Source organism: Synechococcus elongatus PCC 11801 (genome assembly GCF_003846445.2).
GTDB classification, from domain to species: domain Bacteria; phylum Cyanobacteriota; class Cyanobacteriia; order Synechococcales; family Synechococcaceae; genus Synechococcus; species Synechococcus elongatus_A.
The window spans coordinates 1532564-1587194 of sequence record NZ_CP030139.2 but is presented as its reverse complement, the minus strand read 5'-3'; the positions used below and the strand labels follow the sequence as shown (position 1 = coordinate 1587194).

Below are 54631 nucleotides of genomic sequence, written 5' to 3'. Positions count from 1 at the left end.
GCTCGGCGAGCCGAACCGCGAGGCGGGCGACCCTCTCTGAGTGGCCCATCGTGCAGGGATCGCGAGATTCAATAATCTTGATGGCGGCGCGGATAAAGCCCTCAAACAAGTTCTCGATACTGCGCTGCAATAGCGTCCGCTCGATCGCGATCGCCGCTTGACCCGCCAGCGATCGCAACAGGGTGTCTTCGTCAGGGCTATAGGGCTGCGTCTGTTCCGACGCGATCGCCGCCGTCAGCTTCAGACCGGCTTGGCGTTTGCGATTGATCAGCTGCAGCACGCCGATTACGCTGCCGGTCTGATCGAGCATCGGTAGCACCAACATCGAGCAGGTGCGGTAGTTGAAGCGCTGATCAAAACTGGCATTGAAATGAAACGGCTGTTGCCCATCCAAGGCATAGACATCCGCCAAGTTCAGGGTTTCTCCGGTCGTTGCCACATAGCCCGCCAAACTGTGGCGATCGAGGGGCAAAGGGGGCGGAGCTTCGATGGAGCTGGACAGACTGTCGCTCTGGAAGATTTGGAAGCGGAGACAGGGCTGCTGCGGGTCACTGCGATCGACGAGGTACAAGCTGCCGCCGTCGCTACAGGTTAGGTCACGGCTGCTCTGCAAAATCAAGTCGAGTAACTGATCGGGATCTTGGCAAGCAGAGAGCGCAATTCCGATCGCGAGCAATCGCTCCAGTAGGGTGGTCGCAGCACCAACCGCAGCGAGATCAGGAATGAGCGTTGGCTCTACATCGTCTGCAGGAGCCACAACCAGAAGCCCAATTTTGTCAGGAGATGCAGGATTTGGTCCTGCAGGAGCGTCGTGCGGTTTTCACACTTCAGCCAGTCGGCGATCGCATGAATCCCTACTTCAATCATGCCCAGCAAGCCTGAACCAGTCAGAAGGGTGACGATGCCGCCATGAATTAAGGTGTGGGCCGAGAGCCACCAATACCAAGGCACACTTCTCTGCAGTGGCGTCGTCGAATGACGCGATTTTTCCCGCGCCATCGTGTCGGATTGCAGACCGAAATCACCCAAAAAATGGCCAGCAATCAACAGGAATAGCAGCGTTCCACCCTGAGCGATCACGTCCAATTTATCCCTTGTTGCCACGCCTGATAGTCTTGCTGGACTTGACGGGCCAACTGCCCATCACCGCCCCGCTCATCCAAGACAGCATAGGTGAACACTGGCTGCGATCGCCCAGTCACTGGCTGTAATCCCAAGGGCAATACCTCAATGCACTCTTTCACCTGCTCATAGAGCGCTTGGGAAATCACGATGTCGTGCCCCAGCGTCTTGGTCAGTCCCTCCAGACGGGCAGCCACATTGACCGCATCGCCAATCACGGTGTATTCCAGCCGCTCGGGAGCGCCGAGATTGCCCGCCACCACCGTTCCCAGATTCAGGCCAATGCCGTGAAAGAGCAGCGGCAAGCCTTCTGCCGCTAGTTCAGCACGTAAATGGGCCAGCGATCGCCGCATTGCAAGGGCCGCTTGAATCGCTGCTTGGGCTTCGATCGCGGTGCCCCGACTGAGCGGCAGCCCAAACTCCGCCATAATCGCGTCGCCAACAAATTTATCGATCAACCCCTGCGTCGCCAGAATTGGTTGAGCCATCGCCTCAAAGTAGCGGTTGAGCAACGCCACCAAAACGGTTGAGTCAATTTGGCTGGACAACTGCGTAAACCCACGCAGATCCGAGAACAGGATCACCGCTTCGCAACTATGCCCACCGAGCTGATTGGCCACCGCATCTCGCTGCGCCAGAATCGTGCTGAGCAAGGCTGGTGAGACGCGCAGCGCTAAAGCGCGTCGTAGCGATCGCCGTTCCCGTTGGATTTGCCAAGCACTATTGGCACTGTCACTTACTCCCACAAGCAGCGGCACCAGCAACAACGCCGTGGGTGACACCAGCCAAGTTTGTAGAAAAGCCACGAAGCAGGCGAGCAGCACAGCGGCACTACTGCCAAGGAGCCAGATTCCTTTCGCGAGGGGACTCGGACAGCGGCTGATAATGCTGCTCTGCACGGCTGCCACCAGAATCACTAGCAGGGCTAGCCAAGACAACGGCAGCGATCGCAAACCGCGTTGGCTGCGGAGGGTAGCGATCGCATTGGCTTGAATCTCGACGCCGGCCATGCTGGCTGCAAAGGGTGTGGCATGGCGATCGCCCAGGCTGCTGGCACTCGCCCCAATCAAAACATCGCGATCGCGAAAGACGGCGCCTTGCTGCAACGGTCCCTGCCAGAGTTCCGGATCGAACAACGCCCAAAACGGCCAGCGCGGATAGGTTCCCTCGGGGCCGCTGTAGTTGATGCCCAAGGAGAGCGGCGACGGAGCTTGCCCCAGAGCCGCACTAGCAAGGTTGGATAGAGGGGGGCGATCGCGGGCTTGCAGGATTTGCCAGGGTTGAAGCCAGTCTTGACCAGGAATCGCTTGCAGGCTGCCATCGGCTCCAGCAACTAAATTGGCCAAGCCAGAGGGATGCTTATAGATTGGTTGGGCGAGGCTGGCCTGACTGAGTCCGGCGCTGCGATCAACCTGCTCTAGTTCTCCAGCCAGCGTCACGGACGATCCGGCTTGGGCGATCGCATCCGCAAATCGGCGATCATCTTCTGGCCCAAAGCGGCTGGGAGTGGCAAAAACAATATCGAAAATGACTCGTCGCGCCCCGGCGGCTCGCAAACGCTGGAGTGCCAAGGCGTAAATGCGGCGCGGCCAAGGCCAATCTTGAAGATCCACAAGAGGGGAACGAGCCTCTAACTCCGCTGCCGTAAACAACTCACCCAGTCGCAGCGAATCTTCATCGATCACCACGATCGCGATCGCGGGATCCGGTGCTTGGGGGCCCCGCAACCGAAAGGCCGCACTCAATAACACCGCATCCAGCCAGCGACCCGGCTGCGTCAGTGGACTGATTGCCAACGGCGAGAGCAATAACCCCGCGATGGCGATCGCCCCACCCAGCGCCACCGGCAACGGCCAACCCAGCCGACGAGCGATCGCCATGGACTAGGACGGCCCCAGCAGTTGGCGACGAATTTCAGGCAGGGTTTCCATCGGTGTGGCAAAGCCGTTGAGCAGCAAACTCTTCTGGAAACGCTGTTCTGCCGCAGCACTTGGCCGCTGGTGAGCTGGGTTGAAGCACCGGAGGGCAGCTGCACTTCGACCAGCCCTTCCCAACTCAGAATCAAGGTCTGGGTTGCGGTTTGCTCAATGAAGACCGTTGTGCCACGAATAGCCGCTGTCGCTGTCGGGGTGCGGATTTGCAGCGGGCGATCGCGCTGTTGTCCCGGCCCTAGCCAAGCAATAATCTGACCGCGATCGAGCTGGAGTTCAGGCTCAATTTTCAGCAAGGCGTTGCCGCCGAGTCGAAACTGCAGACCATCACTGAGTTGAATTTGGGCTTTGCCAGGACTCTCGGTGCGGATTTGTCCGCCTTGAATGACGACAGTCCCTTCAGAAGCCGGTTGCTCTGCTTGATTGGGCTGGCTGGCAAAGACGGGTGACGTTGCGACTTCTTGAATTTCAGCCTGAAGCTGCTGCGTGGGCGTGCAAGCTGTGAGCACCACACTCGCCACTGCGATCGCCCGCCACATAGGGATGACTCCATTTCAGTCCTGCCCTAAGCTGCCCCAAGTTTCGGGAAACAGCAAGCCACCAGCCGAGTGATTGTCATCGCTTGCAACCCCCCAGAGGCAAGATACTAGAGACGTTCTTCCGGTCTGTGGCTCCCATGTCCGAGACCCTTGTGGTCAAAATTGGCACCAGCAGTCTGACCAATCCCCACCATCCGGGCTTGGCGCTCTCGACGATTGCGGGGCTCGTTGAAGTGATTTGCCAACTGCGCCGGCAGGGCTACAACGTCGTTTTGGTCTCCTCGGGAGCTGTGGGAGTTGGCTGCACCCGCCTTGGGCTGCGCGATCGCCCCAGCCGAATTGCCCAACGCCAAGCGATCGCAGCGGTCGGGCAAGGTCGCTTGATGCGTACCTACGACGATCTGTTTACGACCTTGGGGCAGCCGATCGCGCAAGTCCTGCTGACGCGGGGGGATCTGGCGCAACGGCAACGCTATATCAACGCCTATCAGACCTTTCAGGAACTGTTTGACTTGGGTGTCGTGCCAATCGTCAACGAGAACGACACAGTCGCCGTCGAAGAACTGAAATTTGGCGACAATGACACGCTGTCGGCCTTGGTCGCCAGCCTCGTCGAAGCACAATGGCTGTTTCTTTTGACCGATGTCGATCGCCTGTATACGGCTGATCCGCGCCAAGATCCGAGTGCCCAGCCAATCACGATCGTTCGCGACATCTCCGAGCTGGAATCGATTCAAGCGGGTGGGCAGGGCAGCCGTTGGGGCACGGGCGGCATGGCCACGAAATTGACGGCGGCAAAGATTGCCACCCAAGCCAGCGTTCGTACCGTGATCACCCAAGGGCGATCGCCCGACAATCTGCTGAAAATCTTGGCTGGCGAGGCGATCGGGACTTGGTTTGAGCCGCAACCCGCCACTGTGAATGCCCGCAAACGCTGGATTGCCCATGGTCTCGTGCCGACTGGCAAACTATTGCTGGATGCCGGTGCAGTGCAAGCGATTCAATCGGGTGGAAAGTCGCTTTTGGCTGCTGGGATTCAGGCGATCGAAGGTGAATTTGAGGCCCAAGATGCGGTCCAGCTCTGTGATCTCAACGGCACTGAAATTGCTCGAGGATTAGTCAACTATGACAGTCAAGAACTACAGCAAATCCGTGGCTGTCAAAGTGATCAAATTATTCAAATCCTAGGCTACGAAGGTGCAGAAACGATCGTCCATCGTGACAACTTAGTTTTAAGCTAATCAGGCTGATTCAATGCCCACTCGTGCCAGTGAAATTCGGCGTTTGCTCGAGAGTAAACGGCATCAGTTTAATCGCGCAGACGACCAGTTTCAAAGCTTGCTGCAGCTCTATCGAGATGCCTTTCGGCAGTTGGTAAGGCTGCCTGATAGCTGGACTGATGGTCATCTTTTGGATCTGCCGCTCAGTCTTGATGGAAGTCTTTGGCGCTTCCCTGAACGTTGGCCCCATCGAGAAGCCAGTCTTGATTGGGTGCGATCGCAAATTCAGGGCGTCACCACATTTGCCGTCGATGGATCGCAGATTTATCCCAGCAAAGATTTCTCACTGCCGATCGCCCTGGTTCAAATCGCTTGGTTTGAGAACCCTCACCAACTGAATCAGCCCTACACCAAAGATATTGCGGTCGATCTACTGGCCCCTGCAGACTTTCAGGATCTATCGCCAGAAAACTTCGACCGACTGGTCAATATGCGTCGCTTCCAGATGGAGACAGAACGCCTTGTTCAGTTTCTCGAGAGTCACGCAGGTCAGCCTAACTGCTGTGCTTTTTTAGATGGTTCCTTGGTGGCAACCTTTGCTGAAGCATTTGAGGCGGAAACCCAGCAAGTTTACATCGATTGTTTAGTCCGGCTTCTCCGAGCCAGTGAGAACAGTCGCGTTCCCCTCATCGCTTATATCGACACTTCTTCAGCAAAAGACTTAGCCGAATTACTGCAGGATTGGTTTGAGGAGCTACCCGAGCCGCGATCGCTCGTCGATGCTCAAATTGTGGCGCAGGGATTACGCTGGGGCGATCGCACACCCCTGCTACGCTGCCGCAGAAGTATTCTCAAAGTCTATGCAGAACAGGGCGATCGCTTGGCCTATTGCTATCTCAAAACCCACGATGGCAATCCTGTTCGGATTGAATTGCCCTTGTGGCTAGTGGAATCTGGACGACATGAGACGGTGCTGAACTGGCTGCGCGCTGAAGTGATTGCAGGCGGAGGCTATCCCTACGCGATCGAAACCGCGGATCAAGCGGCTGTTCTTCGCAGCGACGACCGCCAATTGTTCTATCGTCTCTTGCAGGAATGGTGTGAGCAAGAAGGCTTGAATCTCAGCCTCTCGCGCAAGTTAGTCAGCAAGTTACGCCGTCGCTAACGGGGATGGTTGGGCGATCGCCAGCAATGGTATTGGAATCTGCTTCAGTTCGAGTGATTGTTCGAAGATCTCATCCAGCGATCGCATCTCACCTGCTGCAGTCATAAAGCGGTGGTCAGCGGTTGCTCGAATCACGCGACCATCACTGAGTTCATACTCAAAGACTTCCTGCTGACCGCGTTGGTGCCACTGCCCAATCGGCTGACTGTAGATATAACCATCAGGATTACAACAGTAGACTTGGCAACGAATATTTTCTTCGACCAACTTTCCAATCGCGATCGGGCCGTATTCAACAGTGAGAATTTCTGTCTCCGCTCCTAGGCAATATTCTGCGAACAGCACCATCTGATCGAAGAGTTCAGCTGCGACTTTTTCAGCGACACCATTCTTCTTCGCACCTTCCACAAAGGTGCTTTGGTGTTTAACCATCTCCGACATTTTTTTCTTGCCCATGGCCCGCCGGAGTAAGTCAGCTTCTCCGAGTGTGTAGCCACCCATGTCTTGGGCAATTTTCATAATTTGTTCCTGATAAACCATGATTCCGTAGGTTTCATTCAGGATGGGCTGAAGCATCTGATCGGCATAGTCGATCGCTTCTCGACCATGCTTACGGTTAATAAATTTAGGAATCAGTCCAGCATCTAAAGGACCCGGACGATAGAGCGCCAAGATTGAAGAAATATCTTCGAGGTTAGATGGCTTCAGATCGCGGACAATTTGCCGCATCCCCGAAGATTCCAGCTGGAAAACGCCTTCCAGATCGCCTTTTGCCAGTAACTGATAGGTTTTGGGATCATCCATTGGTAAGCGATCGGGATCAATGGCTTGACCACTCGTCTCTTGAACTAAATCGATCGCCTTCTGGATCATCGTGAGGTTCTTGAGGCCCAAGAAATCCATCTTCAAAAGGCCACAGGCTTCAATATCCTCCATGTAGTACTGGGTAATGACTTGGCCATCATTGTTGCGTTGGAGCGGCACGATTTCGTCGAGTGGGACTGCTGAAATCACGACACCCGCAGCATGGACGCCAAAGGTTTTGTTTGTCCCCTCAATCCGAATTGCCATATCCACCCAGTGCTTCACCCTGGGATCTTTCTCATATTTTTCTTTGAATTCTGGCGCGGGGGTTTGCTCAGAAATCATCACTTTGAGCTTGGCAGGCTTACCCCGTGCGACAGGGATTAACTTCGCCATGCGATCGGCTTCGCCGTAGGGTATATCCAGCACGCGCGCTACATCCTTCAGTACCGCCTTGGAGGTCATACGGTTAAAGGTGATAATCTGAGCGACCCGATCTTCGCCGTATTTTTCAGTCACATAGTCAATAACTTTATCCCGTTGATCAATACAGAAGTCCGTATCAACATCTGGCATCGACTTCCGTTCGGGATTAAGAAAACGCTCAAACAGCAAGCCGTGGTGAACGGGATCAATATTGGTGATTCCCATACAGTAGGCAACCAGTGAGCCAGCGGCAGAACCCCGACCTGGCCCTACGGGAATATTGTTATCACGGGCAAATTTAATGTAGTCCCAAACAACTAAGAAATAGGCAGCAAAACCCATTTCATGCATCATTTTGATTTCGTACTCTAAGCGATCGCGATAAACTTCTTCGCAGTCTTCATAGCGATCGCAGTTTAAGCGTTGAGCCAAACCTTGACGGGCCACTTCCGCCATATAAGTTTCTTCGTTGTAGCCCTCAGGGACAGGGAATGTCGGGATCTTGGGCTCACCCAAGATGTTGTAGTCTTCGATCTTGCTGGCGATCACAAGGGTATTAGCGATCGCTTTGGCAATCACATCATCCGGCAGGTGATCGCGGAACAGCTGATGCATTTCCTCAGCAGATTTGAGATATTCCGTACCGCTGTAGCGCAGCCGTTTATCTTCGACGACCAGTTTGCCCGTTTGGATACAAAGCAAGGCATCATGCGCTTCGACATCAAAACAGGAAATGAAGTGACTGTCGTTTGTGGCAACCAGCTCAATGCTAAGTTCTTGAGCAATTCGAACAATCTCAACATTGACAATCCGATCTTCTGGTGAGCCGTGATCTTGGATTTCTAGATAAAAGTCTTCGCCAAAGCGTTCTTGATACCAAGCGGCGACCCGTCGAGCCACATCAGGGCGCCCCTGCAAAATTGCTTGGGGAATCTCGCCGCCCAAGCAAGCACTGGTAATGATTAAGCCTTCTCGGTATTTTTCGAGATGTTCTTTATCAATACAGGGACGGGCAAAAATTCCTCGTCCTTTAAACCCTTGAAGATGGGAAATAGAAGTGAGCTTAACAAGATTTTGATAGCCTTTTTTATTCTTGGCTAAAACAATCTGGTGATATTTGCGAACGCGGGGATTGGGATCATCAATCGGGCTATTGATGACATACATTTCGTTGCCGATGATCGGCCGAATGCCACCTTGATTTTTACAAACCTTGAGCAGTTCGACCGCACCATACATCACACCGTGATCCGTTAGGGCAATCGCGGGCATTCCCAGCTCTTTGGCCCGTGCCACCAAATCCGGTAGCTGACTCGCCCCATCCAGCAGGCTGTAGTCGCTGTGCATGTGCAGGCCAACAAAAGACATGGAAGCAGTCAAATCAAAAGGGCTGTTCCAGCATCCTATCCGACTGGTTGAGTGCAGTTAGGCGATCGCGGCGGTCACTCTGGCTGGGGATGGGATCCGTGGAATCGTGCGTAACTGCTGCAGCACAGCCAGATCGGACTCATCGAGGCGATCGGGCACCCCAGCGCGAATCAGCTCAATGAAAGCCTCATTGGGGATCATCAGCGTCAACACGTAGAGGCGTTGATCCTCATGGGTATTGCGAATCTCGTGCAGACCCGTTGCGGGAATCAGCAGCATGTCACCCGCCGCGATCGCGGTGCGTTTGCCATCGCAGTAGGCTTCGCCTTCACCCGCAATCACATAGAAAAATTCGATCGCTCGGCCATGGAGATTCGGGGGCGTCGCTCCGCCCGGATCAAAAATCTCAAAGCAGGCAACCAAGGAGACTCCTGCCTGTTCTGGGTCGAACAAGATAGCAAAGCGGTTACTCCCCTGCGGACAGAGGCGATAGACCGGCAAGGTTGCTGGTGAGGCAATTTGGGGAAGGACGCAGCAGTTGCCACTCATGCAGGTTTTAGCCCAGTGCTGCCTCTAGGCTAGAAACCCCGATCGCGATCGCTGGCTTGCATAACAAAACTGCAATCTTTGCGATCGCAGACTGTCATTAATGACAAGGTGATTCATTCAACGGAGAGAGAGGGATTCGAACCCTCGGAGCCGCGTACACGACTCGGCACATTAGCAATGTGCTGCTTTCGACCACTCAGCCATCTCTCCAAGCGGTTTCGCTATCGTAGCAGAACTTCCACGCCGCGTTAAGACCTGACACTGACTTGATTGGATGGCCAATCTGTAGCGACCGCAAAGCGCGGCAGTCGATCTTTAAAGCCACAGAGAATTTCCCAGCTAATCGTGTTGGCGCGCTCGGCCCAATCCTCGGCGGTGATCTGTTCTGATCCCGATCGCCCCAGCAGGGTGACAACATCTCCCGGTGCCAATTGGGGCATGGCCGAAATGTCGATCATCATCTGATCCATGGTGATCGCCCCAATTTGCGGTAGTCGCTGCCCGCGGTAGAGCACGTTTATCTGATTGGAGAGGGTACGGGGTACGCCATCGGCATAACCGATCCCGACGACTGCGATGGGAGTTTCGCGCTGGGTGACGTAGCGATGGCCGTAGCTAACGCCTTGGCCTGCGGGCAGGGTCGTGACGTGCGTCACCCGTGCTTTCACCGATAGCGCAGGATACAACGACAGGCGATCGCTGAGGTGCGGGGCCGGGTAAAGACCATACAGCGCTAGCCCGACACGGACTTGGTCATAGTGGAGACTGCGATCGAGCAGGGCTGCCGCAGAGTTGGCAATGTGAAGCTTAGGAACTGGCAATCCTGCGGCTCGGATTTGGGCGATCGCCTGCCTAAAAGCAGCATGTTGTTGCTGCAATGGCGCTAGGTCTGGACTATCTGCTGTCGCAAAATGCGAGTACAAACTAGCCGGCTGAAGAGCCGGTAGGCTGTGAACGAGCTGTAAAAACTCCAGTGCGGTTTGCCAAGGCGCTCCCAACCGAGCCATGCCCGTGTCCAACTTGAGGTGAACAGGCAATGACTGGCCCAAACGTTCCAACACTTCAGCGCAGATCAAAGCCTGTTTGGGAGTGCTGAGACTGGGTTGAATCTGCCACTGGGCGATCGCCTGCACCTCATCAGGGCTATGGATTGACCCCAGCAGCAGGATCGGCGCGGTGATCCCGGCTTCTCGTAGTCGCACGCCTTCGGGGATGGTGGCAACACCAAGCGCTGTGGCTCCGGCGCCTAAAACCGTACTGGCGATCGCAACTGCGCCATGACCATAGGCATCTGCTTTCACAACTGCCATCAATTCACAGTTGGGTGCGAGGAGCTGGCGGACCTGACGGGTGTTAGCAGCGATCGCTCCCTGATCGATTTCGACCCAAGCACGCTGATAGGAAAGTTGTTCTAACCGTCGCGTTGGCCAACGGTGAGTATGTTGGGGATCAATGGGTTTCACAGTCACTCACCACCACAGCTACCTTGCATCCTAATCGCTTCCAAACACTGAGCAGACCCTAGGGTGCCGAAGCCTTTCTGAAGGTTGTGTTACCATCTGGGCAAACTTTTGAAAAGCCCATTCAAGCCCTATGGGCAAGGTTTTAGTGCTCAACGCTTCCTACGAGCCACTCAACATTACGAGCTGGCGGCGAGCGGTGATCTTGCTTTTGAAAGATAAGGCTGAAAGCTTAGAGCACAACGGTCGAATGATCCTGCCCGATCTTCCACTCCCCACAGTGATTCGACTGCGTCAATACATCCGCATTCCCTACAACGAAATCCCACTGACCCGTCGTAATGTCCTGCATCGTGATGGCCATTCCTGTCAGTATTGCGGCTATCACGGCGAGAATTTAACCCTTGATCACATCGTGCCGCGATCGAGGGGGGGAGCCGATACCTGGGAGAACGTGATTACGGCCTGCATGCGCTGTAACGTTCACAAGGGCAATCGCACTCCCAAGGAAGCGGGAATGCCCCTGATGAGTACCCCTCGCCAACCAGTCAGCAGTCTTTACTTTGAGATCTCTCGCTACCTCAACCAAGGCAGTCATCAAGAGTGGCGCAAGTATGTCATTGGTGCTTAGTTGAGTGATTCACGCACTCAACTGGCGACTAGGCCTAGACCTTCGCGACTTCTTGATCTTGGGCGAGCTGGGCAAGCTGCTCGGTTTGATCCTTGCTAATGCAAGCCTGGATTACCTCGTCGATCTCACCTTCTAGCACTGAAGTCAGAGTAAAGTTCAAGCCCAGACGGTGATCCGTAGCGCGATTATCTTTGTAGTTGTAAGTGCGAATTTTCTCCGATCGCGAACCGGTTCCCACCTGCGATCGCCGCAGCGAAGTCACGGCTTCCTGTTGCTCTTGCAGCTTCAGTTCGTAGAGTTTGGCCCGCAAAATCTGCATCGCGCGTTCACGGTTTTGCAGCTGCGATCGCTCTTCAGTGCAGAAAATACGGATCCCCGTCGGTTTGTGGAACAGGTCAACCGCCGTTTCAACCTTGTTGACGTTCTGACCACCAGCCCCGCCCGATCGCGCCGTTGTTAGCTCAATATCCTTGGGATCGATTGAGACTTCCACTTCATCAACTTCAGGCATGATTGCCACAGTTGCCGTCGAGGTATGGACACGGCCACCCGCTTCCGTCGCCGGTACACGCTGCACGCGGTGCACGCCCGCTTCAAATTTCAGCTTGCTATAGACGGATTCACCTTGGATTTCCAGAATCGCTTCTTTGTAGCCGCCTAATTCCGCAGTCGATTCGCTCAGCAGTTTGACGCGCCAGCCCTGGGACTCGGCATAGCGGCTATACATCCGCAGCAGATCACCTGCCCAGAGACCGGCTTCATCACCGCCAGTACCTGCTCGGATCTCCAGCATGATGTTCTTGTCATCGTTGGGGTCGCGCGGCAAGAGCAGGATTTTGAGGCGTTCTTCCAAACTGGAAAGTTGCTCTTCTAGCTCATTGACTTCCAGCGCTGCCATCTCGCGCAGCTCCGGATCGCCGCTGCTTTCCCGCAGAATTTCCCGCGCTCCGCGCAGTTCCGCATCCCGCCGTTGCCATTCCTCGTAGGTGGTAACCAGTTCCTCCATTGAGGAGCGCATCCGTGCCACCCGTTGAAACTCACGGGGATCTGTCGCAATTTCCGGATCGGCCAGCCGACGGGTCAAATCCTGAAAGGTCTGCTCCACCGATTGCAGCTTTTCAATGAGGTAAGACTCAGCCATGGCAGCCACACAGAGACAAAAACAAGTAGGTGCAGCGATCGCGCACCCTCACTAAAACAAAGGAAGCCCCAATTTGGGGCTTCCCATTACACGGACAGAATTTAGGCTTCGCTCTTGGCTTGGTCGCCTTCGAGCATGCCGTATTTGCGCAGGAAGCGCTCGACCCGACCTTCGGTGTCAATAATCTTCTGCGTGCCGGTGTAGAAGGGGTGATTACCCGACCAAACATCGACGTGGAGCTCGGGTTGGGTTGAGCCCACGGTCATCACCTCTTCGCCGTTGCAGAAGACCTTGGCTTCGGGGTACCACTCCGGATGGATATCAGCTTTAGGCATCGTGTAGACCTCACGAACAAGGATAAAAAATTAGCGTTTGGAGAACTGAGGTGCTTTCCGAGCTTTTTTGAGACCGTATTTCTTCCGCTCTTTGCGGCGAGGGTCACGGCTCAGGAAGCCTTCAACTTTCAGGGGCTTGCGGTTCTCGGGGGCCAGTTCGCACAGGGCGCGTGCCACACCCAAACGAATCGCGTCAGCTTGCCCGGTCAGACCACCACCATGGACGTTAGCCAGGATGTCGTAATCGCCTTCCAAGCCCAGCGTTTCCAAGGGCAAACGGGTGGCGTTCAGATAAGCCGGGTTGTAGTTGAGGTAGTTATCACCCTCGCGGCCATTGATGATCAACTTGCCGCTACCGGGCACCAAGCGAACCCGAGCAACTGCCGTTTTACGACGGCCGGTGCCCCAGTAAACAACGCGTCCAGAAGAGTCCGTCATTAGTTGTCATCTCCAGCAAAGGTTTGGATGCTCAAGACCTCAGGTTTTTGCGCCTGATGGGGGTGTTCTGCACCGCGATAGACCTTGAGCTTAGTAAAGAGTTGGCGACCGAGAGCATTTTTCGGCAGCATCCCTTTGACGGCTTGCTCGATGATGCGCTCAGGCAGTCGTTGCTGCAGGTGAGCGAAGGTTTCAACCTTCATGCCGCCCGGACGACCCGAGTGACGACGGTAGAGCTTTTGGGACGCTTTACGACCGGTCACCGTCACTTTGTCAGCGTTGATCACGATGACAAAGTCGCCCGTATCCATGTGGGGGGTGTAGGTCGGTTTGTGTTTGCCGCGTAGAACACGGGCAATTTCCGTAGCTAGACGACCGAGACGCTGATCGGCCGCATCCACCACGTACCAGTTGCGCTCAATCGCGCCTTGGCTTGGGAGGTAGGTTTTGTTCATGGGGAGAGACTCGGATTAACCAAGGGAAACCGCGCACGGACTCAGAACTTCTGAATCGTTGCGGGATGCGGGGAGCACGAACAGCGGCTGGGTATCAAACCATGCGTCTACCGGAAACGGGGAGTCCGGATAGCCAATGCGCAGCAGGCAAAGTCCTTGGGGAGGAGCAGCATGCCTCACGCGATCGCGGCGCTGATTGACCCAGATGTCCGTGAACGACTCTAGGGAGTGACTGCCTTCCCCAACTTGCACCAGCAAGCCGACGAGGAGGCGAATCATGCCGTAGAGGAAACCGCTGGCCTGAACTTCGATCTCAATTAAGGAGTCCCGACGCCGGGCCCAAGCTTCTTGAACATGAACCCAAGCATGCTGTCGTTTTGAACCCGATCGCTGAAAAGCAGCGAGGTGGTGATGTCCCACAAGGGTTTGAAGGGCAGCCTGCATTCGGTGCTCGCAGAGTGGCGCTTGGTAGTAGTGCCACACATAGGAGTTCAAAAACAGGTTTGGACAGGAATCCGTGTAGATCGTGTAACGGTAGCGGCGATAGCTTGCGCTGAAGCGCGCATGCCAGTTGGCAGGAACCGTAGCGGCAGCCCGAATGTTGAGATCCGGGGCGAGACGTCCATTCAAAACCGCAGGCCAGCGATGGGCTGGGATCGGGCTGGTGGTCTCGAAGTGCGCTACTTGAGCGGCAGCGTGGACACCGGTATCGGTTCGGCCAGCAGACTGAACAGAAACAGGATGGCCCACGATCGCTGCGATCGCAGCTTCTAGCTCGCCCTGCACGGAACGCTGGCGCGGTTGACGCTGCCAGCCGCAGAAGCCTTGACCCAAGTACTGAATCACCAGCGCAATGCGCTGCAGTTCAGGCTCTTGAGCGGGTTCTTCTGCGAGCGCCATCACTAAGTCAACTCAATGATGGCCATTTCAGCATTGTCACCACGGCGACGAACAGTCCGCAAGATGCGGGTGTAGCCACCTTGGCGCTGAGCATAACGCTCAGGTGCTTGTTCAAACAGCAGGTGAACTAGCTGTTTATCATAGAGATAGCCCAAGGCCTGGCGACGTGCAGCCAAGCTGCCGTCTTTAGCCAAGGTGACCATCCGCTCAACTTCAGAGCGGACCGCTTTGGCACGAGCCTTGGTGGTCGTAACCGTACCGTTCCGAATGATTTCGGTGGTCAGAGAGCGCAACAGAGCTTTGCGCTGGTCAGCTGGGCGGCCCAGCTGGGGGACATTACAACGATGACGCATGGGAGAAACCGTGTTCGCAAAACAGACGGACAGACTCAGGAAACTTTCGATTCCTGAAGCTTAATGCCGATGCGCTCGAGAGCCTCGACCACCTCTTCAGCCGACTTCTGGCCAAAGTTCTTGATCTCCAACAGATCTTCGTAGGTGTAGCTCAGCAAGTCAGCAACGGAGTTCACTTGCGCCCGCTTCAGGCAGTTGTAAGCCCGAACCGAAAGTTGCAGATCTTCGATCGGCGTTTGGCTTTCGGGAGTGGGCTCAGGATCAACAGTATGGGTGCTGCCGACACTGACGTTTTTCAACGGCTCAAACAGCGCAACCAAGCAAGAAGCCGCTTGGCTCAGGGCTTCTTGGGGCGAGATGCTGCCATTGGTCCAAACCTCAAGGACGAGGCGATCAATGGCGGTGGATTCCCCGACACGCGCATCTTCAACGCTGTAGTTCACCCGGCGAACCGGCATGAACACAGCATCCAGCTGCAAAAAGTCTAGGGCGGTCGTTTCGTCATGGCTGCGATCGATGGCACGGTAGCCCGTTCCCCACTCCACTTTCAGCTCCATCTCCAAGGTGGCACCTTCAGAGAGCGAAGCAATGTAGTGGTTAGGGTTGATGACTTCAACTTCGGGGCCAAAGTCCACATCAGCAGCCGTAACGGTTGCCGGACCCACTACCCGCAGCCGACCAATCTGGGGCTGAGGACTGTGGGCATGCACAACCAACTCACGGACGTTGAGCAAGATGTCGAGGACATCTTCACGAACGCCAGGGATGGTCGCGAATTCGTGGTTGACACCACCAATCCGAACAGCTGTGACGGCTGTTCCTTCTAGGTTGGAGAGCAACACACGCCGGAGCGCATTGCCAACCGTTGTGCCTTGTCCACGAGCCAGAGGCTCGATGGAAAAGCGGCCATATTGCCCTTGGTCGGCTTCAGTGCGGCTCTCGACGCATTCGACTTGAAATGTCACAGGGGTTCCTCGGGGATCTCGAAATGCAGACGGAGCGATCGCGATCTAGACGCGACGACGCTTGGGCGGACGGCAGCCGTTGTGAGGAATCGGCGTCACGTCGCGGATTAGAGTGATTTCTAAACCAGCGCTCTGCAAGGCGCGAATCGCCGTTTCACGACCGGAGCCAGGGCCACTCACCATCACTTCAAGCTGGCGCATGCCTTGGTCGATCGCGCGACGGGCAGCAGCCTCTGCCGCAGTTTGAGCTGCAAAGGGAGTGCCTTTCTTTGCGCCTTTGAAACCGCTGGAACCAGCAGAAGCCCAAGAGATGACTTCGCCAGTGGGGTCAGCGATCGAAACGATCGTGTTGTTGAAAGTGGATTGGATGTGGGCGACACCGCTAGGAACGTTGCGCTTCTGTTTGCGGGGCCCTGATTTTTTAGTGGGGCGAGCCATAGTAAACCTCGTCTGAGCAAGACAAAAAGCTGATGAGCAGAATGCTCAACAGCAGAGGGATGAAAGACCTTAACGGGTCGCTTTCTTCTTACCAGCGACGGTCTTACGAGCACCCCGGCGAGTCCGGGCATTGGTCCGAGTCCGTTGACCCCGTACCGGCAAACCAGCCCGATGGCGACGACCGCGAACAGTGCCAATGTCCATGAGGCGCTTGATGCTCATGGCTTCCAAACGGCGCAGATCGCCTTCGACCTGGTAATCGTTCTCGACCACTTGGCGGAGAGCCGCAACTTCAGAATCGTTGAGATCCTTGATGCGGGTATCCGGGCTCACGCCAGTTTTGGCGAGAATTTCTTTGGCCCGAGTCGGACCAATTCCGTAGATATAGGTAAGGCCGATCTCAGCCCGCTTGTCGCGGGGCAGATCCACGCCAGCAATCCGTGCCACGCTCTCTACTCCCTATCTTTGGCTACTCGTGAGGTAAAACAATGCAAAAGTTGATGATGCTGACAGGCGCGAATCGCCTGAGGATAGTCTGGTCTGAAGCTCCGATAGCAGAAGCCAACAGCAGGGCACTCGCGAACGGGGAGCGAGCGATCGCCTAGCCTTGGCGTTGCTTATGCTTGGGGTTACTGCAGATGACCATGACGCGACCGCGACGTTTGATGACGCGGCATTTTTCGCAGATTTTGCGAACAGAAGCTCTTACTTTCATGCCAGTATTCGGCAAGACTCCAAAGTTTTGATACTACCACAGTTCGACAAGGCTGGGTAGGGTGGTCGTCGCTTAGGCCGTAACCTGTAGCGCGCTGACCAAGCGATCGGTGACCACTTCAACGGCGGCATTGCCATCAATCTCAAGGAGTTGTTGGCGATCGCGGAAGAAGTTGATCAGCGGTGCTGTTTGCTCGCGGTAGACCTCGAGGCGACGACGAATCACCGCCTCATTGTCATCAGCGCGGCCCCGAGCCAGCATTCGCTCGATGATCACCGGATCGGGAACATCGAGATTGACGGCCTGATTGATCTGTTGATCGATCTCAGCCAGCAGCGCATTGAGGTCTTCAGCTTGGCTACGGTTGCGCGGGAAACCATCCAAGATCCAGCCATTGGCCGTATCTGGTTGCTGAAGGCGATCGCGCACAAGGCCAAGAACCAAGGAGTCTGGAACCAGCTCACCTCGATCCATATAGCCCTGAGCTTCAACCCCTAGAGGGGTTTGCTGAGCAACGGCGGCCCGCAGCAGATCGCCCGTTGAGATATGGGCCAGTTGTAGCTTCCCAGCTACAACAACCGCCTGTGTGCCTTTGCCAGCTCCGGGTGGTCCGAGAAAAATGAGTCGCGTCACTAGTCTTTCACCATTCCTTCATAGCGCTGCGAGATCACGTAGGTTTGCACCTGCTTAGCCGTGTCGATCGCGACACCAACCAAGATCAGCAGCGAGGTTGCACCAAAACCTTGGAAGGTCCGAATCCGAGTCGCACCTTCCACCGCAGTGGGGATGATGGCCACTAGGCCCAAGAACACTGCCCCCAAGATCGTCAGGCGATTGAGGACGCCCTGGACATACTGGCTGGTTGCCCGACCAGGACGAACGCCAGGGATGCTTGACCCCATTTTTTTGAGGTTCTGCGCCAAGTCCACAGGGTTGAGGATCAGGGACGAATAGAAATAGCTAAACGCCACAATCAACACCAAGTAGAAGAGGGCATAGAGCCAGGGTGTTGGACCGTTGGGGCTGAGGTAGTTGGCAATCCGTAGCACCACTTCATTGCTGGTGAAGTTAGCCAAGGAGAACGGCAGGACCAAAATCGCCGAGGCGAAGATGATTGGCATGACGCCACCTTGATTCAGCCGCAACGGCAGGTAGCTACTGCGCTCGCTGTAGACCCGATTGCCCACCTGCCGACGCGCCGAAACAACCGGAATTCTTCTTGTCCCTTCTTGGACAAAGACGATGCCGACAATTGTTGCGAGGAAGACGATAAGCAGAATGACAATGCCACCCACGGTGCTGCGATCGCCGCTCTGGGCTAGCTCCAAAGTCTGCTGCAGCGAGCGCGGCAGGGTCGCCACGATATTGAGGAAGATCAGTAGTGAAGCGCCATTCCCGATACCGCGTTCGGTGATCAGCTCACTGATCCACATCACAAACATGGAACCAGCCACCAAGGCCAGCGCTGTTTGAATCGTGAACAGCGGCCCCGGTGTCACTGCGTAGCGGGTTACCCAGACGGCAATCACAATGCTCTGGAGCAAGGCCCAGCCGAGCGAGACGTAGCGCGTCAACTGTGCAATTTTGCGCCGTCCAGCTTCGCCCTCGTTTTTCTGCAAATCTTCCAGCGCCGGAACCGCCGCCGTCAGCAACTGCAAAATAATCGAGGCGTTGATGTAGGGCAAAATCCCAAGAGCAAAAACACCCAAGGCGGACAGGCCACCCCCCGAAAAAATATCGAGAAAGCCGATCACGCCGCCTAAGTTGGCATTCCCCTGCAGATCATTGCTGAACGCAACCCGATCGATGCCGGGAACAGGAATAAAAATACCCAGTCGGCACAGAATCAACAGGCCCACTGTGATCAGAATTCGCCCTCTCAAACCTGAGGCCTGAGCCATTTGTAAAAAGGTTTCTTGGGCGTTGGGAGTCTTCCCGCGACTGACGACCATAGCAATACTCCGAAGGGGACACGAAGGCCCCGAGCTAAAGCCAGCTTAAACAACAGAAGAGGGGCAGGTGACTGCCCCCATCTGACGTAACCTTTCGGTCACGGAATCAGCGATCGCTGATTCAAGCAATGGTGAAGCTGCCACCCGCCGCTTCAATTTTTTGGCGAGCGGTTGCGGTGAAGGCTGCAGCAGTCACCGAGAGCTTCACGGCGAGATCGCCATCACCCAAAATCTTGAGCGGGCCATCGTTCTGGGTCACAATCCCGGCAGCCATCAAGCTGTCCAGAGTGACTTCAGTGCCAGCGGCCAAATCAGCCAACGCACCGACGTTAACCACCGTGTAAGACTTGCGGTTGACCAGCGGGAAGTGCTTCAGCTTGGGCACGCGGCGGTAAAGAGGCATTTGGCCCCCTTCAAAGCCAGGCCGAGTCGGACGACCCGAGCGCGACTTTTGACCACGCATCCCGAAACCACAGCTTGCGCCTTGGCCAGCGGCAATGCCCCGGCCCACTCGGCGCTTACGCTTTTTCGCTCCCGGTTGCGGAGCGAGATTATCGAGTTTCATGAACCATCACCTTGAAACCAAGAGCAAAGAAAACGGCCTAGTACAGCTGCTCAACCGGGATATCGCGGGATTGAGCAACCTCTTGGAAGGTCCGTAGGCTAGACAGGGCTTCCAAAGCAGCACGGGCGTTGTTGAGCGGACTCTTGGAACCCAAGCGTTTCGCCAACACGTTTTTGACGCCAGCCAGCTCCAAGACAGTCCGGACAGCACCACCGGCAATTACACCAGTACCAGGCGCTGCAGGACGGATCAGGACTTGAGCAGCCCCGCCTTCCCCAGTGCTGGGGTGAGGAATGGACTGATCACGGGTCAAGGGCACGCTGACGAGGTGTTTTTTGCCATCGGCCACGCCCTTACGGACAGCACCGATCACGTCGCTGGCTTTGCCCACACCAACACCCACTTGACCGCGCTCGTTACCAACGATCACGATCGCCCGGAAGCTGAGTTTCTTACCACCCTTGACGACCTTGGTGACACGGCGGATTTGAACCACCCGCTCTTGCCACTCGCTTTCCTTCTCGGTGCGACGATTGCTGCGCCGACGGGAAGACTGCTTCTTGTCTTTCTCTTCAGCCATCACCTAGAACTCCAGTCCAGCTTCGCGGGCCGCCTCGGCCAAAGCCTTGACGCGACCATGGTAAAGGTTGCCGCCGCGATCGAACACGACAGTCGTAACGCCTTTGGCTTGAGCCCGTTCGGCAATCAGCTTGCCGACGGCTGCCGAAGCTTGCTGGTTGCCACCAGACGTCAATGCTTGGCGCAGATCCGGATCGAGACTGGATGCAGCAGCCAACGTGTGGCCCGCAGCATCGTCGATCACTTGCGCATAGATGTGGTTGTTGGAGCGAAACACCGACAGACGCGGACGAGCCGGCGTGCCGACAATCGTGCGGCGAACACGGCGGTGTCTGCGACGGGTGGATTCGCGACGACTTACTTTCATCACTTCTTACCTGTCTTGCCAGCCTTACGGAGGACAACCTCGCCTGCATAGCGAATCCCTTTACCCTTGTAGGGTTCAGGGGGCCGCACGGCGCGGATGCGGGCAGCCGTGTTACCCACGACTTCTTTACTAATGCCGCTAACAATCACGTTGGTGTTGTTCTCGACTGCAAACTGAATGCCATCGGGCGGTTCAATTTGCACAGGGTTGCTGTAGCCGACATTCAAGACCAAGGTCTTGCCTTGAACTTGGGCCCGGTAACCAACACCGATGATTTCCAAGCGCTTTTGGAAGCCGGCATCGACGCCCTCAACCAAGTTGGCAACCAGCGTCCGGCTCAGGCCGTGACGTTGGCGGGCAAGGCGCGATTCATCGGCGCGCGACACGATGATGTTGCCGTCTTCTTGAGTCACGACAACGCCGCTGGGTAGCTCGCGACTCAGTTCGCCTTTGGGGCCTTTGACAGACACCAAACGACCGTCGATCGCCACGCTGACCTTCGCGGGGATAGGGATGGGACGTTTACCAATACGAGACACTGGACTGCTCCTGTGGGGACTCCGACAACCGGTCGACTACCAGACGTAGCAGAGCACTTCGCCACCCACTCCCTGACGCCGAGCATCTCGGTCCGTCATGATGCCTTGGGAAGTGGAGATAATCGCGATGCCAATACCGCCCAAAACGCGCGGTAGGTCACGACGGTTGGAATAAACTCGCAAGCCGGGTTTGCTGACCCGCTTGAGGGCTTTGATGATGGGCTGCTGATTTTTGCCCTTGTATTTCAGGCTCAGCACAAGGTGACGTTGAACGCCTTCGCCGCTTTCTTCAAAGTCAGCGATGAAGCCTTCGCGCTTGAGCACTTCAGCAATACTGCGAGCAAGCCGGGATGCGGGCACCACGGTGGTCGCGTGGCGCGCTTCGCTGGCATTCCGGATGCGCGTCAGCATATCTGCAATCGGATCGTTGACCGCCATAATTTCCTCTTCGCTTGGAAGTGCCTCTTAGTTCTCCCGGAAGGGCATGCCCAGCTCACGCAGCAGCGCACGGCCTTCTTCGTCGCTGTTGGCACTGGTGACAATGGTGATGTCCATGCCGCGGATCTGGTCGATGCTGTCGTAAGTGATCTCGGGAAAGATCAGCTGCTCGCGCAGACCAAGGGTGTAGTTCCCACGCCCGTCAAAGCTACGGGGGCTGATGCCACGAAAGTCACGAATTCGCGGCAGGGCCAGATTGATCAACCGTTCGAGGAACGCATCGCGACGATCGCCCCGCAAGGTCACCATCAAGCCGACAGGCATGCCAGCACGAATCTTGAAGCCTGCGATCGCTTTTTTCGCCCGAGTGACAACTGGCTTTTGACCAGCGATCTTAGCAACTTCAGCGAGGGAGGACTCTAACGCCTTGGCATTCTGGGCTGCTTCGCCCAAGCCACGGTTAATCGTCACTTTGACAACTTTGGGAACTTGATGAATGTTCGTGTAGCCGAACTCCTTCATCAATTTCGGAACGATGATGTCTCGGTACTTGGTTTTGAGGGACATAGAAAACTCTCATTTCCCTGGGCTGGGTCAGGGACTGGTGAATCAATCGATGATTTCGCCGGTCTTTTTGAGCTTGCGCACTTTCCGACCGTCTTCCGTGAAGGTGTAGGCCACTCGGCTCGCCACTTTTTGAGCGGTGGAGTAGAGCTGCACGTTGGAGCTGTGAATCGAGGCTTCCTCAACCACGATTTGGCCAGACTCCCCTTCTTGGCGAGGCTTGACGTGTTTGGTGCGCAGGTTGACGCCCTTGACCAACACACGGCTAGTTTTTGGGAAGACCTGGAGCACTTCGCCCACGGTGCCTTTGTCTTTGCCGGCAATCACCTGAACGGTGTCACCTTTTTTGACGTGAACTTTGTGGCGAACTGGCTTTTGAACAGCCATTAGATCACCTCCGGAGCAAGCGAAACAATTTTGGTGAAGTTGCGATCGCGCAGCTCCCGAGCCACGGGGCCAAAGACCCGCGTACCACGAGGGTTGCCATCGGCATTGATGATCACCGCTGCGTTGTCATCGAAACGGATGACGTTGCCGCTATCGCGCCGCAAGCTTTTTTTCGTCCGGACGATTACAGCCCGCACCACGTCCGATTTTTTGACCGGCATGTTGGGGAGAGCATCCTTGACCACGGCGATAATCACATCGCCGACGCCGGCATAGCGGCGGTTGCTGCCCAGGACGCGGATGCACATCAGCTTCCGAGCGCCACTGTTATCGGCAACGTTGAGATAGGTTTCCTGCTGAATCATGGATGGCTTCCTCAGGCACCGACGCTTTCGAGAATCTCAGCCACAGTCCAGCGCTTGGTGCGGCTCAGCGGACGGGTTTCCTGAATGCGGACGCGATCGCCAGTCTTGGCGCGATTGTCCTCATCATGCGCCTTGTAGCGCTTCGTCCGAACAACGATCTTTCCGTATTTGGGGTGGGCGGTACGGTCTTCGACAGCCACAACGACGGTTTTATCCATCTTGTCGCTGACGACGGTGCCCACGCGTTCTTTGACTGCCATAGCAACCTGAACTCTCGCTTAGATGACTCCGACCCTATTGGCGCTCACGTTCGATGGTGAGCAGCTGAGCCAGACGATGTTTGGTGTGTTTGAAAAGATGGGGCTTTTCAAGTTGCCGGGTCGCCCGTTGAAAACGGAGATCAAACAGCTCCCGTTTGGCTTCGGCAATTTTTTCAGCGAGGTCGGCGTCACTGAGATTCCGCACGTCCTCAATCTTCGGCAGAGCCATCTCTACGCCTCCTGAGCTTCGCTGTCGCGAGTGATGAACTTGGTTTTGATCGGCAGCTTGTGAGAAGCCAGACGCATTGCTTCACGAGCCGTCTCTTCAGCAACCTCGCCCCCAATTTCAAAGAGGATGCGGCCGGGTTTAACCACCGCCACCCAGAATTCGGGGTTGCCTTTACCAGAACCCATCCGGGTTTCAGCAGGGCGCATCGTGATTGGCTTATCGGGGAAAATCCGAATCCAGATTTTGCCGCCCCGGCGGGTGTAGCGGGTCATGGCACGACGGCTAGCCTCAATTTGGCGAGCCGTGATCCAGGAGCATTCCAGCGCCTGCAGACCGAAGTTACCGAAGGCGAGAGTATTCCCGCGCGTCGCTTTGCCGGTCATGCGGCCACGTTGCTGCTTCCGGAATTTGGTACGACGTGGACTGAGCATGGTGACTCTTAACCTTCGTTAGAGCGATCTTCAAACTGCTGGCGACGGCGCTGTTGGTTGCGACGACGCGGCTGACCGACGTTGCTGGGAGCTGCGTCTTCTTGACCTGGGATGATTTCACCCCGGAAGACCCAAACCTTGATTCCCAGAATCCCGTAGGTCGTGGTGGCCGTGGTGTAGGCGTAGTCAATGTCCGCCCGCAGCGTGTGCAGCGGCACTCGACCTTCACGCGTCCATTCGGTCCGAGCAATCTCAGCCCCGTTCAAGCGGCCAGCCACTTGAATCTTGATGCCTTGGACACCAGCACGCTGAGCCCGTTGAATGGCTTGGCGTACACAGCGGCGGAAGGCAACCCGACGCTCGAGCTGTTGAGCGATGTATTCGCCCAGCAAAGCTGCGTCAGCATCAACCCGCTCAACTTCGATGACGTTGATCCGGATTTGACGGCTGGGATCTTTCAGCAGCGCTTGCAGACCTTCACGCAAGGTGTCGATACCGGCACCACCACGGCCGACGACCACGCCAGGGCGAGCCGTACGAATTTCCAGCTCAACCTGATCAGCTTTCCGTTCCACCCGAATGTCGGCGATACCGGCATTGCTGAGGTTCTTGCGAACGTAGTCGCGGATTTTCTTATCTTCTTGCAGCAGTTGCGGATAACGGTTGGGGTCGGCGAACCAACGCGAGCGGTGCTCTTGGGTGACGCCGAGGCGGAATCCGACTGGATTAATCTTTTGTCCCACAGGTATTCCCTCTCTGTTCGCGTCCTAGACTTGCGGGGCCACAGCAATCGTGATGTGGCAGGTCTGCTTGCGGATTTGGTAAGCACGACCTTGTGCCCGAGGCCGGAAACGCTTCAGGGACGGCCCCATGTCAGCGTAGGCCTGACTGATCACCAACTGGGTGGGATCAAGACCCTGATTGTGTTCAGCGTTGGCAACTGCCGAGCGCAGAACCTTCAGGATCGGTTCACAGGACTTGTAAGGCATGAACTCCAGCAAGATCAGTGCCTCGCGGTACGAACGTCCGCGCAGCTGATCGAGCACCCGACGCACCTTGCTGGGTGACATGCGGATATAGCGGGCGATCGCCTTGACTTCGTTTGCAGTATCTACAGCCATGGATCTATCTCAGAAATCTCAACGACCGGCTTTCTTATCCTTGGTATGACCGCGGAAGGTGCGGGTCGGGGCGAATTCACCCAGTTTGTGACCCACCATCTGCTCGGTGACATAGACCGGCACATGTTGACGACCGTTATGCACCGCAATGGTGTGACCGATCATCTGCGGAAGAATGGTCGAGGCGCGCGACCAAGTCTTGATGACTTGCTTGTCGCCTTTAGCATTCAGTTTTTCGACTTTGCGCAGCAGATGGTCTGCGACAAAAGGACCTTTTTTGAGTGAGCGAGCCATAATTCAACTCCGTCCGTGAATAGCAGAAGCCTTACGCGTCGCGACCACCGCGACCCCGTTTGGAAGACTTGCGGCGACGACGCTGAATCAGGCGATCGCTCTGCTTGTTCTTCTTCCGTGTTTTCCGACCCAGAGCTGGTTTGCCCCAAGGGGTGACCGGGCCACTGCGACCGATCGGAGCCCGACCTTCACCACCACCGTGGGGGTGATCCACCGGGTTCATGACGCTACCGCGAACTTCCGGACGACGGCCCAGCCAACGTTTGCGGCCCGCTTTGCCCAAGCTGGTATTACGGACTTCAGCGTTGCCAACAGCACCAATCGTGGCGTAGCACTCTTTGCGAACCAAGCGCACCTCAGTCGAGGGAAGCTTGAGGGCCACATAGTTGCCTTCTTTCGCAACTACTTGAGCCGAAGCACCTGCCGCACGAACAATTTGGCCGCCTTTACCTGCAACCAATTCCACGTTGTGGACAGTCGTACCCAGAGGGATGTTCTGCAGAGGCAAAGCATTGCCCACTTCAAAGGGTGCATCCTCACCAGCGATGATCGTGGTGCCCACTTGGACGCCCGCTGGAGTCAGGATGTAGCGTTTTTCGCCATCTTCGTAATAGACCAGCGAAATACGGGCGTTACGGTTCGGGTCGTATTCGACCGAAACAATTTTGCCGGCGATATTTCGCTTATCGCGCTTGAAGTCAATGATGCGATAGAGACGTTTATGACCGCCGCCCCGGTGACGGCAGGTGATCACACCGCGGTTGTTGCGACCCTTACGCCGATGCTTGGAAACCAGCAGCGACTTTTCAGGCTCGTTGCGCGTAATTTCAGCGTAGTCAGAGACGACGCGTTCGCGGGTTCCCGGTGTGTAAGGCCGAAAGGCTCGGATTCCCATAATCTTGGTGATTTCCTACTTGCGACGACTCAAACTTCGGGGAAGAGCGTGATGCTATCGCCGTCAGCCAAACGAGCAACCGCCCGCTTGACTTGGGCACGGTGCCCAGCAAAACGGCCCACACGACGAGCTTTGCGCGGTGGCAACTGTGTGCTCAGACCCACCACTTTGACTTGGAAGAGGGCTTCGATCGCAGCCTTGATTTCAGGCTTGCTAGCACGGGGATCGACCTCAAAGGTGTACTGATTGTTTTCCAGTAGCCGGGTCGCTTTCTCAGTGATGATCGGACGACGGATGATGTCCGCGAGTGCACGAATATTCGCTTCAGCCACCGTAGACCTCCTGAATCTTCTCCAGCGCTGCACTGGTGCTGACAATTCGATCTGCATTGAGCAGATCAAAGACGTTGAGATTGGTTGCCGTGATCAGCTTGACGTTGGACAAGTTGCGCACTGACAGCTCGACGTTTTGGTCGCGCTCGGCAGTGATCAATAGAACTTTGACGCCAGGCTCAACACCCCAACGGGTCAAGGCTTCAACCACATCTTTCGTTTTGGGACGGCTGATTTGGTCGGCAAACTCTTGGACGACCACCAGATCCGCACTCCGGCTCACCAAAGCAGTCCGCAGCGCCAAACGACGCTCTTTGCGGTTCATTTTGATGCTGTAGTCGCGGGGCTTGGGTCCGAAGATAACCCCGCCACCCCGCCAGAGGGGAGAACGAATTGAACCAGCGCGAGCACGCCCTGTTCCTTTTTGTTTCCAAGGCTTACGGCCACCCCCCCGCACTTCCGAGCGGGTTTTGCTGGAGTGGTTGCCTTGTCGTGCGTTGGCCAATTGACGGATCAAGGCGCGGTGCACGATCGCCGCAGCACTTTCTTCTTTCGCAGCCCGCAAATCAACCGTGATGTTGCCTGCGGTTTGGCCCTGCCAATCCTGAATGACGTAATCAACCATGCTTCTGCACCAAACAAGTCAGTTCTGCAATCGCCCACATCTTCTTAGGCCTGTTGCCCGACCACAGTGGCGGGCGTGATGTTGAGCAGAGCACCTGGTTTACCCGGAACCGAACCTTTGACCAGAAGCAGATTGCGGTCTGCATCGACTCGAACCACGGTCAAGCCGCGAATCGTTGTTTTGTCGTTGCCATAGCGACCTGCCATCCGCTTGCCAGGATAGACGCGACCAGGAGTCGTCCCTGCACCCGTCGAACCGGGAAGACGGTGGTTTTTCGAACCGTGGCTCATCGGACCACGGGCAAAGCCATGGCGCTTTTGATAGCCAGAAAAACCGCGACCAATCGTGTAGCCTTGAACGTCTACTTTCTGGCCCGCTTCAAACCGATCAGCCGTGAGAGCTTGACCCAGCTCTAGACCATCAGTGTTAGCAACGCGGTATTCCAAGAGGTGACGCAGTGGCGGTGCACCCGCTTTGGAAAGGTGGCCAAGTTCCGGCTTGGACAGTTGCTTTTCGCGAACTTCCAAGAAGCCGACTTGGACGGCGTTGTAGCCATCCGTCGCCACAGTTTTGATCTGAGTGATCGGGCAAGGCCCAGCTTGAATGACAGTCACGGGAACTGCCTTACCAGATTCATCGAAAATCTGGGTCATGCCGAGCTTGGTGCCGAGTATGCCGATAGACACGGTCAATGAGACTCCTGCATCAACGCTACGAGGGCCTCAGACTGCCAAGCAGCCCGAGAGGACGAAACCCAAGGTTTCATCCCAGAGTGTTATTCGTGTCGACGCTGGAGGCGATCGCTGGTGAAACCTGCTATCTGACTGGCAAGGACTTGAAGTAAAAAGACTTCAGTATCCTGAGCTGCAAGACAGGCTTGCAAATTGCCAGGGCGTTTTCCGGTCGGCAACGAAGTTATCGCTGATTTGCAACGGCCTAGGCACGAGAGCGTTGGGTCGTGCTTACCGCAACAGAGCGACAATCATAAATACTACAGCATTTTCCTGAATCGTGTCTACCGATACGATTAGGAGTTTTTGGGATGACCCAGTAATCCGACTAACAACGGTGCGATCGCAGTGCTTCTAGGAGTTTTGGCAGGAGCCTGAAGCGCTGCTGTGTCTATACGCTCAATAGCGATGATAGAAATTGTCATTCTGATTTTGGGTGCGGCTGAGATCCGCGTCAGCACAGGCTAAGCCACAATAAGCAAGGTTACTGCGACTGCATCTAGCAATCACGCTACCCGAGGAAGGTCTAAATGGCATTGATCACCACTGGCGGCAAATTTCTGCGGGCCTTAGAACAAGAGGGTGCCCTAGCCGTCTATGCCCCCTTGGAAGGTGGCTATGAAGGTCGCTATCTGCGGCGGCTGCGCAGCAAAGGCTACAGCGCCCTGACTTACAGCGCACGGGGCTTGGGTGATCCAGCCCAGTTCCTGATGGCCGTTCACGGAATCCGCCCCCCTCACTTTGGCAAGCAAACCATCGGTAACGAGGCAGCGGTCGGTCGCGTCGAATTCGCATTGCCCTTAGCAGGCTATCCCTTGCAGAACCTGCCGGCCAATGCCAAAGGGCTGGTGCTCTGGCTTTTAGAAGGCCACGTGCTTTCTCCTCAAGAGTTGAGTTACTTCGTGTCGTTGCCACAGCAGGAGCCCCGACTCAAAGTGGTGATTGAAATGGGCGGCGATCGCAGCTTCTCTTGGAAACCCTTGGCTGCTGTGGCCGAGGCTGCTTAGAGTCGATGCGCTTTGACCTGATCACCCTCTTCCCTGAGTTTTTTCAGAGCCCTTTGCAATCTGGGTTGATTGGTAAGGCGATCGCGAAAGGCTTAGCAGAGGTGCACTGCACGAATCCGCGTGACTTCACTAGCGATCGCCACCATAAAGTGGACGATGAGCCCTATGGCGGCGGGGCGGGAATGGTGCTCAAGCCAGAGCCGCTGTTTGCCGCACTGGAGTCGTTGCCCACTCTGCCAGCGCGGCAAGTGATTTATCTCAGTCCGCAGGGCGAACCGATGACGCAGGCACTCTTTCAAGAGCTAGCGGACTCGGTGGATCAGTTGGTGATGGTTTGCGGCCATTACGAAGGGATTGACGAGCGCGTGATGACGCTGATTGATCGCGAAATTTCCCTGGGTGATTTCGTACTGACCTGTGGCGAAATTCCGGCGCTCGCTTTGCTCAATGGCGTGTTGCGGCTGCGCCCCGGCACGATCGGTAAGGAAGAATCCCATCGCTGCGATAGTTTTAGCGACGGATTACTGGATTACCCGCACTACACTCGTCCGGCAGAATTTCGAGGACTGAGAGTCCCAGAGGTGTTGCTGTCGGGGAATCACGGTGCGATCGCGGCTTGGCGGCGGCAGCAACAGATGGAGCGAACCCGCGATCGCCGACCGGATCTCTACCAAACTTGGCAGACACAGCAGTCGGAGCCAAACTGTTAGCCACTCAAGATTAGGCAGCGACTTCGCCCGGAATGGCTGCAATCAAGCGGCGCGTATAGTTCGACTGTGGATTTTGAAATAGCTGTTCTGTCGGACTATCTTCTTCGAGCTGGCCTTGATTCATCACAACAATGCGATCGCTCATGTAGCGCACCACCGCGAGGTCGTGGGAGATAAATAGGTAGGTCAAACCCAGCTCGGCTTGCAGTTGCTTCAGTAGGTTGAGAATCTGCGCCTGTACTGAAACATCTAGCGCTGACACAGACTCGTCACAAATCAGCAGGCGCGGCTGATGAACGAGTGCACGGGCAATACAGATCCTCTGCCGTTGACCCCCAGAAAATTCATGGGGATAGCGATCGCCGATATCGATGGGTAAATCAACTCGCTGCAGCCAGTGTTTGAGTAGTCGTTGATTAGCAGCGCGATCGCTTAAGCGTTTGGCAATGCGAAGCGGTTCTAAGATTGCAGCGCCAACCGTCCAGCGGGGATCCAGTGCAGCGGCCGGATCTTGAAAAACCATTTGAATGCTCTGGCGCAGGCGCTGGCGATCGCGGTTGAGACGAGGATTGAGCCGTTGGCGATCGAGCCAAATTTCACCATGACTCGGCGGCACCAAGCCGACTAAACAGCGGGCGAGACTACTTTTGCCACAGCCCGACTCACCGACGAGACCGAGAGTTGCACCAGCTGTTAGAGAGAGCGACAGATTTTGCACCGCCGTAAAAGCCGTTCCCCGTCCTCGATAAGTAATTGAGAGATCTTTGATCTGTAGCAGTGGTTCTTCGGTGATGGAGCGGGCTGGTAGCGATCGCGGTTCGGTGTGGCCTTCCAGAAAATCAGCGACGGTCGGCAGATAGCAACTGCGGGGATTGATCTGTGGGCGACAGGCAACAAGTCCCTGCGTGTAGGGATGCTGCGGTCGATGCAAGACATCCGCCACCAACCCTTGCTCGACCACTTGACCGCGATAGAGCACGACAACGCGATCGGCCACCTCGGAGATGACGCCGAGGTCATGGCTGACAAAAATCATCGCCATCTGGCGTTGCTGCTGCAGGTGGCGTAGGAGCTTCAGGACGGAAGCTTGAACCGTTGCATCCAAAGCAGTCGTCGGTTCGTCTGCCAGCAGCAAATCTGGATTGGCGGCCAGCGCGATCGCAATCATTAAGCGTTGGCGCTGTCCACCTGACAGCTGATGGGGATAGCGGGCAAATAAAGCAGCAGCTTGCGACGGTTCTCGAATCAATTGCACTTCTTGCAGCAGGGCGATCGCTCGTTGCTGCGCTTCCGCCTTACTCAACGGCAAATGCTGTTGAATCGCTTCTAACAGCTGGAAGCCGCAGCTAAAGACTGGATTGAGCGAACTCATCGGCTCCTGAAAAATGAAGCCGAGGCGATCGCCCCGCAACTGGCGTAACTCCCGTTCTGGCAGCGTCAACAAGTCGCGACTGGGCTGCCCTGAAACTGAACGAAAGGCAATCTGCCCACTGCGGCTGGCCGTCTTGGGCAGCAAACCCGGAATCGCCAAACAGGCCACCGATTTCCCAGACCCCGACTCGCCAACAATCCCAACCGATTCACCAGGCTGAACCATCAAATCCAGTCCTTGTAGGGCGATCGCGTCGCCAAAGCTGATCTGCAATTGCCGAATTTCGAGGAGTGGATCGGCCATGCCCGCTCTCAAAGACTTGACGGGATGCTAGCACTCGCAGGGTCAGGACTCGGAGCTGCGATCGCCACCGTAATTGCGGTTTGGTTCAGGCGAAAGACTTGTTTGGGCAAGAGTAGGATGCCTGACTGCGGTTGAATCGCTGCCAAAGCAGCAGCCTCTGCCACACTCGCGGTTTGCATCTGCGCCGCAACCATTGCACTGGGATGGGGCACTGCGATCGCAGCTAACTCTGCAGCCGAAAACCCTCGTAGCTCCCAGCTAAATTGCTGCGCGATCGCCTGTAGTTGTAGTTGCTGAATCTTATGGCTCAGACTGGCTATGCCAGCGATCGCTTCTGGTTGAATCGATATCTGATTACAGGCTTGAGCGATCGCCTGTTGCAAGTCTGCGATCGTAGCTGCTTGCTGAAAGCCAATCCCAATCCAGAGCGATCGTTGAGCCGTGATCATGGGTCAAGTCAAAGCAAAGCAAAATTCAGATCAACTCTGCGAGTCAATATTCATAACATCTAAATCATTTGATTTAAGCTCTCTCCAGAAAAGCTCATGGACACTGATCGATTGATAGCGATTCGAGCGATCGTCAAGAACTAAACAAAAGGCTTCTCGCTTAATTCTTCCAGACTTCGGCCATTAGGTTCAATCCGAAACAGGAATGTTACCAAGGCTCCCAAAAGCGATGTTGCGGCTAACCCGTACAGGAGAGAGACAGTCCCAATTTGCTCGCGCAGGATTGGAAAGAAGAAAGCCGTAGCCACCGCACCAATTTTGGCAAATGAGGCAGCAAAGCCGGCTCCCACGCCACGAATTTCTGTTGGAAACACCTCACCTGCCAAAACATAGGTCATCGCATTTGGCCCTAGATTGGTCATGAAGTTAAAAATGATAAATCCACCAAAAATAAAGAGAATTTTTAGTTCATGACCTTCTGGGATACTTGCTGCTGAAAGAGAGGCAATGCCAAGTCCAACAAAACAGCCAATAAAGCCGATGATCTGCAGAGGAATACGCCCAACCTTATCGACTAGGGGGATAGAGACTGCAAACCCAATCAGCAAGAACAGATCAATGAGTCCTGATCCTTCCGTGGCAATCATGTCTTGAAAGACGAAATTAGGCTGATTTTTTGTAAATAGAGTCGACAAAATAGTGGGAGTAAAAATACCAATTCCATAGGTTGCCAGATCCTGAAGAAACCAAGGAAAAGAGGCGAGGACTGTCGCTCTTAGATATCGAGGTGTCAATAATTTTCTGTAGCCTAGTCTGGAGTTTTGCCTCCCCTCATCGGAGTGAGTTTGAGCAATCGCTACCGGCCGTTGCAGCAATTCTTTAGCAGCCCGATGAGCTAGTTCAAACCGTTTTCGAGAGACCAACCAGTGAGGGCTTTCTGGTAGTTTAGTTCTCATCAAAAAGACAAGGATTCCCGGAATCACAAGGGCTGCGTACATCCAGTGCCAAGCCCCCACTTCTGGATACACTCGCAAAACGAGCAACCCAATTAAAACGCCAGCTAGAGAGCCAACCGATTGGAAGGCAAAGGCTCCCAACACCATCCGGCCGCGAAATCGACTAGGAATTGACTCGGACACAATAATATGAGCAGTAGGATAATCGGCTCCCAGAGCCAAGCCACTACAAAAAAGAAAGAAAATTAAGACTGAGACATTCCAAGCTATCGCTGATAGGGCGATCGCAATTGTAAAAATTGCCATTTCAACGACGAACACAAACTTCCGCCCATAGCGATCGGCCAGGTTGCCAAACAGGGATGCCCCAATCAAGATTCCAAATAGGGTTGCTGCTGCAACAGAGCCGTTGAGTGCAGAGGAAAGATTGAAGTCCCTCTCAATCAATGGAACTGCAACTCCAGTAATAAAAATCACCATTCCTTCGAACAGCTTTCCCATGGCCGCCAAACTCCAGATTTGCCACTGCATGGAGCTGAGAGGACGCGGGGGCGTTTCATCAATATGGCTCTGAACACTTTTGGCAATGGAGGAACTCATAGCCGAGTGAGATGAAACAACCACCCACTATACTTTTGGATTTCTGCCTAAGTTGTTAGCTCCAAAACTTATTAAGAATTGATAGTGATGACAGCGTACAGCTGTCGTATTTTTGGAAAAAAGCACTGAATTAGCCAGCCCTTTAGCTAACTGAATACGAGCGCAAGTAGTAGCTTTGAATTTTAGTCAGAGCCTTCAAGCAAATATTTCACTTGTCAGGAAAAAGGGTTCAGCGATCGCTTTGCCACTCAGGAGAGAGTTGGCGATAGGAAAACTGAGGTGCACCCGGATGGCAGCTCACACAGCTATTTACGAGATCTGTGCTTGGTACATTCACTTGCGGGTGTAGCGATCGAAAGAGACTGGAGTTGCGCAAGCGGTAGGGAACGGTTTCACCGACAGCGAGCGATCGCGTATAGGTTCGCAGGTAATTTGCTGCTAGTCGCTGGGTCGGCACATCCAGGGGCTGCAGCGTCGTCCCGTAGTGCTGCGTTTCACTTAAGAGAATTTGCCAAGTTTGAATCGGGAGCACTTCTGGCGGTAATGCCACATGACAGCCCCCACAGCTATCGCGGTAGACCTGCTGGCCCAGGGCGTAGCGCGGTTGAATGGGGTCCACCGTATCCACCGGAACATAGGTGGCAGCCTGCAGGCGCTCAAGACCGCTGCCGAGTAGCAGACAGACCGCACAAGCGATCGCAAATAACAAGGAGAAACGCCGAGGCATAGCGACAGCAATCATTGCAGTCCCAGTCTAGGGGCGATCGCGCTTCCACCGCAGTGCTGAGAGCCAGCTTATCGATTGCCTCGGGCGATCGCCCTGAAATTCGGCATGGACTCTATGCTGAGAGTTAGAATCCATACTCTGTTCTCGGGCTGCCGACAGTCCCTTCGAGGTTCCTATGAACAACAGCCGTGTTGTGTACCAAATCCATGCTCCAGAGGAGTTTCGGGGTGGTCACAGTGCAGCCCGACGTTTGGACTTTGAGCAACTGCGCCGCCTGTTTGAACTGACTGCTTTTTGGGGTCGCGATCGCAGCATCGAGCAACTCCAGATTGCCGTTCGCAATAGTGAGCCCGTTGTCAGTGCCCACATCGGCGATCGACTGATTGGCTTTGCCCGCGCCACTTCGGATGGCGTCTATCGCGCCACCATTTGGGATGTGATTGTCCATCCCGATTTTCAGGGTGCAGGCATCGGCCGCAAACTGGTTGAAACTGTCCTCAGCCATCCCCATGTCAGCCATGCGGAACGGGTCTATCTAATGACCACTCACCAGCAGCGCTTCTACGAAAAAGTCGGTTTTTCGGTCAATCCCACCACGACGATGGTGCTGTTCAACCAAGAGCTGCCCGTCTCCTGTCAAACTCCTGATCTCAGCGCCGAGCGATCGCCTATTACAGAGGTTGTGGAACTGCCACAGACCCCTTAGTCAGTCGTTATTGACCTAGGTCAGGCTGAGATCACTTCCTTGAGGTCTCGGCCTGTGAAGCGTTCTCTATCGTTGTCGCTCGTTACCCTCTTTGCTGCGAGTGGTGCTTTGTTGGGGGGCTGCGCAGAGGGCGATAGTTCTTCTTCAGTCTCAACGGTTCCCAGCGCCAGCACTCCAGCTCTTGCCGTTCCCGAAGCTACCCAAGATGGAGCTACGAATGAGGCACCTCGCCCCGCTGCCCCTCGGCCACAGCTCGCCAAAACCGCCACGATGCGCTTGGCCGTTAACGATATTCGGGAAGCAGTTCAAGCTGCTGAGGCGATCGTGAGGCGTGAAAACGGCGATGTTTTGCAGCAGAACGAAACGACTGGTGAAGCCCCTAGTGCGACTCTCCAAGCTCGGATTCCAGCTGATCGTCTAGATGCTGCGATCACAGCCTTTCGAGCCCTCGGGCGCGTCGATAACGTCAATGTTCAGGCTGAAGACGTCGCACGACAACTGACGGATCTACAGGCACGACTCAGCAATTTAGAACGGACAGAGCGAGCCCTCCAATCCATCCTCGATCGCGCCACCAAGGTCGAAGACGTTTTGAAAATTACCGAGCGATTAAGCAGTACACGGGAGCAAATTGAACAACTCAAAGCCGAGCAGCTCAACCTCCGCACTCGCGTTGCCTATTCGACAATTACCCTGCAATTCCAGCCCCAAATTCTTGGCGAGACCGCATTACCTGCCTTCGCCCCTGAGCTGGAAACCGCTTGGCGACAGTCCTCGCAGTCGGTGTTACTGCTCGTGCGCGGTCTCTTGGTCGTCGGTGTTTGGGTCTTGGCCTACAGCCCCCTTTTCCTGATCCTGATCGGCGGGGGCTACGGCTTGCTCCGCTACCAAAACCGATCCACTCAACGGCGCGATCGCCAGCCCCCCCAACAACCGCAGCCGTAACCGCGATCGCCCTGATTCAGTGGTCAGTAGCTCCAACTGGCCTTGGAGCAGTGTTAGAAGCTGTTGACCCATCAGGACTTCGAGTCCTTGCTCTGTTCGATTTTGGGTAAGGGCGAGTGTCTCTGACCAAGCGGGACTGTCGTGGTCAATGTCAAACACAACATCTGCTGCTTGCGGATGAATCTGAAAAGTCACTTGCGTGCAGCCCGGTGCCGTGATCGCAGCTTGTAACCAATGCAGCAAGCACTGTTCTAAGGCTTGGCGATCGCTGATCACAGAGGGCAGGTCAGCCCAGTTCTCTGGCCAGTGCAGGACAAGGTTCCGTCCAGAGGCGATCGGTTGCAACACTGTTTGCAATCGCGTCAGCACTGGGGCGATCGCGAGGGGTTCAGGCCGAAGGGGTAGCCGCCCACTCTGCCATTGAGAGACAACAATCAACTGGTCAAGTAACTGCAGCAGTCGTTTCGCGGCGATCTGCGATCGCTGCACGGCTGCCCGTTCCTCAGCCGGGCTTTCGCACAGATCCGCCAGAATCAACTGATTCAGGCTCATCAGTGTGCTGAGGGGCGATCGCAACTCATGCGCTGCTCGGGCAAGATAACCGGCTTGAAACTCTGCCAACGTGGTCTGTAACTCAGCGTTGAGAAGACGCTGTTCAAGATCGGGATTCAGGGGGTCTGCAGCAGTGCCAGGAGAATCGGGGGGAGCTGCTGCCTCGGCTGAAGGAACTGCGATCGCTGGCTGCGATAGGTCACGAATACTTTGAAACAGGCTGGCGATTGTCAAACCACCCGCAAAGCCTGCCAACAGGGTCCAGCCGCTGGCCATGCCAACCTACTGCCCCAAACCGAGGACAACTTGCTTGATCGTCGTCAAGGTTTCCAAATTGATCCGCCCACGGCGATAGCCCTTTTGATTACTCATGCCCAGCGCAATTTCATTGCTGTGGCGTGGGCTACGGCTAAAGCGCGGCGAGGCATTGACGTGCACCATGGCACTATTCAGTTCGCGACTGAAGGCACGACTATCCTCATAGGAGTCCGTCACGATGCTGTCGGCATGACCGCTGCTGTGGGTGTTGATCCAGTCAGTCGCGGCTTCTAGGCCAGCGACACGCTTAAAAGCAACTGTGCGACTAAGGAAGGGCCGCGACCAATCTTCATGGCTAGCCAGTTCTAGATCGGGCATCTCCTGCGCCAATTCCTCATCGCCTTTCAGCGTAAAGCCCTTGCCGCGGAGGCTATCCATCAACACAGTCAGCTTGCTGATGTTGCAGTCGCGATCGATCAACACCTTCTCGATCGCATTGACTGCATCCGGTTCACTGGCATGGCTATCCAGAATCATCCAGCGCACCGTTTCCAGCTCACCACCACTGGCCCAGTAGAGATAGCAGTTGCCCATACTGGTGCGCAGCACAGGTGCCGTTGCAAGTCGCGCCACCTGCTGCACCAGCTCAGGTCGTCCGTAGGGAATGACGAGGTCAATCCACTGATCTTGGGTCACTAGGGCCGACAAACTAGTGTCTGGATCATCCTCGGGCAGCAGAATCAGACTGGTAGTCGGTAGCTCCGTCGACTCCAATGCCTCTTGCATAACGGACACGATCGCCTGATTGGTGTGGACGGCCTCCGTCCCTCCTTTGAGCAGAATGCTGTTGCCCACCCGTAGACAGAGTCCTGTGGCGATCGCTGCCAGCTCTGGCAGGGCTTCGTAGACAAAGGCAATCACGCCGAGCGGCATGAGCTGACTGTAGGCCTGACTATGCTCGTGCTGAAAACTCGCCCGCATTACCTGCTGAATCGGATCGGATCGCACGCTCAAGCGATCGAGGATTTCCACGGTGCGATCGAGACGGCCGGGGGTCAGCTTGAGCCAGCGCCGCAAGAGGTCAGGAATGTCGCTGTCTTGGCTAGCCTCTAAGTCCAGCGTGTTGGCTTCTAGGATGTCATCGCGGGCCGCATCGATGGCTTGAGCCATAGCTTGGAGCGCCTGACTGCGCACAAGAGGCTTCGTGCGTGCCAGTTGATTAGCAGCTTGATAGGCCTGGTAGACAAATGCCCGAGCGGGTGCTGCCATTCTTGTGATTGCCAAACGTTCCAGACATCACGACAACCAAAGTCGTTGTCGCTTTCCTAGGGTAGCGGTCTCTGTGATTCTGAACACTGTCCAATCCTCAAAACCCTCACCTGAACGAACAGTAGACTGCTCTGGATAGATTGGAGTTACTGTTTTTGGAAGCGGGTAACGCGATTCGAACGCGCGACATTCACCTTGGCAAGGTGACGCTCTACCACTGAGCTATACCCGCAAACCGGAAAACCGGTGATTTTTATTAAGCCAAAAATTTTGTGGGCTGTCAAGCTTTTTTGAAGATTGGCTTAAAAATTATTGGTCGAGGCGGCTAGAGGCAAACTTTGCCGAGGGGTTTCGCCGCTGACCGAACGAATCTGATGCATCAGACTTGCCATCTCGAGAGCACTGAGGGCGTAATTCCAGCCCAAGTTGCTCTTAATACCGGCACGCTCCAAGGCTTGCTGCAGGTTGTCTACCGTTAGCACTCCAAAGGCGATTGGGACGCCAGTCTGCAAGCTGGTTGCTGCCACCCCTTTTGCGACTTCGCTAGCCACGTAGTCAAAGTGGGGCGTTTGGCCGCGAATGACGGCACCCAAACAGATGATCGCGTCGTAGCGACCCGTGAGCGCCAACTGGCGGGCTACCAAGGGGATTTCAAAGCTACCCGGCACCCAGGCATAGTCAACCTGTGTGCCTTGCGGATCAGGATCCACGCCATGCCGCTTGAGGCAGTCTTGGCAACCTGCCAAGAGCTTTTCGCAGACGAGATCATTGAACCGGCCAATGACCACGGCCAGCCGGAACTGACTGGCATTGACAAAACTGCCTTCAAAGACGGCCATAGCGTTGGTTTAGACGACGAAGTAGTTCAGGACGCCCACGAGGATCACCAGAGCAGTCCAAGCGAGTCCACCCAAGAGGATCAGACGGTTGGACTGAACGCGATCGCCATTGGTGGCATACAGCACCGGCACGCCCACGATCAAGACAAAGGACATTACCACCAGCAACAGCAGTGCCAGTTGGAAGAGGATTACCATCGCAAGTCTCCCAGTTTTGCAGCAGTCTGTATCGACAACACCGAAGCTTGCCTAGGCCGCTGAGGAGCAAAAATTCAAGACCTCTGCTCTGAGCCGATAATCGGCAAGTTTGCTTGCCATCTTCCCATAAACTGCGAGAGCCAACAGCAGCGAGAATAGGGCGGGCCTGACTGTTGTTACATTTTTTTGCTGAACAAGGGAATTTTTGTGCGCGCTTCCGACCGCTGGGCTGCAGTTATTTTGGGACTCAGCCTGCTGTTTCGTACTCTGGTAGCTTGGGTGCTGCCCTCCGGCTATGACGAGGTTTATTACCACCTCTATACTCAGCATCCTGCGCTGAGTTACTTCGACCATCCGGCTGCTGTGGGGGTCAGTGCGGCAATTGGAACCGCGTTGCTGGGCAGTGCCTCAGCCTTCAGCTTGCGGTTAGCGACGCTGGGCATGTTCAGCTTGGCCTTGGTGGGGATCTATCGGATCGGATCCCGCCTGTTTTCGGAACGGGTGGGACTCGTGGCCATGGCGATCGCGGCGATCGCGCCGATTATGCAGGTCGGAGCGGGAATCTTGGTGCTGCCGGATGGCCCGCTGGTCCTGTTCGCAACCGTGGCCGCTTGGTTAGGGGCGATCGAGTTTTTCACCAAAGGTCCCTATCAGCCCAGTCCCCGCCTGATTGGCATCTGTGTGGCGCTGGGGCTCGCCTGCTTGAGCAAGTACCATGCCTTTGTCTTGGGTGCTGGGTTTGTAGGCTTTTGTCTGACCAGTGCTCGCCACCGTGTTGTCTTTCGCAGTCGTTGGTTCTGGCTGGGGGCGATTGCCTTTGTCATTTGCTTGCTGCCGCTGCTGATTTGGAATGGTCAACAGGACTGGATTTCGCTGCGCTTCCAGTCGGGACGGGTAGAGAGCGATCGCTTCTACTCAATCGGTGATGCGCTGCTGTCGCTGCTGGTCAACTTTGGCTATCTCTTCCCCACCTTGGGAATTCCCTTGTTTGCCAGCTTGGGCATTGCAGCCTACCGACTCTGGCGGCAGCCCGCTGAGAGTCAACGCAACGAGCGCTACGCCTTTTTGCTCTGGCTGAGTGCGCCGATCGTGCTGTTGTTTACGGTGCTGGGCGGCCGCATTCCGATCTTGCCGACTTGGACGATGCCTGGTTACTGGTTCGCGACCCTGCTGTTGGCGGCCCTGACTGTCGAATGGTTCCAAATCCATCCCAAGTCGCGCCGTCTACAACGCTGGCTGGTGGGTTCGGCGATTGCAGTGGTGCTCCTGAGCAGCTTGGCGGTTGGGCAAGTGCGCTGGGGCTGGCTGCAAAGTCCGGGTAGCCCTTTGGGATTGCCGCTGATTCCGGCCTATGACGATGGCTCGACGGAGCTGCTGCAACCGGATCAGATTCGAGCGGCGATCGCGGAACGGCCCGAGTTACTGGCACGCCTCAAAGCCGCCGACTTTTACGCTTCCAATCAGTTTTTCTTGCCGGGCTACTTTGCCTTGGCGATCGATCCGCTCGTGCCCAAGCCTTTCACACTGTTTGGCACCGACCCTCGTGGTTTTGCCTTCTGGTCAAACCCTGAGGATTGGCTGGAGAAAAATGCTGTCCTTTGGACGACTGAGCGCTTTCAGGAGGAATGGCCGCAGAGCATCGAGCGTTACTTTGAGAAGATTGAATGGCTGGCGGATGTGCCAGTTGATCGCGCCGGTGTTCCCGTCCAAACCATTCGCCTCTATTGGGGGGAACGGATGCAGGTGCCCTACGATGGCTGGCCTTATTAGCTACAACGCATGACGACTTCTGATCTTCCAGAGCATTTGGCCAAACATGAGGTGCGCTATGCGGACCACCGTCAGGTCGAACGCGATCGCCTGACGCCGATGATGCAGCATTATGCCGAGGTCAAGGACCAGCATTTGCAGCAGATCCTGCTCTATCGCATGGGCGATTTCTTCGAATGCTTTTTTCAGGATGCGATCGTAGTCGCTCGCGAGCTGGAGTTGGTGCTAACCAGCAAGGAAGCCGGCAAAGAAGTCGGGCGGGTGCCAATGGCGGGCATTCCTTATCACGCCCTCGATCGCTATGCCAGCCAGTTAGTCGAGAAAGGCTACGCGATCGCCATTTGCGATCAGGTTGAAACCGCAGCTCAAGCCCAAGGACCGCTCGTCCGCCGCGAAATCACTCGGATCATCACGCCGGGCACCATCCTCGAAGAAGGAATGCTGCAGGCGCGCCGTAATAACTTTTTGGCGGCAGTCGTCATTGCCGGAGAGCATTGGGGGCTGGCCTACGCAGATAGCTCCACCGGCGACTATTGGACGAGCCAAAGCAGTGGCCTAGACGGACTGACCCAGGAACTCTATCGCCTGCAACCGTCGGAAGTGCTGTTCCCCAGTGCCGCTCCCGATTTGGCCGGATTGCTACGGCCGGGGCAGTCCAAGCCACAGCAGATTCCGGATTGCTTGCCGGATTCCTTTTGCTACGCCCTGCGATCGCCCATGCCGTTTGAGTTGCATGAGGCGCGGCAGCGGTTGCTGGAACATTTCCAACTGCGATCGCTGGAAGGCTGCGGCTGTGAGCAATTGCCCTTGGCGATCCGTGCTGCCGGTGGGCTGCTCGATTACTTAGCCGAAACCCAGCGGGAAAGCCTCGCCCCGTTGCAAAAGCCGCGCACCTATTCGCTAACGGAGTTTTTGATCCTTGATCAGCAAACTCGCCGCAATTTAGAGATCACCCAAACCCAGCGGGATGGTAGCTTCCACGGCTCGCTGCTCTGGGCGCTTGATCGCACGATGACCAGCATGGGCGGGCGGTTGCTGCGCCGCTGGCTCTTGCAGCCTTTGCTCAATCCCGAGGCGATTCGCAACCGACAAGCCGCTATTCAAGAACTCTGTCAGGATGGGCGACTTCGGCAGGATCTGCGATCGCTGCTGCAGAAAATCTACGACCTCGAACGACTGTCGGGTCGAGCGGGAGCCGGTACTGCTAATGCCCGCGATCTGTTGGCGTTGGCAGAGTCATTGCTGCGGTTGCCGGAGCTAGCGCAGTTACTCAATCGCGCCCAATCACCCTTGCTGGCGCAGTTGCAGCAAGTCCCGCCGGAACTAGAACAGTTGGGCGATCGCCTCCAGCAGCATTTAGTCGAATCGCCACCGCTGCAGCTTACCGAAGGCGGACTGATCCGACCGGGCGTTTCCATCGCACTGGATGAGTTGCGGCAACAGGTGGAGAGCGATCGCCAGTGGATTGCCAGCCTCGAAGTAAGTGAACGTGCGACCACCGGCATCAACAGCCTCAAAGTTGGCTACAGCAAAACCTTTGGCTACTACCTCAGCCTCAGTCGCAGTAAAGCGGATCAAGTCCCCGATCACTACATTCGCCGCCAAACTCTGACCAACGAAGAGCGCTTCATCACGCCGGACTTGAAAGAGCGGGAAAGTCGCATCCTCAATGCCCAAACCGACCTCAACCAATTGGAGTACGACCTCTTCCTGGGGCTGCGCAGCGAAGTCAGTCATCATGTCGAAACGATTCGCGCGATCGCGACTGCTGTAGCAGCAGCTGATGTCTTGGCTGCCTTGGCAGAGGTAGCGGTCTATCAAAACTACTGTTGCCCTGAGATCTGCGACGATCGCCAGCTGGTAATTCAGGATGGTCGCCATCCCGTCGTGGAGCAGGCGCTACCGAGCGGCTTTTATGTGCCCAATAGCTGTAGTCTCGGCAGCGATCGCGGGCCTGATCTGATTGTGCTGACTGGCCCTAATGCCAGTGGCAAAAGCTGTTACCTGCGCCAAGTCGGCTTAATTCAACTGCTGGCTCAGATCGGCAGTTTCGTTCCGGCGAAGAACGCGCAAGTTGGGATTTGCGATCGCATCTTCACCCGTGTTGGAGCTGTCGATGATCTGGCGACCGGTCAATCGACCTTCATGGTCGAGATGAACGAAACCGCCAACATCCTCAACCACGCTACAGCGCGATCGCTGGTCTTATTGGATGAAATTGGTCGTGGCACCGCAACCTTTGATGGCCTTTCGATTGCCTGGGCCGTGGCTGAATATCTCGCCAGCGAGATCCAAGCCCGCACGATTTTTGCGACCCACTACCACGAGCTCAATGAACTCTCGGGACTGCTCAATAACGTTGCCAACTTTCAAGTCACTGTCAAAGAGCTACCCGATCGCATTGTCTTCTTGCACCAAGTTCAGCCTGGAGGAGCCGATCGCTCCTACGGCATTGAAGCAGCGCGGCTTGCAGGTTTACCCAGCGAGGTCATTACTCGAGCGCGGCAGGTGATGGGTCAAATTGAAAAACACAGCCGGATCGCTGTCGGATTACGGCGTAGCAACTCACCCCGCCGCCTGAGTCCACCGTCTGAGCTATCGGATGCCGCGATCGCAACTGAACAACTGGGACTGTTCAGCTAGTTGACGATCCTCTTTCTGCGAGTGAATGAGGAGTGAGTGGTCGCTCTTGCGTAGAAGAAGCATTACTGCGAACTATCGCAGAGCTGCAACAGAGGCGAGTCCACCGATCGCAACTTCCTAGGATTGAGATTGCCCTGCTGGACGCGTTTTCGCTATGACTAAGCTTTCCAAGCTCGATGCCGAGTTGCACGATCAGCTCGATGTTACTGCCAACAGCCAAAAACGGAACCCGAATCCTTGGAACACGAGTTCGCCCCAAGCGCGTGAGCTCGTTGCTTCTCGACTCAATGCCCCAGAATTACTCAACTATTTCCGCGGTCGTTACGATAATTCGTGGCGGCGTCTGCACGCCTAACGGCGTATTGTGGATTACAAATTCTGAGTCAGATTGACAAAAGAAATGGGGAGAAAACATCACAATTTCTCCCCATTTTGATGCGATCGCGATCGCAGTTCTAGCCTTGGACACGATCCTTGAAAAGCTTGCCAGCGGTGAATGCTGGAACTTTCTTGGCAGGGATCAAAATCTTGTCACCCGTTTTAGGATTGAGGCCCTGACGTTCGGAGCGCTCCCGTGCTTCGAAGGCACCAAAGCCTAGAATTGACACTTTTTCACCTTCGACCACGGTATCGACAATGACGTCGACCAAGGCATCAATCGCGGCGGCAACTTGCACTTTTGTCAGGCCAGTCCGTACTGCCACCTGATCGATGAGTTCACCCTTATTCATGATGAGAAGTAGATTTGAGCGGGTCTCGCAAATAATACAGCACTCTTTTTTGAAGCGGAAGGTCTAAAGTCTTATGGCGACTGCTTTTTCAAGGTTATTTTCTGTAGAAATGGTCACAGGAGCATTCGAGGACTGCTCAGCGGGTGCGATGGCGGCTCAATTTTGCGCCGTACCTCGTCCCGCCTGATCAGCTACCGACCAGTTTGGTACTGGAATCGACCCTTGCCGCCCAAAGACAAAAAAACCCCGCGACCAACCGGTCAGCAGGGGTGGGTAGCCATGAATTGTGCAATGGATATTTAGACAGCAACAGGCTCGCGACTGACTTCCCGAATTGAAGCGGGGGGTTGTCGTCGCAAAGAGTGCAGCGTGTATTGTCGCGATCGAAAGGCTTCGACTAAGTATTGGCAGGCAGTTTCTGGCTGAGTATGACTGCCGCAGGTAAACACGTCGACGGCAGCGTAGCCAGATTCAGGCCAAGTATGAATTGAAATATGGGATTCAGCGAGCAAAGCCAATGCTGTGACCCCTTGAGGCTCAAAACGGTGGCAGGTTTCCTGTAAGAGCGTTGCCCCTGCTTGGGTCGCAGCAGCTCGCAAATTGGCTTGGATCTGGTCGGCATCATTGAGCAGCTCGGCTGGACAGCCATAGAGCTCCAAAATGCAGTGGGTTCCAACAGCTCCTGGCGGCTCAAAGGTTTCTTGCTCGAGGTAGAACGAGGTCATCGGACACACAACTCCTGTGCTAGTGAAAAGGCCCATTGGCAGCTGCCAACAGGTCTTCGGTCTCTCATCATAGGGGATTTATGAAATCCCACGAATCCTAGCGACAGCCTTGGTTTGACCGCGATTGCGATCGCCGTGGTTTAATGGCTGCGACAATTGCCACACGGAGCTGTCATGCCCCTTCGACCACTCGCCTTCCGTTCAGGATCGACCCAAGGATTAACGGTGGGAGAACTGCTCTTGATCATCATCGTGGCTGGAGCCATTGTGGGGGGGGGCTGGTGGCTGTGGCAGCGCTTCAACCCAGAAGCTGAAGCCAGCAAAGCTGTGACCACCCTGCCCCAAATTCGGCAATGAAACCGCGATCGCTCCCTCAGAAGCAGCCTCGACTGCGATCGCAGTCAGGCCGTCCCCCCCGGCTAGCGGGCAGCAAGTTCTCCCGGCCTGTAACCACGCGGCAGCGACGCCTGCGGTGGAGTGTTGGCCTCTTAGGACTGCTACAGTTTGCCCTGTTGCTCTGGTCCTACCAGCTCAACAGTGAAGCCCAAGCCCTCAGCCAAGTCTTTGCCTGCCTCGAACGTCGTCTTAACTATCCGGGGACCTATGGAGGGACACGCTGCTTGGGACCGGCAACGCCGCTTCAGACTGCAAGTGACCCGACTGAACCGTAAGGATTTGAGCTGTCTGCACCCAAGTCGGATCAAACGCTGAGAGGTGGGTGGTGGTAATCAGCGTCTGAAAACGGTTAGCGATCGCTTCCAGCAGCTGTTGCTGTCGCCGTAAATCCAGTTCTGCCAAGACATCATCGAGCAACAGCAGGGGTGGTTCGCCCAAGACGGCTTCGATTAACTCTAGCTCCGCCAGCTTGAGCGATAACACGAGGGTGCGTTGCTGCCCCTGCGACGCCTGCAAACGAGCTTCTGTACCATCGATGCTCAGGCTGAGATCATCACGATGGGGCCCAACAAGGCTGGTCCGTTGGGCTGCTTCTGCCGGACGACGAGCTTCGATCTGCGCCAGCATCTGCTCTTGCCACAGCGTCGCTGCCTCTGGGTCATCGGGGACTGGCACGTTGGGCTGATAAGTCACCACCAGTTGCTCCCGTTGGCCACTGATCTCCCGGTGCCAGTGGGTCGCCAACGGGGCTAAGCGTTGAATCGCCCGCGATCGCCGCCGCATGATGTGAACCCCAAGCTGCGTCAGTTGCCAGTTGAGCGGGTTGAGTAAGGCCAGATCCAAGGATTCCGATCGCCGCAGCAGGGCATTGCGCTGCCGCAACACCCGCCCGTATTGCTGTTGCAGATGGGCGTAGACCGGCTGCAGTTGAATCAGCAGGCGATCGAGCCAGTCGCGACGTTGCTGGGGGCCACCCCGCACGAGGTCCAGATCGAGGGAGGAAAATTGAACACTGCAGAGAGAGCCCAGAAGATCGAGCTGCCGCCGCAGGACTTCGCCATCCCGCTGCACGCGCCGACGTCCCTGGTGCTGCAGCTGCAGTTGTAGCTGTTGCTCGCCGCTGTCGCGCTCCACCACCGCTGTCAACAGCGCGGAAGCTGCGCCGCTTTGGACTAAATCGCGATCGCGACTGACGCGGTGCGATCGCAAAGTCGAGAACAATTCGACTGCTTCAAGGAGGTTTGTTTTGCCCTGAGCGTTCTCCCCCAGCAGAATCGTCTTCGGGGCTTGGAACTGCACCGTTTGATCGCGATAGTTGCGGAAGTGTTGAAGATGAAGGCTATGCAAGAACATCGCGATCGCAGCGCTGCCAAGGCCCAGACAGCTTAGCAGAGCAGCCTCAGTGCTATGATTTTGGGTGCAAGGGCATGTAGCTCAGTGGATAGAGCATCAGATTCCGGTTCTGAGAGTCGGGGGTTCGAATCCCTCCATGCTCGTTAGAGACCCTTCAATTCCAGGACGTGGTGGTGTAGCTGCCGCAATCGTCTGCTCGGTTGGATCAGCGTCCAAGAACTCAGTGTGCTGCAGTCCGTCGTAGGTCATTCCACGAATACCGCCTGGGTCGGGCACAAAATTGAGGGCACGCAGTGCGGGCTGTTCAGGCACAGGTGCAAAGACAGAAACACTGCAGCCGGGAATTTCACGCTTCAGTTCCCGCAACAGGATATCGAGCAAGCGCTGCCGAATATTGTCTGGTTCTGGCAAGAGTGGATCGACCCAGAGATCCCAAATCGTGGCGTTGAGCGACTCATCACTGGTGGCACGCACAAATCCGACGAGGGTGCGATCGGTCAGTAGGCGAGCAGTGACGCAAACAAAGGTGTGGTCGAGGGCGATCGCCCACTTTTGCAGATCGCGGCGTGGCTGGCCGCAGAGCACCAGTAGCTGATTAAGTTCATCACCGGTGGCATCGCCGACCGCCACTCGAACTCGCACCAGTCGACTGCGATCGCGCAGCAAGGGGTTTTGCGTCATCCGTTTCTCACCCTGTGTTGCGCATCCCAGCGGCGATGCCATTGATAGTCAACAGCGCCCCGCGCAGCAGTTCTCCTTTGCTATAGCGCGATCGCATTAAACCGGTTGTTTCGGTTTGCTGGCGATACTGCCGCAGTCGCTTGAGCAACGCCACCTGCAGGAAGCCGAGCGGCACGATCGTCCCGTTGCGCAGCTGCACCGATCGCTGCAGTTCTGGATCGCCATCCAGTAGACGACCGTGATTGGTGATCGTCAGCACCAAGTGACAGGTCAGCTGGAATTCTGCTGCAATTTGACTAAATACTCGTTCAAACCGCTCTTGATCTTCGGGGTTGGCCAGTTCTTGGACGTAGTGATGAGCAATCTGCAAATCAACTTTCGCGAGGGTCATCTCCACTTTGGAGATCACCATGCGGAAGAAGGGCCACTTTTCGTAGAAGTAGCGCAGTAGATTGAGGTTCTGCTCAGGCCGCTCTTGCAAGAACTCTTGCAGAGCTGTGCCAACGCCGTACCAAGAGGGCAACAAGAAGCGGCTCTGGGTCCAGCTAAAGACCCAAGGAATCGCTCGCAAACTACCAAGATCGCGTTTGCCGGTTTTGCGTCGTGCCGGCCGTGAGCTGATTTGCAGCTTACTGATCTCTTCAATCGGGGTCACTTGATTAAAGAAATCGACGAGGTCAGGTTGCTCGTAAACCAAGGAGCGGTAATGCCGCCGCGATCGCGCCGCCAGCTCCTCCATAATTTGGTTCCACGGCTCAATGTCATCAAAGCCACTGCCTAGTAAGCTCGACTGAATGACTGCCGTAGTAATCGTTTCGAGGTTATAGAGTGCCAGTTCAGGCAGGGCATATTTCGAGGCCAAAACCTCGCCCTGTTCTGTGATCTTGATCCGACCGTCTGTTGTCCGTCCCGGCTGCGCCAAGATCGCTTCGTAGGCTGGGCCGCCACCACGTCCTACGGATCCGCCACGCCCATGGAAGATGCGCAGTTTGACGTGGTGATCGCGAGCTACGGTGCCCAGTGCTTTCTGGGCCTTGTGGATTTCCCAGTTACTACTGAGGAAACCCGAGTCCTTATTGCTGTCTGAGTAACCCAGCATCACCTCTTGCAGGGGTTCTGCCTGAGTGGGATTAAGACGGGTGTAAAAGGGTAACTCAAATAGCGCGGTCATCACCCGCGGTGCATTCTGCAAGTCCTCCACCGTTTCAAACAGCGGGATTACTTGGAGCGAACTCTTGCCGGTGACAGGGTCGTACAGTCCTACTTCCTTGGCCAGCAAAAGCACTTCGAGCAGGTCGCTCAGTTCGCGACTCATGCTGATGATGTAGGTTTGGCAGGCTGCTTCGCCAAACTCTTCCTGCAGTTGCTTGACCATCCGCAGGGTTTCAATCACCTCTCGGGTCGCCTCCGAGAAGGGCATGCGGGCAGGCACCAAAGGCCGACGGGTTTGCAGTTCTTGCACCAACCAAGTCGTCCGCTCTGCCTCACTCAGCTCGTTGTAGGGCTGATGCAAAATCTGCAGGTATTCACAGATTTCGTTGATGGCATCGGAGTGACGCGAACTCTCCTGACGAATGTCGAGATGAACCAAGTTAAAGCCAAAGATCTCGACTTGACAGATCAGCTTTTCAAGTTCGTAGCAGCTTAGGCCTGTCTGTTCGAGGTTGCGCTGAATCAGCTGCAGATCTTCGAGGAATGCAGCACCCGTTTGGTACAGTGTGCCATCGCGATACTCCGGCAGGGGCGGTGTGGCCTCTTTTTCCTGCTGTTGCTGGAGACGGGTATTGCGATCGCGGGTGTTGTGCAAGCGTTCCAGAATGTAGGAGAGCTTGAGCCGGTAGGGTTCTTGGCGATAGCGGACGGCTAGCTCCTCATAGGTTTCGGGGAAGAGCATGCTCTCCTGCTCAAGAGAGCTGAGCAGCTCCGGCAGCACTTCGCTCCAGTGCATCGAGAGGCTGAGCACATTGCGCAGATGCTCCACCGCCGTAATGTAGCGGTCGAGGACAAGGCTACGCTGATAGCAAGCTGTCTGCCACGTGACCGCAGAAGTTACCGCGGGGTTGCCATCGCGATCGGACCCGACCCAGGAGCCAAACTGACAGAAGTTGTAACGGGGGGGCTGCAGATTGGGGAAGGTGCCCTGCAGCGCGAGTCGGAAGCGTTGGTAGAGCAGGGGAATGGCGTCAAAGAGGACTTCTTGGAAATAGTGCAAGGCATAGTCGACTTCGTCCAAGACCGTTGGCTTGAACTGATGTAACTCGTCCGTGCGCCACCACAGGCGAATTTCCTCTGTGAGCTGCTGGCGAATATTTTGAATCTCGAGCTCACGCAGCCCACGATTTTTACCAGCTTCTAGTTCATCGAGCTGGTGCAGTAGGTAGGCAATGCGCCGCTGTTTATCGCGAATTGTGTGGCGGACAATTTCCGTGGGGTGAGCGGTGAAGACCAGCCGAATATCGAGGCGATCGGTTAGGTCTTGAATCATCTGCGGCGGAACGTTGAGTTGCCGCAGGCGAGGGAACAACGTTTGAAAGGTTGCCGGATCCTGATTAAGCGGAATAACTGCTGCAAACGGATCGAGTTGATGCTGAGGAATTTCAATCGGATGGAGTGCATCGGGACTTTCATCCGGTTCGGGCAGTGGCTCTAGTCGCGATCGCTCGTAGGCAAGCTGATATTGGGTTTGCTCGTAGTGCTGCTCAACGATATTGATCAGCTGAAAATAGAGCGCAAAAGCCCGCGCTGCCCGAATCGCATCGCCCAGTTCCAGGGTCTCAATCACCTGTACCAGTGCTTCGCCACCCACTTCGGGCGCTTGTCCTTCCGGTGAGGTGAGATCACGCAACTGGGTCAGAATGTCGACGAGTTCTTGGCCACACTCCTGGCGCAGCACCACCTCCCAGAGCTCTTCCACCACGGTGAGCCGGTGACGGAGGTAAAACTCCAGCGGAGACGACAGATCCAAATCCGTGGCAATTTCGCTGGTCACGGTTCGGAAAGCATCGTCGGATGACTGGAGGGCAGCACTCATGGCAATTCGAGCGTTCTGGCAGTAATTCATTCTAGGTGGATTCCCAGACCGCACTACGTCTGACTGGACACAGAACCGGCCAGTGCCTTAATTCAGACTCGCAGCAGTGAAGGGCTCTGTCGCTGGAAGAAGCGATCGCCGATTTATGGCTAGGCCTCTTACGAAACCGAGCAGGCAACCCCGTAGATCTTCTCAGCCAGTTCCTGTTCTTCGGCAGCCATTGTGGCGATCGCCTCAACCATCACCGCTTCAGGTGTGGCTCCGGCTTCGACCTGTCGCAACCACTGCTGTGCAAGGTTGCCGTCCCGCAGTAGGCGCTGAATCGGTAGCAAGAAGCAGCTATAGCCTCGAGTCTTCGCCAGAGGAAACACCGTTTCGTAGAGACTTTCAATCCAGTCACGAGCCGTGATCGCGCGACCATCTTGCCAGTGCTGCAAAGTTGCATCCAGACTATGCCGTGCTGCCGCGACTTCATTGGCATCGCTCAGTTGCACGAGTTCTGCAGGGGTCAGTTGGCTAGCAATTAAAGGATCGAGATTCGGCTGTTCCAAGAGTTGTTGAATACGGGCTTCGAGGAGTGCGGTAATGGCCAACAGATCCAGCGGATTGACGACCAGATCGCAGATCCGCAGCTCCAGTCGATTGATTTTGTAGGGACGGCGGTCGCCATTGGGGCGCACAGCACTCCAGAGATGACGCACGTTTTGCATACTGCCTACCGCCAGCTGATCTTCGGTCCAGCGGATGAAGTGGGCATGGCTTTCAAAGAGCGGCACTTCAGACGGCGTCTTGGGGAATAACTGCCAACGACTGGAGTGGGAACCCGTGACCTGTCCGTTCAAGAAAGGCGAAGAGGCACTGAGAGCTAGATAGAGTGGAGCCTCGAGCCGAACCAAGCGGCAGGCTTTGAGGATCGTTTCAGGATCACTCAAACCAATATTGATATGAATGCTGGCGGTCACCACAGTGGTGCCGTAGGTCTTTTCGATGAAGTCGTGATAGGGGTTGGTGGGGTCGGAGCGGTAGAAGCGATCGCTCCCCGATAGGGCAAGGGTGCTGCCTGGAATCAAGGTGTAGCCGCCCTGCTGTTGGAGATAGGTGCGCAGGCGTCGACGCGGTTCTAAGAGATCTAAGAGAAGTCGGTCATAGCAGGGGCGTGGCGGGGTCGTGTATTCGACATTGCGGTTGTCAGGCTCCCGCATAAAACCCTGCAAATCGCTACAGATGCGATCGGAAAGACCAACGATCTGCCCATCGGGGGTGCCAGTGTAGACTTCGACTTCAAATCCTTTCGTCAGCTGCACAGTCAGCTCCAAGGGCAATCACAGCACAGCCTCCAGTATCTCCCGATTACTTTCGAGCGATCGCTATCCCAGAGTGAGTGCCAATCGGTCAGCATGACTATCCATCGTCCCCATGACATGGTGCCAAAAGGCGAGGCCATTCAAGCAACCCCGCCTCAGTGGCGATCGCGTCTTAAGGAATCAGCGGTACCAAGGGTGAGCTCAGCGCAGCGCTGACCGGTAAGGTTCCGGGCATCAAGCGGGCATAGTCCGACTCGGGCACAATGCTAAGCAAATGCCCCGGAGTGGAATCCGGTGGATAGACCAGACTCACCCGTAAGTCAGCCTCACCAGACGGGGGCATCTGGAACTGATAGAGCGTATCGGTGGTTCCCGATCGCTGCGCCAGATGGACGTAGTCGGTTTGCCCCTGAAAGTCGATGCGCAAGGTGCCACGGAAGGCGAGGAAATTGTTGGCCTCTGGCAGGGTGCTGAAGAGGAGTCGCTGCATTCCTTGTCCGCGCAACCGGAAGTTGAGGACATACTCAACACCGTAGGTGCCAATGTTTTCAAGAGCGGAATCGGGCATTCGCGTCAGGAGCGCATTGGCTTGCAATTCCTGAGTGCCAAAGTGTTTCTTCCAAGTTGTTGTCAGCGGCACATGCAGCGGTTGCTGAAGATTAGCCTCGACATTGGCCTCGTAGCGATCGCCCTGGGCAACGCCGCCAACTCGGCTAAAGACTTGGCGATGATGAATTTGCTGTAGATCCGCGAGATAGGTGCGACCTTCCGCAAGGATGCGGCGATCGAGGACAGAGAAAAAGGCATTGGGGTCAGGGTTGTGATCGGTGGCGACTACCGCAAAGTGAACTGGACCCTCACTGAAACCCCGCGCTAATACAGTGGCGGATCCCCGTGCCGCGATCGGCAAGGAGAAGAGTAAACTCCGTGATCGCGGTGGCAGGACGAGGGCAGCAGGCAAGCGCCAGTCGCGTTTCCCGGCCAACAAGGACAGAGCAGCCGCATCCCCTGGACCGGATTTATAGTTCAGGCGACTGTTGGGAAAGACCCCCAAGGTTTGGGTGAAAAAAGGACTCTCAAACGACGTGTTCAGGCTGCCTTCTTGAAAGCCAAGGCGGACGGGCTGATCACTGAAATTAGTAGCAATCACCCCGACATAGAGCAAACCACGATCGCGCACCCCACCGAATTTGGTTGTGTCACTGGGACGATAGACGTGATGCAAGTGCAATCCAAATGGGCCATTGAAGGCATAGGTCGGATTGGGAATTGTCCGTAAACCAGCGGGAGCCCGATTGAGATCAGATCCGCTGACATGGCCGACGCCTGGCCCTGTATCAATCAGAATGCCTTCAGACCGGACAATTTCTGGCTGATTGGAATGCAGTACCGGTGTGGTGTTGAATTGTCCTTCCAAGCGTCGGACGGGACTTTGAATTGGAATCGTTTGCGCTAGCGCGACTGAGGCCGTCAGGGTGGTAAACAGCGATAGGGTTAAGGCCGACAAACAGCAAGGAAGAAAGGGGCGCATGAGTCTGTTCGGTTGAGACGACGATGAACCAGTTCCCCACACACACCAGCTGACCTAAAGATCAGCGCACACTCTATTGATCAGACTAGAATCCTTGACCTCATAGCGATCATGAGCCCTAAGGTTTCTTTTAGAGTGCTGAGTAAAAACCGAAGACAGCTGTCGTGCCGGACAAGAAATGTAAAGCACTGCGAGGTTGGAGCGGTCATTTTGGCAATATCATCCCTGGGCTTCCAGTTGTCTGAGCAAAACTTGACTCCGCTAGAAGGGATCGCACTGTCGAAATTGAATCAACCGGAAGCGGCCCAAGGCGATGGCTAATGAATGCCTGCACGATCGCGCAATGATCCCGGCACCCAGCAACAATCGGAGCCTTACGCACAGTTAAATGATCAGCATTTAGGATCGCTAGCTGGTGCTGGGATGCTCAAAGCACCTTGATTGAGTCATCGATCTAACCTCAAAAGACGCGCATTGCAAATCCCGATTCTGGGGGAAGTGGCAATCTCTGCAAATGCTGTCAGCAGTAATTGCAATTCCTGCGTTTACTGATAAGGCTCTCCGTTTCTCATGGTGATCCTCAGATCTCCGCTCAATGATGCTAATCGCAGTGGGTTCCGGTCACTCATCGATTTTCTCGCGTCTCGATCTTGAACCTTGCTATCCCGTCTCTCAAGAATTTCAAAGTCATCTGAATTGCTCTGGATTCTTTTGAATTTTCTGTCTACAATTTCAGAGAGTCGTGATCAGCGATTGAGACGCAATTATGCCCAAAAAGACAATTCCTAACCAACCCTTGACGGGTGAAGCATTATTACAGCGGGTCCGGGAGCTCCAAGATGCGAGCAAGGATCAAAAAGCACGAGCCTGTGGATATGTGACCATCACGAAGAATGGTCGTGAGCGGGTCAATTCCTTGCAATTCCTCAACGCTTTGCTCGAAGCTCAAGGCATCACACTCGACAATGAACTGAAGTTAGGTCGCGGTCGTACGGGTCGCAGTCCTAGTTTCCGTGTCAGTGTGCAAGACAACGGTAATCTGCTCGTTGGTGCAGCTTACACACGGAAAATGGGTGCTAAACCCGGGGATGCCTTCACTATCAGCTTGGGTCGCAAGCAAATCAAACTGCAAAAAGTCTCTGAGGATGGCTCCGAAGACACGGAAGAATAGGTGTCCTAGTAGCGCCTGGCTTCACTTCTTAGGATGACCATTGATTTCCCTGCCGAGTCCTCGGTGGGGAATTTTTTGCTCAATGAAAAAACATTCAGCTCGCGAACTAGAGCGATCGCTAGAACGGTAGCCGACCGAGCTGCGCTAAATCCTGTTGCAATTGCTGAATTTTCAGTAAATCTAGTCGGGCATCGGTGGGATAGTTTTCCAGCAATTCCAAGAGCGTGAAGCGACTATCGCGAGCCACAGACTGCACAATTGCTCCCCGCAGTGCCTGCCGACCGTTTTGTCCGGAAACCCGCGGGGAGATAATCTGTCCGATGCGATCGAGCAGCAGACCGCCCAGGGGGGAGTAGAGCAGGCGATCGGCGAGGACTGGTGAAAGTGGGATGGAGAGATTGAGAGCCGTCTGCACCGTTTTAGGTTGGAGTCTGCCGTAGCGCAGGGCATCTTGTAGAAAACCCGAGGCTTCTCCAGTTGTCGCCAGCGATCGCAGGTCTTGAATCTCAACTGATCGTGCCCAGGCACCGGCAAGAAGGGTGACACGCTCGGCAGCGATCGCCGGGGTACTGGCTGAGACAAGCGTGATGCCAGTGAGGAAAGCCCAGACTGCACCACGCACCGGCTGACCACGGCTCGCTGGCAATCTGGGGACGCAGGAAGGCTGAGGAGGCATCGCCCGATTGACGCGATCGCTCCTGCAAAAGTTTCGGTTTCCGCTGCTAGACGGGGGCAACTTCCGACAGTCGGAATGTGACGAGTTTGTCCCAATTGC

66 protein-coding genes, 3 tRNA genes and 1 pseudogene (2 of these 70 cut by a window edge) are annotated in these 54631 nt (G+C 55.6%); 15 read left to right on the top strand and 55 right to left on the bottom strand.

Annotated elements, in window-relative coordinates; all coding sequences use genetic code 11:
* The 4 genes in view from DOP62_RS07730 to DOP62_RS07715 are tightly spaced (each overlapping or abutting the next) and all read right to left on the bottom strand, a layout consistent with a single transcriptional unit that may run on beyond the window.
* A protein-coding gene (locus tag DOP62_RS07730) for an HD family phosphohydrolase (protein WP_208675864.1) crosses the window boundary here: on the bottom strand, window positions 1-757 show its start. Its footprint begins 935 nt before the window's first position; 757 of the gene's 1692 nt are visible here — the first part of the coding sequence; its start codon is at window positions 755-757; the stop codon falls past the left edge of the window.
* A complete protein-coding gene (locus DOP62_RS07725; protein ID WP_323368525.1) occupies window positions 736-1080 on the bottom strand; it encodes a DUF3307 domain-containing protein in 345 nt (114 codons plus the stop codon). The genes DOP62_RS07730 and DOP62_RS07725 overlap by 22 nt, the downstream gene beginning before the upstream one ends.
* A complete protein-coding gene (locus DOP62_RS07720; protein ID WP_208675868.1) occupies window positions 1077-3002 on the bottom strand; it encodes a CHASE2 domain-containing protein in 1926 nt (641 codons plus the stop codon). The genes DOP62_RS07725 and DOP62_RS07720 overlap by 4 nt, the downstream gene beginning before the upstream one ends.
* Complete coding sequence (locus tag DOP62_RS07715; RefSeq protein WP_261790005.1) at window positions 2900-3592, bottom strand: FecR family protein; 693 nt, start codon at window positions 3590-3592, stop codon at window positions 2900-2902. The genes DOP62_RS07720 and DOP62_RS07715 overlap by 103 nt, the downstream gene beginning before the upstream one ends.
* A 137-nt stretch (window positions 3593-3729) precedes the next feature.
* On the opposite strand from DOP62_RS07715, the gene proB reads away from it, so the two are divergent.
* Window positions 3730-4833, top strand: a complete 1104-nt coding sequence (gene proB, locus DOP62_RS07710) for a glutamate 5-kinase (protein WP_208675870.1) — start codon at window positions 3730-3732, stop codon at window positions 4831-4833.
* Between the two features lie 13 nt (window positions 4834-4846).
* Window positions 4847-5977: a DNA double-strand break repair nuclease NurA gene (locus DOP62_RS07705; protein WP_370538763.1), complete on the top strand. Its 1131-nt coding sequence runs from the start codon at window positions 4847-4849 to the stop codon at window positions 5975-5977.
* Here the strand turns inward: DOP62_RS07705 and DOP62_RS07700 are convergent.
* The 4 genes from DOP62_RS07700 to alr form a co-directional block, all read right to left on the bottom strand.
* Complete coding sequence (locus DOP62_RS07700; protein ID WP_208675872.1) at window positions 5963-8575, bottom strand: DNA polymerase III subunit alpha; 2613 nt, start codon at window positions 8573-8575, stop codon at window positions 5963-5965. The two genes, DOP62_RS07705 and DOP62_RS07700, sit on opposite strands and share 15 nt — an antisense overlap.
* Before the next feature lie 57 nt (window positions 8576-8632).
* Complete coding sequence (locus DOP62_RS07695) at window positions 8633-9124, bottom strand: cupin domain-containing protein (RefSeq protein WP_208675874.1); 492 nt, start codon at window positions 9122-9124, stop codon at window positions 8633-8635.
* Window positions 9125-9245: 121 nt separating this feature from the next.
* Window positions 9246-9334 (bottom strand) — tRNA-Ser (locus DOP62_RS07690).
* Between the two features lie 38 nt (window positions 9335-9372).
* Window positions 9373-10593 (bottom strand): alanine racemase, encoded by a 1221-nt coding sequence (alr, locus tag DOP62_RS07685; protein WP_208675876.1) that lies wholly within the window; start codon window positions 10591-10593, stop codon window positions 9373-9375.
* A 124-nt stretch (window positions 10594-10717) separates the two neighbouring features.
* Here alr and DOP62_RS07680 point away from each other — a divergent pair, with 124 nt between their 5' ends.
* Window positions 10718-11215, top strand: a complete 498-nt coding sequence (locus DOP62_RS07680; protein WP_208675878.1) for an HNH endonuclease — start codon at window positions 10718-10720, stop codon at window positions 11213-11215.
* A 34-nt stretch (window positions 11216-11249) separates the two neighbouring features.
* Here DOP62_RS07680 and prfA read toward each other — a convergent pair whose 3' ends face one another.
* From prfA to rplC, 30 genes are all read right to left on the bottom strand, one after another.
* On the bottom strand, window positions 11250-12356 hold the full coding sequence (prfA, locus tag DOP62_RS07675; RefSeq protein WP_208675880.1) for a peptide chain release factor 1: 1107 nt from the start codon (window positions 12354-12356) through the stop codon (window positions 11250-11252).
* 101 nt (window positions 12357-12457) lie between these two features.
* Complete coding sequence (rpmE, locus tag DOP62_RS07670; RefSeq protein WP_208675882.1) at window positions 12458-12691, bottom strand: 50S ribosomal protein L31; 234 nt, start codon at window positions 12689-12691, stop codon at window positions 12458-12460.
* 30 nt (window positions 12692-12721) lie between these two features.
* On the bottom strand, window positions 12722-13129 hold the full coding sequence (gene rpsI, locus DOP62_RS07665; RefSeq protein ID WP_208675884.1) for a 30S ribosomal protein S9: 408 nt from the start codon (window positions 13127-13129) through the stop codon (window positions 12722-12724).
* Window positions 13129-13584 carry a 50S ribosomal protein L13 gene (gene rplM / locus DOP62_RS07660; protein WP_208675886.1) on the bottom strand — a complete coding sequence of 152 codons (456 nt, stop codon included), beginning with the start codon at window positions 13582-13584 and terminating at the stop codon, window positions 13129-13131. The genes rpsI and rplM overlap by 1 nt, the downstream gene beginning before the upstream one ends.
* A 15-nt stretch (window positions 13585-13599) precedes the next feature.
* Window positions 13600-14484 (bottom strand): tRNA pseudouridine(38-40) synthase TruA, encoded by an 885-nt coding sequence (gene truA / locus DOP62_RS07655; RefSeq protein WP_208675888.1) that lies wholly within the window; start codon window positions 14482-14484, stop codon window positions 13600-13602.
* A gap of 2 nt (window positions 14485-14486) precedes the next feature.
* Window positions 14487-14837, bottom strand: coding sequence for a 50S ribosomal protein L17 (rplQ, locus tag DOP62_RS07650; RefSeq protein WP_208675890.1), 351 nt, complete (start codon window positions 14835-14837; stop codon window positions 14487-14489).
* 35 nt (window positions 14838-14872) lie between these two features.
* Window positions 14873-15802, bottom strand: coding sequence for a DNA-directed RNA polymerase subunit alpha (locus DOP62_RS07645; protein ID WP_208675892.1), 930 nt, complete (start codon window positions 15800-15802; stop codon window positions 14873-14875).
* A gap of 45 nt (window positions 15803-15847) precedes the next feature.
* Entirely contained in the window at window positions 15848-16240 is a 393-nt protein-coding gene (rpsK, locus tag DOP62_RS07640; protein WP_208675894.1) for a 30S ribosomal protein S11, read from the bottom strand.
* 69 nt (window positions 16241-16309) lie between these two features.
* A complete protein-coding gene (rpsM, locus tag DOP62_RS07635; RefSeq protein ID WP_011244196.1) occupies window positions 16310-16687 on the bottom strand; it encodes a 30S ribosomal protein S13 in 378 nt (125 codons plus the stop codon).
* A gap of 154 nt (window positions 16688-16841) precedes the next feature.
* Window positions 16842-16955, bottom strand: a complete 114-nt coding sequence (gene rpmJ, locus DOP62_RS07630) for a 50S ribosomal protein L36 (protein WP_208675896.1) — start codon at window positions 16953-16955, stop codon at window positions 16842-16844.
* A 72-nt stretch (window positions 16956-17027) separates the two neighbouring features.
* Complete coding sequence (locus DOP62_RS07625; RefSeq protein ID WP_208675899.1) at window positions 17028-17588, bottom strand: adenylate kinase; 561 nt, start codon at window positions 17586-17588, stop codon at window positions 17028-17030.
* Entirely contained in the window at window positions 17588-18907 is a 1320-nt protein-coding gene (secY, locus tag DOP62_RS07620; protein ID WP_208675901.1) for a preprotein translocase subunit SecY, read from the bottom strand. The genes DOP62_RS07625 and secY overlap by 1 nt, the downstream gene beginning before the upstream one ends.
* A gap of 121 nt (window positions 18908-19028) precedes the next feature.
* Window positions 19029-19472 carry a 50S ribosomal protein L15 gene (gene rplO, locus DOP62_RS07615; protein ID WP_208675903.1) on the bottom strand — a complete coding sequence of 148 codons (444 nt, stop codon included), beginning with the start codon at window positions 19470-19472 and terminating at the stop codon, window positions 19029-19031.
* A 37-nt stretch (window positions 19473-19509) separates the two neighbouring features.
* Window positions 19510-20052: a 30S ribosomal protein S5 gene (gene rpsE, locus DOP62_RS07610; RefSeq protein WP_208675905.1), complete on the bottom strand. Its 543-nt coding sequence runs from the start codon at window positions 20050-20052 to the stop codon at window positions 19510-19512.
* A 3-nt stretch (window positions 20053-20055) separates the two neighbouring features.
* Window positions 20056-20418: a 50S ribosomal protein L18 gene (rplR, locus tag DOP62_RS07605; protein WP_208675907.1), complete on the bottom strand. Its 363-nt coding sequence runs from the start codon at window positions 20416-20418 to the stop codon at window positions 20056-20058.
* A complete protein-coding gene (gene rplF / locus DOP62_RS07600; RefSeq protein ID WP_208675908.1) occupies window positions 20418-20957 on the bottom strand; it encodes a 50S ribosomal protein L6 in 540 nt (179 codons plus the stop codon). Before rplF ends, rplR begins: the two co-directional genes overlap by 1 nt.
* 36 nt (window positions 20958-20993) lie before the next feature.
* A complete protein-coding gene (gene rpsH, locus DOP62_RS07595) occupies window positions 20994-21395 on the bottom strand; it encodes a 30S ribosomal protein S8 (protein WP_011244188.1) in 402 nt (133 codons plus the stop codon).
* A gap of 27 nt (window positions 21396-21422) precedes the next feature.
* Window positions 21423-21962, bottom strand: coding sequence for a 50S ribosomal protein L5 (rplE, locus tag DOP62_RS07590; protein WP_208675909.1), 540 nt, complete (start codon window positions 21960-21962; stop codon window positions 21423-21425).
* Window positions 21963-22004: 42 nt separating this feature from the next.
* Complete coding sequence (gene rplX / locus DOP62_RS07585; RefSeq protein ID WP_208675910.1) at window positions 22005-22346, bottom strand: 50S ribosomal protein L24; 342 nt, start codon at window positions 22344-22346, stop codon at window positions 22005-22007.
* Window positions 22346-22711 carry a 50S ribosomal protein L14 gene (gene rplN / locus DOP62_RS07580; RefSeq protein WP_208675911.1) on the bottom strand — a complete coding sequence of 122 codons (366 nt, stop codon included), beginning with the start codon at window positions 22709-22711 and terminating at the stop codon, window positions 22346-22348. The genes rplX and rplN overlap by 1 nt, the downstream gene beginning before the upstream one ends.
* Window positions 22712-22722: 11 nt before the next feature.
* A complete protein-coding gene (rpsQ, locus tag DOP62_RS07575) occupies window positions 22723-22971 on the bottom strand; it encodes a 30S ribosomal protein S17 (protein WP_208675913.1) in 249 nt (82 codons plus the stop codon).
* 34 nt (window positions 22972-23005) lie between these two features.
* Window positions 23006-23200, bottom strand: a complete 195-nt coding sequence (gene rpmC, locus DOP62_RS07570; protein ID WP_208675915.1) for a 50S ribosomal protein L29 — start codon at window positions 23198-23200, stop codon at window positions 23006-23008.
* A gap of 2 nt (window positions 23201-23202) precedes the next feature.
* Entirely contained in the window at window positions 23203-23631 is a 429-nt protein-coding gene (gene rplP, locus DOP62_RS07565) for a 50S ribosomal protein L16 (protein WP_208675917.1), read from the bottom strand.
* Between the two features lie 8 nt (window positions 23632-23639).
* Window positions 23640-24374, bottom strand: coding sequence for a 30S ribosomal protein S3 (gene rpsC, locus DOP62_RS07560; protein WP_208675919.1), 735 nt, complete (start codon window positions 24372-24374; stop codon window positions 23640-23642).
* Between the two features lie 24 nt (window positions 24375-24398).
* Complete coding sequence (rplV, locus tag DOP62_RS07555) at window positions 24399-24752, bottom strand: 50S ribosomal protein L22 (RefSeq protein WP_011244180.1); 354 nt, start codon at window positions 24750-24752, stop codon at window positions 24399-24401.
* An 18-nt stretch (window positions 24753-24770) separates the two neighbouring features.
* Entirely contained in the window at window positions 24771-25046 is a 276-nt protein-coding gene (rpsS, locus tag DOP62_RS07550; RefSeq protein WP_011244179.1) for a 30S ribosomal protein S19, read from the bottom strand.
* Window positions 25047-25077: 31 nt separating this feature from the next.
* Window positions 25078-25941, bottom strand: a complete 864-nt coding sequence (gene rplB, locus DOP62_RS07545; RefSeq protein WP_208675922.1) for a 50S ribosomal protein L2 — start codon at window positions 25939-25941, stop codon at window positions 25078-25080.
* Between the two features lie 29 nt (window positions 25942-25970).
* The gene (locus DOP62_RS07540) at window positions 25971-26273 is read right to left on the bottom strand and encodes a 50S ribosomal protein L23 (protein WP_011244177.1); all 303 of its coding nucleotides are present in this window, start codon (window positions 26271-26273) and stop codon (window positions 25971-25973) included.
* Entirely contained in the window at window positions 26266-26898 is a 633-nt protein-coding gene (gene rplD, locus DOP62_RS07535) for a 50S ribosomal protein L4 (RefSeq protein ID WP_208675924.1), read from the bottom strand. Before rplD ends, DOP62_RS07540 begins: the two co-directional genes overlap by 8 nt.
* A 44-nt stretch (window positions 26899-26942) precedes the next feature.
* Window positions 26943-27584 (bottom strand): 50S ribosomal protein L3, encoded by a 642-nt coding sequence (gene rplC / locus DOP62_RS07530; RefSeq protein WP_208675926.1) that lies wholly within the window; start codon window positions 27582-27584, stop codon window positions 26943-26945.
* A 575-nt stretch (window positions 27585-28159) separates the two neighbouring features.
* Between rplC and ndhN the strand changes: the two genes are divergently transcribed.
* Together ndhN and trmD are read left to right on the top strand one after the other, a co-directional pair.
* A complete protein-coding gene (gene ndhN / locus DOP62_RS07525) occupies window positions 28160-28636 on the top strand; it encodes an NAD(P)H-quinone oxidoreductase subunit N (RefSeq protein WP_208675928.1) in 477 nt (158 codons plus the stop codon).
* Window positions 28637-28641: 5 nt separating this feature from the next.
* Window positions 28642-29346, top strand: a complete 705-nt coding sequence (trmD, locus tag DOP62_RS07520; RefSeq protein ID WP_208675930.1) for a tRNA (guanosine(37)-N1)-methyltransferase TrmD — start codon at window positions 28642-28644, stop codon at window positions 29344-29346.
* Window positions 29347-29356: 10 nt separating this feature from the next.
* On the opposite strand, the gene DOP62_RS07515 is transcribed toward trmD, so the two are convergent.
* From DOP62_RS07515 to DOP62_RS07500, 4 genes are all read right to left on the bottom strand, one after another.
* Window positions 29357-31021: a dipeptide ABC transporter ATP-binding protein gene (locus DOP62_RS07515; protein ID WP_208675933.1), complete on the bottom strand. Its 1665-nt coding sequence runs from the start codon at window positions 31019-31021 to the stop codon at window positions 29357-29359.
* A gap of 8 nt (window positions 31022-31029) precedes the next feature.
* The gene (locus DOP62_RS07510) at window positions 31030-31470 is read right to left on the bottom strand and encodes a cobalamin biosynthesis protein (RefSeq protein ID WP_208675935.1); all 441 of its coding nucleotides are present in this window, start codon (window positions 31468-31470) and stop codon (window positions 31030-31032) included.
* 140 nt (window positions 31471-31610) lie between these two features.
* Window positions 31611-33026 (bottom strand): MFS transporter, encoded by a 1416-nt coding sequence (locus tag DOP62_RS07505; RefSeq protein ID WP_208675937.1) that lies wholly within the window; start codon window positions 33024-33026, stop codon window positions 31611-31613.
* 229 nt (window positions 33027-33255) lie between these two features.
* On the bottom strand, window positions 33256-33768 hold the full coding sequence (locus DOP62_RS07500; protein ID WP_208675939.1) for a cytochrome C: 513 nt from the start codon (window positions 33766-33768) through the stop codon (window positions 33256-33258).
* A 160-nt stretch (window positions 33769-33928) separates the two neighbouring features.
* Between DOP62_RS07500 and DOP62_RS07495 the strand changes: the two genes are divergently transcribed.
* Together DOP62_RS07495 and DOP62_RS07490 are read left to right on the top strand one after the other, a co-directional pair.
* Window positions 33929-34459: a GNAT family N-acetyltransferase gene (locus DOP62_RS07495; protein ID WP_208675941.1), complete on the top strand. Its 531-nt coding sequence runs from the start codon at window positions 33929-33931 to the stop codon at window positions 34457-34459.
* A 54-nt stretch (window positions 34460-34513) separates the two neighbouring features.
* A complete protein-coding gene (locus tag DOP62_RS07490; protein ID WP_208675951.1) occupies window positions 34514-35404 on the top strand; it encodes a DUF4349 domain-containing protein in 891 nt (296 codons plus the stop codon).
* A gap of 420 nt (window positions 35405-35824) precedes the next feature.
* Here DOP62_RS07490 and DOP62_RS07485 read toward each other — a convergent pair.
* The 5 genes and pseudogenes from DOP62_RS07485 to psbZ form a co-directional block, all read right to left on the bottom strand.
* Window positions 35825-36232: pseudogene (locus DOP62_RS07485) on the bottom strand (histidine kinase dimerization/phospho-acceptor domain-containing protein); the annotation flags it as partial.
* Window positions 36233-36238: 6 nt separating this feature from the next.
* Window positions 36239-37483, bottom strand: coding sequence for a glutamate-5-semialdehyde dehydrogenase (locus DOP62_RS07480; protein WP_208675953.1), 1245 nt, complete (start codon window positions 37481-37483; stop codon window positions 36239-36241).
* A gap of 160 nt (window positions 37484-37643) precedes the next feature.
* Window positions 37644-37715 (bottom strand) — tRNA-Gly (locus DOP62_RS07475).
* Between the two features lie 70 nt (window positions 37716-37785).
* On the bottom strand, window positions 37786-38322 hold the full coding sequence (ribH, locus tag DOP62_RS07470; protein WP_208675955.1) for a 6,7-dimethyl-8-ribityllumazine synthase: 537 nt from the start codon (window positions 38320-38322) through the stop codon (window positions 37786-37788).
* 9 nt (window positions 38323-38331) lie between these two features.
* Complete coding sequence (psbZ, locus tag DOP62_RS07465; RefSeq protein WP_208675957.1) at window positions 38332-38520, bottom strand: photosystem II reaction center protein PsbZ; 189 nt, start codon at window positions 38518-38520, stop codon at window positions 38332-38334.
* Window positions 38521-38727: 207 nt separating this feature from the next.
* On the opposite strand from psbZ, the gene DOP62_RS07460 reads away from it, so the two are divergent.
* The 3 genes from DOP62_RS07460 to DOP62_RS07450 all read left to right on the top strand — a co-directional run bounded on the left by DOP62_RS07460 (window position 38728) and on the right by DOP62_RS07450 (window position 43288).
* Window positions 38728-40290, top strand: a complete 1563-nt coding sequence (locus tag DOP62_RS07460; protein ID WP_208675959.1) for an ArnT family glycosyltransferase — start codon at window positions 38728-38730, stop codon at window positions 40288-40290.
* 9 nt (window positions 40291-40299) lie between these two features.
* Window positions 40300-42933: a DNA mismatch repair protein MutS gene (gene mutS, locus DOP62_RS07455; protein WP_208675961.1), complete on the top strand. Its 2634-nt coding sequence runs from the start codon at window positions 40300-40302 to the stop codon at window positions 42931-42933.
* Window positions 42934-43087: 154 nt separating this feature from the next.
* The gene (locus DOP62_RS07450; protein WP_208675963.1) at window positions 43088-43288 is read left to right on the top strand and encodes a hypothetical protein; all 201 of its coding nucleotides are present in this window, start codon (window positions 43088-43090) and stop codon (window positions 43286-43288) included.
* Window positions 43289-43388: 100 nt separating this feature from the next.
* Here DOP62_RS07450 and DOP62_RS07445 read toward each other — a convergent pair whose 3' ends face one another.
* Entirely contained in the window at window positions 43389-43664 is a 276-nt protein-coding gene (locus DOP62_RS07445) for an HU family DNA-binding protein (protein WP_011244160.1), read from the bottom strand.
* A gap of 299 nt (window positions 43665-43963) precedes the next feature.
* On the bottom strand, window positions 43964-44389 hold the full coding sequence (gene speD, locus DOP62_RS07440) for an adenosylmethionine decarboxylase (RefSeq protein WP_208675965.1): 426 nt from the start codon (window positions 44387-44389) through the stop codon (window positions 43964-43966).
* Window positions 44390-44563: 174 nt separating this feature from the next.
* Between speD and DOP62_RS07435 the strand changes: the two genes are divergently transcribed.
* The gene (locus tag DOP62_RS07435; RefSeq protein WP_208675967.1) at window positions 44564-44746 is read left to right on the top strand and encodes a hypothetical protein; all 183 of its coding nucleotides are present in this window, start codon (window positions 44564-44566) and stop codon (window positions 44744-44746) included.
* Window positions 44743-45060 (top strand): hypothetical protein, encoded by a 318-nt coding sequence (locus tag DOP62_RS07430; RefSeq protein WP_208675969.1) that lies wholly within the window; start codon window positions 44743-44745, stop codon window positions 45058-45060. The genes DOP62_RS07435 and DOP62_RS07430 overlap by 4 nt, the downstream gene beginning before the upstream one ends.
* Here the strand turns inward: DOP62_RS07430 and recF are convergent.
* The gene (gene recF / locus DOP62_RS07425; protein WP_208675971.1) at window positions 44975-46138 is read right to left on the bottom strand and encodes a DNA replication/repair protein RecF; all 1164 of its coding nucleotides are present in this window, start codon (window positions 46136-46138) and stop codon (window positions 44975-44977) included. The genes DOP62_RS07430 and recF overlap by 86 nt on opposite strands.
* Window positions 46139-46208: 70 nt before the next feature.
* Here recF and DOP62_RS07420 point away from each other — a divergent pair.
* Both DOP62_RS07420 and DOP62_RS07415 read left to right on the top strand, forming a co-directional pair.
* Window positions 46209-46281 (top strand) — tRNA-Arg (locus DOP62_RS07420).
* 82 nt (window positions 46282-46363) lie between these two features.
* Window positions 46364-46642: a hypothetical protein gene (locus DOP62_RS07415; RefSeq protein WP_370538762.1), complete on the top strand. Its 279-nt coding sequence runs from the start codon at window positions 46364-46366 to the stop codon at window positions 46640-46642.
* Between the two features lie 184 nt (window positions 46643-46826).
* Here the strand turns inward: DOP62_RS07415 and ppc are convergent, their stop codons facing one another.
* From ppc to DOP62_RS07400, 3 genes are all read right to left on the bottom strand, one after another.
* On the bottom strand, window positions 46827-49850 hold the full coding sequence (ppc, locus tag DOP62_RS07410; protein ID WP_208675973.1) for a phosphoenolpyruvate carboxylase: 3024 nt from the start codon (window positions 49848-49850) through the stop codon (window positions 46827-46829).
* Window positions 49851-50008: 158 nt separating this feature from the next.
* Window positions 50009-51154, bottom strand: coding sequence for a glutamate--cysteine ligase (gene gshA / locus DOP62_RS07405; protein WP_208675975.1), 1146 nt, complete (start codon window positions 51152-51154; stop codon window positions 50009-50011).
* A 172-nt stretch (window positions 51155-51326) separates the two neighbouring features.
* Entirely contained in the window at window positions 51327-52685 is a 1359-nt protein-coding gene (locus DOP62_RS07400; protein WP_208675977.1) for a DUF3370 family protein, read from the bottom strand.
* Window positions 52686-53451: 766 nt separating this feature from the next.
* Here DOP62_RS07400 and DOP62_RS07395 point away from each other — a divergent pair.
* Window positions 53452-53856, top strand: a complete 405-nt coding sequence (locus DOP62_RS07395) for an AbrB family transcriptional regulator (RefSeq protein WP_208675979.1) — start codon at window positions 53452-53454, stop codon at window positions 53854-53856.
* A gap of 118 nt (window positions 53857-53974) precedes the next feature.
* Here the strand turns inward: DOP62_RS07395 and DOP62_RS07390 are convergent, their stop codons facing one another.
* Window positions 53975-54502, bottom strand: a complete 528-nt coding sequence (locus tag DOP62_RS07390; protein WP_261790009.1) for an alpha/beta hydrolase — start codon at window positions 54500-54502, stop codon at window positions 53975-53977.
* Between the two features lie 76 nt (window positions 54503-54578).
* On the bottom strand, window positions 54579-54631 hold the end of the coding sequence (locus DOP62_RS07385; protein ID WP_208675983.1) for an NAD(P)H dehydrogenase subunit NdhS. Its footprint extends 115 nt past the window's final position; the window shows 53 of its 168 coding nt (coding positions 116-168); its start codon lies beyond the right edge, outside the window; the stop codon is at window positions 54579-54581.

Coding starts and splice junctions, on each gene's coding strand:
- rplV (WP_011244180.1), bottom strand. CDS start 24,752: ATGGCTGTAGATACTGCAAACGAAGTCAAGGCGATCGCCCGCTATATC.
- DOP62_RS07680 (WP_208675878.1), top strand. CDS start 10,718: ATGGGCAAGGTTTTAGTGCTCAACGCTTCCTACGAGCCACTCAACATT.
- prfA (WP_208675880.1), bottom strand. CDS start 12,356: ATGGCTGAGTCTTACCTCATTGAAAAGCTGCAATCGGTGGAGCAGACC.
- DOP62_RS07700 (WP_208675872.1), bottom strand. CDS start 8,575: ATGTCTTTTGTTGGCCTGCACATGCACAGCGACTACAGCCTGCTGGAT.
- DOP62_RS07500 (WP_208675939.1), bottom strand. CDS start 33,768: ATGATTGCTGTCGCTATGCCTCGGCGTTTCTCCTTGTTATTTGCGATC.
- rplO (WP_208675903.1), bottom strand. CDS start 19,472: ATGAAACTCGATAATCTCGCTCCGCAACCGGGAGCGAAAAAGCGTAAG.
- ppc (WP_208675973.1), bottom strand. CDS start 49,850: ATGAGTGCTGCCCTCCAGTCATCCGACGATGCTTTCCGAACCGTGACC.
- DOP62_RS07510 (WP_208675935.1), bottom strand. CDS start 31,470: ATGATCACGGCTCAACGATCGCTCTGGATTGGGATTGGCTTTCAGCAA.
- rplR (WP_208675907.1), bottom strand. CDS start 20,418: ATGAAAGTAAGTCGTCGCGAATCCACCCGTCGCAGACACCGCCGTGTT.
- rplQ (WP_208675890.1), bottom strand. CDS start 14,837: ATGCGTCATCGTTGTAATGTCCCCCAGCTGGGCCGCCCAGCTGACCAG.
- rpsE (WP_208675905.1), bottom strand. CDS start 20,052: ATGGCTGAAGAGAAAGACAAGAAGCAGTCTTCCCGTCGGCGCAGCAAT.
- truA (WP_208675888.1), bottom strand. CDS start 14,484: ATGGCGCTCGCAGAAGAACCCGCTCAAGAGCCTGAACTGCAGCGCATT.
- ndhN (WP_208675928.1), top strand. CDS start 28,160: ATGGCATTGATCACCACTGGCGGCAAATTTCTGCGGGCCTTAGAACAA.
- rplM (WP_208675886.1), bottom strand. CDS start 13,584: ATGAACAAAACCTACCTCCCAAGCCAAGGCGCGATTGAGCGCAACTGG.
- trmD (WP_208675930.1), top strand. CDS start 28,642: ATGCGCTTTGACCTGATCACCCTCTTCCCTGAGTTTTTTCAGAGCCCT.
- DOP62_RS07715 (WP_261790005.1), bottom strand. CDS start 3,592: ATGTGGCGGGCGATCGCAGTGGCGAGTGTGGTGCTCACAGCTTGCACG.
- rpsI (WP_208675884.1), bottom strand. CDS start 13,129: ATGACGGACTCTTCTGGACGCGTTGTTTACTGGGGCACCGGCCGTCGT.
- DOP62_RS07720 (WP_208675868.1), bottom strand. CDS start 3,002: ATGGCGATCGCTCGTCGGCTGGGTTGGCCGTTGCCGGTGGCGCTGGGT.
- recF (WP_208675971.1), bottom strand. CDS start 46,138: ATGTTCTTGCATAGCCTTCATCTTCAACACTTCCGCAACTATCGCGAT.
- rpmC (WP_208675915.1), bottom strand. CDS start 23,200: ATGGCTCTGCCGAAGATTGAGGACGTGCGGAATCTCAGTGACGCCGAC.
- DOP62_RS07505 (WP_208675937.1), bottom strand. CDS start 33,026: ATGAGTTCCTCCATTGCCAAAAGTGTTCAGAGCCATATTGATGAAACG.
- ribH (WP_208675955.1), bottom strand. CDS start 38,322: ATGGCCGTCTTTGAAGGCAGTTTTGTCAATGCCAGTCAGTTCCGGCTG.
- rpsS (WP_011244179.1), bottom strand. CDS start 25,046: ATGGCTCGCTCACTCAAAAAAGGTCCTTTTGTCGCAGACCATCTGCTG.
- rpsK (WP_208675894.1), bottom strand. CDS start 16,240: ATGGCTCGCCCCACTAAAAAATCAGGGCCCCGCAAACAGAAGCGCAAC.
- rpsH (WP_011244188.1), bottom strand. CDS start 21,395: ATGGCGGTCAACGATCCGATTGCAGATATGCTGACGCGCATCCGGAAT.
- rplB (WP_208675922.1), bottom strand. CDS start 25,941: ATGGGAATCCGAGCCTTTCGGCCTTACACACCGGGAACCCGCGAACGC.
- rpmE (WP_208675882.1), bottom strand. CDS start 12,691: ATGCCTAAAGCTGATATCCATCCGGAGTGGTACCCCGAAGCCAAGGTC.
- DOP62_RS07480 (WP_208675953.1), bottom strand. CDS start 37,483: ATGGCAGCACCCGCTCGGGCATTTGTCTACCAGGCCTATCAAGCTGCT.
- rplD (WP_208675924.1), bottom strand. CDS start 26,898: ATGGTTGATTACGTCATTCAGGATTGGCAGGGCCAAACCGCAGGCAAC.
- proB (WP_208675870.1), top strand. CDS start 3,730: ATGTCCGAGACCCTTGTGGTCAAAATTGGCACCAGCAGTCTGACCAAT.
- rplE (WP_208675909.1), bottom strand. CDS start 21,962: ATGTCCCTCAAAACCAAGTACCGAGACATCATCGTTCCGAAATTGATG.
- DOP62_RS07400 (WP_208675977.1), bottom strand. CDS start 52,685: ATGCGCCCCTTTCTTCCTTGCTGTTTGTCGGCCTTAACCCTATCGCTG.
- DOP62_RS07430 (WP_208675969.1), top strand. CDS start 44,743: ATGAAACCGCGATCGCTCCCTCAGAAGCAGCCTCGACTGCGATCGCAG.
- mutS (WP_208675961.1), top strand. CDS start 40,300: ATGACGACTTCTGATCTTCCAGAGCATTTGGCCAAACATGAGGTGCGC.
- rplX (WP_208675910.1), bottom strand. CDS start 22,346: ATGGCTGTTCAAAAGCCAGTTCGCCACAAAGTTCACGTCAAAAAAGGT.
- DOP62_RS07395 (WP_208675979.1), top strand. CDS start 53,452: ATGCCCAAAAAGACAATTCCTAACCAACCCTTGACGGGTGAAGCATTA.
- DOP62_RS07695 (WP_208675874.1), bottom strand. CDS start 9,124: ATGAGTGGCAACTGCTGCGTCCTTCCCCAAATTGCCTCACCAGCAACC.
- DOP62_RS07445 (WP_011244160.1), bottom strand. CDS start 43,664: ATGAATAAGGGTGAACTCATCGATCAGGTGGCAGTACGGACTGGCCTG.
- rpmJ (WP_208675896.1), bottom strand. CDS start 16,955: ATGAAAGTAAGAGCTTCTGTTCGCAAAATCTGCGAAAAATGCCGCGTC.
- rplP (WP_208675917.1), bottom strand. CDS start 23,631: ATGCTCAGTCCACGTCGTACCAAATTCCGGAAGCAGCAACGTGGCCGC.
- DOP62_RS07705 (WP_370538763.1), top strand. CDS start 4,847: ATGCCCACTCGTGCCAGTGAAATTCGGCGTTTGCTCGAGAGTAAACGG.
- DOP62_RS07495 (WP_208675941.1), top strand. CDS start 33,929: ATGAACAACAGCCGTGTTGTGTACCAAATCCATGCTCCAGAGGAGTTT.
- rplN (WP_208675911.1), bottom strand. CDS start 22,711: ATGATTCAGCAGGAAACCTATCTCAACGTTGCCGATAACAGTGGCGCT.
- DOP62_RS07435 (WP_208675967.1), top strand. CDS start 44,564: ATGCCCCTTCGACCACTCGCCTTCCGTTCAGGATCGACCCAAGGATTA.
- secY (WP_208675901.1), bottom strand. CDS start 18,907: ATGGTCGTCAGTCGCGGGAAGACTCCCAACGCCCAAGAAACCTTTTTA.
- psbZ (WP_208675957.1), bottom strand. CDS start 38,520: ATGGTAATCCTCTTCCAACTGGCACTGCTGTTGCTGGTGGTAATGTCC.
- DOP62_RS07515 (WP_208675933.1), bottom strand. CDS start 31,021: ATGGCCGATCCACTCCTCGAAATTCGGCAATTGCAGATCAGCTTTGGC.
- speD (WP_208675965.1), bottom strand. CDS start 44,389: ATGACCTCGTTCTACCTCGAGCAAGAAACCTTTGAGCCGCCAGGAGCT.
- rpsQ (WP_208675913.1), bottom strand. CDS start 22,971: ATGGCAGTCAAAGAACGCGTGGGCACCGTCGTCAGCGACAAGATGGAT.
- DOP62_RS07450 (WP_208675963.1), top strand. CDS start 43,088: ATGACTAAGCTTTCCAAGCTCGATGCCGAGTTGCACGATCAGCTCGAT.